The 55,475-nt window shown below is 64.1% G+C and carries 56 protein-coding genes (2 of these 56 only partly in view); 14 read left to right on the forward strand and 42 right to left on the reverse strand.

What is annotated here, in order from left to right; translation table 11 throughout:
* Positions 1–389: the final stretch of an FAD-dependent oxidoreductase gene (locus tag BM186_RS04845; RefSeq protein WP_017678548.1), read on the forward strand. The gene continues 1,030 nt to the left of window position 1, outside the view; the window shows 389 of its 1,419 coding nt (coding positions 1,031–1,419); its start codon lies off the left edge, out of view; the stop codon is at positions 387–389.
* Here the strand turns inward: BM186_RS04845 and BM186_RS04850 are convergent.
* On the reverse strand, positions 374–2,305 hold the full coding sequence (locus BM186_RS04850) for a sigma-54-dependent Fis family transcriptional regulator (protein WP_074913723.1): 1,932 nt from the start codon (positions 2,303–2,305) through the stop codon (positions 374–376). The two genes, BM186_RS04845 and BM186_RS04850, sit on opposite strands and share 16 nt — an antisense overlap.
* Positions 2,306–2,573: 268 nt before the next feature.
* Here BM186_RS04850 and BM186_RS04855 point away from each other — a divergent pair, with 268 nt between their 5' ends.
* The 5 genes from BM186_RS04855 to hemE all read left to right on the forward strand — a co-directional run bounded on the left by BM186_RS04855 (position 2,574) and on the right by hemE (position 7,294).
* A complete protein-coding gene (locus tag BM186_RS04855) occupies positions 2,574–3,941 on the forward strand; it encodes a CmpA/NrtA family ABC transporter substrate-binding protein (RefSeq protein ID WP_074913724.1) in 1,368 nt (455 codons plus the stop codon).
* On the forward strand, positions 3,941–4,777 hold the full coding sequence (gene ntrB / locus BM186_RS04860; protein WP_041976385.1) for a nitrate ABC transporter permease: 837 nt from the start codon (positions 3,941–3,943) through the stop codon (positions 4,775–4,777). Before BM186_RS04855 ends, ntrB begins: the two co-directional genes overlap by 1 nt.
* Before the next feature lie 4 nt (positions 4,778–4,781).
* Positions 4,782–5,690: an ABC transporter ATP-binding protein gene (locus BM186_RS04865; protein ID WP_072423351.1), complete on the forward strand. Its 909-nt coding sequence runs from the start codon at positions 4,782–4,784 to the stop codon at positions 5,688–5,690.
* Positions 5,683–6,123, forward strand: coding sequence for a cyanase (cynS, locus tag BM186_RS04870; protein WP_072423350.1), 441 nt, complete (start codon positions 5,683–5,685; stop codon positions 6,121–6,123). The genes BM186_RS04865 and cynS overlap by 8 nt, the downstream gene beginning before the upstream one ends.
* A 103-nt stretch (positions 6,124–6,226) precedes the next feature.
* The gene (gene hemE / locus BM186_RS04875) at positions 6,227–7,294 is read left to right on the forward strand and encodes a uroporphyrinogen decarboxylase (protein ID WP_074913725.1); all 1,068 of its coding nucleotides are present in this window, start codon (positions 6,227–6,229) and stop codon (positions 7,292–7,294) included.
* A 36-nt stretch (positions 7,295–7,330) separates the two neighbouring features.
* Here hemE and BM186_RS04880 read toward each other — a convergent pair whose 3' ends face one another.
* Positions 7,331–7,762, reverse strand: a complete 432-nt coding sequence (locus BM186_RS04880; protein WP_074913924.1) for a DUF2141 domain-containing protein — start codon at positions 7,760–7,762, stop codon at positions 7,331–7,333.
* Between the two features lie 83 nt (positions 7,763–7,845).
* On the opposite strand from BM186_RS04880, the gene BM186_RS04885 reads away from it, so the two are divergent.
* The 4 genes from BM186_RS04885 to BM186_RS04900 are packed head-to-tail and all read left to right on the forward strand — an operon-like array spanning position 7,846 to position 11,335.
* The gene (locus BM186_RS04885; RefSeq protein ID WP_074913726.1) at positions 7,846–8,763 is read left to right on the forward strand and encodes a hypothetical protein; all 918 of its coding nucleotides are present in this window, start codon (positions 7,846–7,848) and stop codon (positions 8,761–8,763) included.
* A gap of 19 nt (positions 8,764–8,782) precedes the next feature.
* On the forward strand, positions 8,783–9,940 hold the full coding sequence (locus BM186_RS04890; RefSeq protein ID WP_074913925.1) for a beta-ketoacyl-ACP synthase III: 1,158 nt from the start codon (positions 8,783–8,785) through the stop codon (positions 9,938–9,940).
* The gene (locus tag BM186_RS04895) at positions 9,930–10,337 is read left to right on the forward strand and encodes a DarG family dialkylresorcinol biosynthesis protein (protein WP_074676412.1); all 408 of its coding nucleotides are present in this window, start codon (positions 9,930–9,932) and stop codon (positions 10,335–10,337) included. The genes BM186_RS04890 and BM186_RS04895 overlap by 11 nt, the downstream gene beginning before the upstream one ends.
* Complete coding sequence (locus tag BM186_RS04900) at positions 10,334–11,335, forward strand: BtrH-related acyltransferase DarH (RefSeq protein WP_074913727.1); 1,002 nt, start codon at positions 10,334–10,336, stop codon at positions 11,333–11,335. The genes BM186_RS04895 and BM186_RS04900 overlap by 4 nt, the downstream gene beginning before the upstream one ends.
* Before the next feature lie 191 nt (positions 11,336–11,526).
* On the opposite strand, the gene BM186_RS04905 is transcribed toward BM186_RS04900, so the two are convergent.
* The 6 genes from BM186_RS04905 to BM186_RS04930 are packed head-to-tail and all read right to left on the reverse strand — an operon-like array spanning position 11,527 to position 15,900.
* Positions 11,527–12,078, reverse strand: coding sequence for a hypothetical protein (locus BM186_RS04905; RefSeq protein WP_074913728.1), 552 nt, complete (start codon positions 12,076–12,078; stop codon positions 11,527–11,529).
* Complete coding sequence (locus BM186_RS04910) at positions 12,075–13,187, reverse strand: beta-ketoacyl synthase N-terminal-like domain-containing protein (RefSeq protein ID WP_074913729.1); 1,113 nt, start codon at positions 13,185–13,187, stop codon at positions 12,075–12,077. The genes BM186_RS04905 and BM186_RS04910 overlap by 4 nt, the downstream gene beginning before the upstream one ends.
* Positions 13,184–13,450, reverse strand: a complete 267-nt coding sequence (locus BM186_RS04915; protein ID WP_074913730.1) for an acyl carrier protein — start codon at positions 13,448–13,450, stop codon at positions 13,184–13,186. The genes BM186_RS04910 and BM186_RS04915 overlap by 4 nt, the downstream gene beginning before the upstream one ends.
* Positions 13,432–14,622 carry an ABC transporter permease gene (locus BM186_RS04920; RefSeq protein WP_074913731.1) on the reverse strand — a complete coding sequence of 397 codons (1,191 nt, stop codon included), beginning with the start codon at positions 14,620–14,622 and terminating at the stop codon, positions 13,432–13,434. Before BM186_RS04920 ends, BM186_RS04915 begins: the two co-directional genes overlap by 19 nt.
* A complete protein-coding gene (locus BM186_RS04925; RefSeq protein WP_074913732.1) occupies positions 14,619–15,503 on the reverse strand; it encodes an ABC transporter ATP-binding protein in 885 nt (294 codons plus the stop codon). Before BM186_RS04925 ends, BM186_RS04920 begins: the two co-directional genes overlap by 4 nt.
* Positions 15,496–15,900, reverse strand: a complete 405-nt coding sequence (locus tag BM186_RS04930; RefSeq protein WP_074913733.1) for a beta-hydroxyacyl-ACP dehydratase — start codon at positions 15,898–15,900, stop codon at positions 15,496–15,498. Before BM186_RS04930 ends, BM186_RS04925 begins: the two co-directional genes overlap by 8 nt.
* A 63-nt stretch (positions 15,901–15,963) precedes the next feature.
* Here BM186_RS04930 and BM186_RS04935 point away from each other — a divergent pair, with 63 nt between their 5' ends.
* A complete protein-coding gene (locus tag BM186_RS04935) occupies positions 15,964–16,518 on the forward strand; it encodes a methyltransferase family protein (RefSeq protein WP_074913734.1) in 555 nt (184 codons plus the stop codon).
* A gap of 13 nt (positions 16,519–16,531) precedes the next feature.
* Here BM186_RS04935 and BM186_RS04940 read toward each other — a convergent pair whose 3' ends face one another.
* From BM186_RS04940 to BM186_RS05050, 23 genes are all read right to left on the reverse strand, one after another.
* Positions 16,532–17,125 carry an Sbal_3080 family lipoprotein gene (locus BM186_RS04940; RefSeq protein ID WP_074913735.1) on the reverse strand — a complete coding sequence of 198 codons (594 nt, stop codon included), beginning with the start codon at positions 17,123–17,125 and terminating at the stop codon, positions 16,532–16,534.
* Positions 17,126–17,192: 67 nt separating this feature from the next.
* Positions 17,193–17,633, reverse strand: coding sequence for an excinuclease (locus tag BM186_RS04945; protein WP_074676402.1), 441 nt, complete (start codon positions 17,631–17,633; stop codon positions 17,193–17,195).
* Between the two features lie 101 nt (positions 17,634–17,734).
* Entirely contained in the window at positions 17,735–18,124 is a 390-nt protein-coding gene (locus BM186_RS04950; protein WP_169886821.1) for a hypothetical protein, read from the reverse strand.
* Between the two features lie 26 nt (positions 18,125–18,150).
* Positions 18,151–19,377 carry a beta-ketoacyl-ACP synthase gene (locus tag BM186_RS04955; RefSeq protein WP_045733882.1) on the reverse strand — a complete coding sequence of 409 codons (1,227 nt, stop codon included), beginning with the start codon at positions 19,375–19,377 and terminating at the stop codon, positions 18,151–18,153.
* On the reverse strand, positions 19,377–20,120 hold the full coding sequence (gene fabG, locus BM186_RS04960; RefSeq protein WP_074913736.1) for a 3-oxoacyl-ACP reductase FabG: 744 nt from the start codon (positions 20,118–20,120) through the stop codon (positions 19,377–19,379). Before fabG ends, BM186_RS04955 begins: the two co-directional genes overlap by 1 nt.
* On the reverse strand, positions 20,113–20,577 hold the full coding sequence (locus tag BM186_RS04965) for a hotdog family protein (RefSeq protein WP_074913737.1): 465 nt from the start codon (positions 20,575–20,577) through the stop codon (positions 20,113–20,115). Before BM186_RS04965 ends, fabG begins: the two co-directional genes overlap by 8 nt.
* Positions 20,574–21,776, reverse strand: a complete 1,203-nt coding sequence (locus BM186_RS04970; protein WP_074913738.1) for a beta-ketoacyl-[acyl-carrier-protein] synthase family protein — start codon at positions 21,774–21,776, stop codon at positions 20,574–20,576. Before BM186_RS04970 ends, BM186_RS04965 begins: the two co-directional genes overlap by 4 nt.
* Positions 21,776–22,270: a hypothetical protein gene (locus BM186_RS04975; RefSeq protein WP_074913739.1), complete on the reverse strand. Its 495-nt coding sequence runs from the start codon at positions 22,268–22,270 to the stop codon at positions 21,776–21,778. The genes BM186_RS04970 and BM186_RS04975 overlap by 1 nt, the downstream gene beginning before the upstream one ends.
* Positions 22,270–22,989: a class I SAM-dependent methyltransferase gene (locus tag BM186_RS04980; RefSeq protein WP_074913740.1), complete on the reverse strand. Its 720-nt coding sequence runs from the start codon at positions 22,987–22,989 to the stop codon at positions 22,270–22,272. The genes BM186_RS04975 and BM186_RS04980 overlap by 1 nt, the downstream gene beginning before the upstream one ends.
* A gap of 12 nt (positions 22,990–23,001) precedes the next feature.
* Positions 23,002–24,249 (reverse strand): NAD(P)/FAD-dependent oxidoreductase, encoded by a 1,248-nt coding sequence (locus BM186_RS04985; RefSeq protein ID WP_074913741.1) that lies wholly within the window; start codon positions 24,247–24,249, stop codon positions 23,002–23,004.
* Entirely contained in the window at positions 24,236–25,384 is a 1,149-nt protein-coding gene (locus BM186_RS04990; protein WP_074913742.1) for a cation:proton antiporter, read from the reverse strand. Before BM186_RS04990 ends, BM186_RS04985 begins: the two co-directional genes overlap by 14 nt.
* On the reverse strand, positions 25,381–27,708 hold the full coding sequence (locus tag BM186_RS04995) for an MMPL family transporter (protein WP_074913743.1): 2,328 nt from the start codon (positions 27,706–27,708) through the stop codon (positions 25,381–25,383). The genes BM186_RS04990 and BM186_RS04995 overlap by 4 nt, the downstream gene beginning before the upstream one ends.
* Complete coding sequence (locus BM186_RS05000) at positions 27,692–28,294, reverse strand: LolA family protein (protein ID WP_074913744.1); 603 nt, start codon at positions 28,292–28,294, stop codon at positions 27,692–27,694. The genes BM186_RS04995 and BM186_RS05000 overlap by 17 nt, the downstream gene beginning before the upstream one ends.
* Positions 28,291–28,716, reverse strand: coding sequence for an acyl-CoA thioesterase (locus BM186_RS05005; protein WP_074913745.1), 426 nt, complete (start codon positions 28,714–28,716; stop codon positions 28,291–28,293). Before BM186_RS05005 ends, BM186_RS05000 begins: the two co-directional genes overlap by 4 nt.
* A gap of 83 nt (positions 28,717–28,799) precedes the next feature.
* Positions 28,800–30,341: an HAL/PAL/TAL family ammonia-lyase gene (locus tag BM186_RS05010; RefSeq protein WP_074913746.1), complete on the reverse strand. Its 1,542-nt coding sequence runs from the start codon at positions 30,339–30,341 to the stop codon at positions 28,800–28,802.
* Complete coding sequence (locus BM186_RS05015; RefSeq protein ID WP_074913926.1) at positions 30,322–31,269, reverse strand: LpxL/LpxP family acyltransferase; 948 nt, start codon at positions 31,267–31,269, stop codon at positions 30,322–30,324. Before BM186_RS05015 ends, BM186_RS05010 begins: the two co-directional genes overlap by 20 nt.
* On the reverse strand, positions 31,266–32,012 hold the full coding sequence (locus BM186_RS05020) for a glycosyltransferase family 2 protein (RefSeq protein WP_074913747.1): 747 nt from the start codon (positions 32,010–32,012) through the stop codon (positions 31,266–31,268). Before BM186_RS05020 ends, BM186_RS05015 begins: the two co-directional genes overlap by 4 nt.
* Positions 32,005–33,669 carry an acyl-CoA synthetase family protein gene (locus BM186_RS05025; protein WP_074913748.1) on the reverse strand — a complete coding sequence of 555 codons (1,665 nt, stop codon included), beginning with the start codon at positions 33,667–33,669 and terminating at the stop codon, positions 32,005–32,007. Before BM186_RS05025 ends, BM186_RS05020 begins: the two co-directional genes overlap by 8 nt.
* Positions 33,666–34,211: a COG4648 family protein gene (locus BM186_RS05030; RefSeq protein ID WP_074913749.1), complete on the reverse strand. Its 546-nt coding sequence runs from the start codon at positions 34,209–34,211 to the stop codon at positions 33,666–33,668. The genes BM186_RS05025 and BM186_RS05030 overlap by 4 nt, the downstream gene beginning before the upstream one ends.
* 4 nt (positions 34,212–34,215) lie before the next feature.
* Positions 34,216–34,482 (reverse strand): acyl carrier protein, encoded by a 267-nt coding sequence (locus tag BM186_RS05035; protein ID WP_074913750.1) that lies wholly within the window; start codon positions 34,480–34,482, stop codon positions 34,216–34,218.
* Positions 34,483–34,493: 11 nt separating this feature from the next.
* Entirely contained in the window at positions 34,494–34,754 is a 261-nt protein-coding gene (locus tag BM186_RS05040; RefSeq protein ID WP_017678587.1) for a phosphopantetheine-binding protein, read from the reverse strand.
* The gene (locus BM186_RS05045; RefSeq protein WP_174892478.1) at positions 34,735–35,544 is read right to left on the reverse strand and encodes a lysophospholipid acyltransferase family protein; all 810 of its coding nucleotides are present in this window, start codon (positions 35,542–35,544) and stop codon (positions 34,735–34,737) included. Before BM186_RS05045 ends, BM186_RS05040 begins: the two co-directional genes overlap by 20 nt.
* The gene (locus tag BM186_RS05050) at positions 35,517–36,233 is read right to left on the reverse strand and encodes a beta-ketoacyl synthase chain length factor (RefSeq protein WP_074913751.1); all 717 of its coding nucleotides are present in this window, start codon (positions 36,231–36,233) and stop codon (positions 35,517–35,519) included. Before BM186_RS05050 ends, BM186_RS05045 begins: the two co-directional genes overlap by 28 nt.
* 249 nt (positions 36,234–36,482) lie before the next feature.
* Here BM186_RS05050 and BM186_RS05055 point away from each other — a divergent pair, with 249 nt between their 5' ends.
* Positions 36,483–37,253: a ParA family protein gene (locus tag BM186_RS05055; RefSeq protein WP_074913752.1), complete on the forward strand. Its 771-nt coding sequence runs from the start codon at positions 36,483–36,485 to the stop codon at positions 37,251–37,253.
* A gap of 45 nt (positions 37,254–37,298) precedes the next feature.
* Here the strand turns inward: BM186_RS05055 and BM186_RS05060 are convergent, their stop codons facing one another.
* From BM186_RS05060 to BM186_RS05105, 10 genes are all read right to left on the reverse strand, one after another.
* On the reverse strand, positions 37,299–38,096 hold the full coding sequence (locus BM186_RS05060) for a universal stress protein (protein WP_074913753.1): 798 nt from the start codon (positions 38,094–38,096) through the stop codon (positions 37,299–37,301).
* Between the two features lie 122 nt (positions 38,097–38,218).
* Positions 38,219–38,662: a YiiD C-terminal domain-containing protein gene (locus BM186_RS05065; RefSeq protein ID WP_074913754.1), complete on the reverse strand. Its 444-nt coding sequence runs from the start codon at positions 38,660–38,662 to the stop codon at positions 38,219–38,221.
* A 179-nt stretch (positions 38,663–38,841) separates the two neighbouring features.
* Positions 38,842–39,276: a thioredoxin TrxC gene (trxC, locus tag BM186_RS05070; RefSeq protein ID WP_074913755.1), complete on the reverse strand. Its 435-nt coding sequence runs from the start codon at positions 39,274–39,276 to the stop codon at positions 38,842–38,844.
* A gap of 58 nt (positions 39,277–39,334) precedes the next feature.
* Positions 39,335–41,248, reverse strand: coding sequence for an SLC13 family permease (locus BM186_RS05075; protein ID WP_330165512.1), 1,914 nt, complete (start codon positions 41,246–41,248; stop codon positions 39,335–39,337).
* A 158-nt stretch (positions 41,249–41,406) separates the two neighbouring features.
* Complete coding sequence (gene selO / locus BM186_RS05080; protein ID WP_074913756.1) at positions 41,407–42,870, reverse strand: protein adenylyltransferase SelO; 1,464 nt, start codon at positions 42,868–42,870, stop codon at positions 41,407–41,409.
* A gap of 16 nt (positions 42,871–42,886) precedes the next feature.
* On the reverse strand, positions 42,887–46,237 hold the full coding sequence (mscK, locus tag BM186_RS05085) for a mechanosensitive channel MscK (protein WP_074913757.1): 3,351 nt from the start codon (positions 46,235–46,237) through the stop codon (positions 42,887–42,889).
* A 129-nt stretch (positions 46,238–46,366) separates the two neighbouring features.
* Positions 46,367–48,112 (reverse strand): potassium/proton antiporter, encoded by a 1,746-nt coding sequence (locus BM186_RS05090; protein ID WP_072423340.1) that lies wholly within the window; start codon positions 48,110–48,112, stop codon positions 46,367–46,369.
* A 162-nt stretch (positions 48,113–48,274) separates the two neighbouring features.
* Positions 48,275–50,080, reverse strand: coding sequence for an acyl-CoA dehydrogenase (locus BM186_RS05095; RefSeq protein WP_074913936.1), 1,806 nt, complete (start codon positions 50,078–50,080; stop codon positions 48,275–48,277).
* 120 nt (positions 50,081–50,200) lie between these two features.
* Positions 50,201–51,259, reverse strand: a complete 1,059-nt coding sequence (locus BM186_RS05100) for an NAD(P)H-dependent flavin oxidoreductase (protein ID WP_074913758.1) — start codon at positions 51,257–51,259, stop codon at positions 50,201–50,203.
* Complete coding sequence (locus BM186_RS05105; protein ID WP_074913759.1) at positions 51,231–52,439, reverse strand: YbfB/YjiJ family MFS transporter; 1,209 nt, start codon at positions 52,437–52,439, stop codon at positions 51,231–51,233. Before BM186_RS05105 ends, BM186_RS05100 begins: the two co-directional genes overlap by 29 nt.
* 93 nt (positions 52,440–52,532) lie before the next feature.
* Here BM186_RS05105 and BM186_RS05110 point away from each other — a divergent pair, with 93 nt between their 5' ends.
* Positions 52,533–53,402, forward strand: a complete 870-nt coding sequence (locus BM186_RS05110) for a LysR substrate-binding domain-containing protein (RefSeq protein WP_074913760.1) — start codon at positions 52,533–52,535, stop codon at positions 53,400–53,402.
* A gap of 44 nt (positions 53,403–53,446) precedes the next feature.
* Positions 53,447–54,295: a 23S rRNA (adenine(2030)-N(6))-methyltransferase RlmJ gene (locus BM186_RS05115; RefSeq protein WP_072423337.1), complete on the forward strand. Its 849-nt coding sequence runs from the start codon at positions 53,447–53,449 to the stop codon at positions 54,293–54,295.
* 78 nt (positions 54,296–54,373) lie between these two features.
* On the opposite strand, the gene BM186_RS05120 is transcribed toward BM186_RS05115, so the two are convergent.
* On the reverse strand, positions 54,374–55,475 hold the 3' portion of the coding sequence (locus BM186_RS05120) for a cyclic di-GMP phosphodiesterase (protein ID WP_074913761.1). Its footprint extends 152 nt past the window's final position; 1,102 of the gene's 1,254 nt are visible here — the last part of the coding sequence; its start codon lies beyond the right edge, outside the window; the stop codon is at positions 54,374–54,376.

Consider the following 55,475-nt stretch of genomic DNA (forward strand, 5'->3'; position numbering starts at 1 on the left):
TCCTCTTCAATCGCCAGCCCATCGCCATCGTTGGCGAAGACAAGGTGGAAGGCATCAAGGTGGTCGAGACCCGTCTCGGCGAGCCGGACGCCCGTGGCCGCCGCAGCCCCGAGCCGATCCCGGGATCCGAGGAGATCATCCCGGCCGAAGCCGTGCTGATCGCCTTCGGTTTCCGTCCGAGCCCGGCGCCCTGGTTCGAGCAGTTCGAGATCCAGACCGACAGCCAGGGCCGCGTCGTGGCGCCCGAGCAGTCGCAGTTCAAGCACCAGACCAGCAACCCGAAGATCTTCGCTGGTGGCGACATGGTGCGTGGTTCCGACCTGGTGGTGACGGCGATCTTCGAAGGCCGCAACGCCGCCGAAGGCATCCTCGACTACCTCGGCGTCTGACTCGTCTCGTACCTGCGCGGCTGCGACCTGCCCGGTCGGTAGTCGCGTGGGTCGATGGCGAAACTCTCCAGGCGTGAGCGCAGGGTCGTTGGCTTCAGCTCCAGCAACCGCGCTGCGCCGTCCTTCCCCGATATCCTGCCCGCACAGGCCGTCAGTGCTGCGATCAGGTTTTCGCGCATCTGCCGGCGTTGCTCGCCCTGAGTGAAAATCCGCATTTCCTGTTCGACCGGTGGCTGTGACGGTGCTTCGTTGCCGTTGTCGTTGGGCAAGTCCAGGCGCAGCCGAGTGCCGGGCGAAATGATTACCGCACGCTCGATCAGGTTCTCCAGCTCACGAATGTTGCCCGGCCAGGAATAGGCCTGCAGGCGCTGGATGTCGGCCAGGCGCAGGCTGGGCTCGGGACGGTTGAGCTGACGACAGGCGCGGCTGAGAAAGTGCTGGGCTAGCGGCGGAATGTCTTCCGGGCGCTGGCGCAGTGGCGCCGACTCGATGGGGAAGACGTTGAGGCGAAAGTACAGGTCTTCGCGGAAGCGGCCGGCGCGTACTTCCTGGCGCAGGTCACGGTTGGTGGCGGCGATCACGCGCACGTCGACCTGGCGTGTGCGGGTGTCGCCGACCCGCTCCAGCTGCTGTTCCTGCAGCACGCGCAGCAGCTTGCTCTGCAGCTCCAGGGGTATTTCGCCAACTTCATCGAGAAACAGCGTACCGCCGTCGGCCAGCTCGAAGCGCCCGACGCGGTCATTCAGCGCGCCGGTGAAGGCGCCGCGGATATGGCCGAAGAACTCGCTTTCGAACAGTTCACGCGGTACCGCGGCGCAATTCACCCGGATCAGCGGGCGGCGGCTGCGTCCGCTGTTGTCGTGAATGGCGCGGGCGATCAGCTCCTTGCCGGTGCCTGACTCGCCGGTGATCAGCACGTTGGCGCCGGTGGGGGCGACCAGTTCGATCTGGTGGATCACCTGCTGCATGGCGGCGCTGCGCCCTACCAGGTCGTGCTGGGCATACTCGCCACGAATTTCCTCCTGCAGGTAGGCATTCTCCAGCTCCAGGCGTTGCTTGAGCTGCTGCACCTCCCTCAGGGCCTGGCGCAGTCGGCGCTCGGTTTCCAGGCGCTCGCTGATGTCGCGAAACACCACCACGGCACCGACCAGTTCGCCGTCGTCGCGCAGCGGCGTGCTGGTGTAATCCACCGGGATTGGCTTGCCGGCCTTGTTCCAGAACACCTCGTCGGCCACCTGATGCACTTCGCCGTCATTGAAGGCCGCATAGATCGGGCAGGTGTGGCCGTCGTAGGTGCTGCCGTCGGGATGATGGTGGTGGATCAGGTCGTGAATGTTGTGGCCGATCAGGTCATCGGCACGCCAGCCGAGAATGCGCTCGGCCGCCGGGTTGACGAAGGTGGTCTCGCCATTGCGGTTGACGCCGTAGATGCCCTCGCCAGCAGCGCCGAGGATCAACTGATTCTGCCGCTCGAACTGGCGGAAGATGCGTTCCACGCCCTGCCATTCGAGTAGCCCTTGACGCTGGTAGCGCTCGGCTTCGGCCAGCCCGCGCAGGGCGTCGAGGCGGCGGCGCTGTTGGATCAGCAGGCCGAGCAGGATGGTGCCGTCATGCTCCAGTCGACTGCCCTCGATTTCCACCTCCAGGCGCTCGCCATCGCGATGCAGCAGTCCGAGGCCGTCACGCCAGGCATTGCCGCGCACCTGTACCTCTTCGGTGAAGGTGACCAGTGCTCCCAGGTCATGTGCCCAGAGACGGCTGGCGCGCTGTGCGAGCAGTTCATCCAGCGGCCAGCCGAGCAGGGCGCAACAGGCTGGATTGGCATGCAGGATGCGGTCGTGGATTGGATCGATGACCAGGCTGGCGCTCTGCATGTGTTGCAACAACAACTGACTGGCGGCATTGGGATCGGGCATCGTGGGACTCTCGGGATTGGCCTTTCAGGTCGTTATCCAAAGGACGTGCCAGTTGACGAAATATCGTTTTTTAAGGTGACGAAATCTCGTGAATAACGAGATTTCGTATTTATTGATTTTGTTAAAAATTTATATTTTTCAATCGCTTATTTATAGTTTTGAGCTGGTACAGCTCCTGCAATAGCTGACATGAACCGGCCAGTAATGGCCCAGCCCAGTCAGCACCCGCCTCACCAATCTGGGGCAGGCCATCGCAGGAGTGATCACGATGAGCGTCAACAGCCTGGACGATCCATTCAGCCCCGACAGCGAACTTTCCCATGCCGCCGGGTGCGCCTGCCAACGTTGCACGCCGAGTGCCGCTGCGCTGCCCGATGACCGCGAGGCCATGCTAGATCGTGCCGTGGAGAACGCCATCGTGCGCGGCGTGTTCGGTCACAATGATTTCTCCCGGCGCAGTTTCATGGGGATGATCGGGGGCGGTGTCGCGGCGGCGATTCTGGGCAGCTTGATCCCGCTGGATGCGGTCAAGGCGGCGGTCAAGGACAGCCTTGGTCCGCTGGAGAAGTCCAAGCTGAAGATCGGCTTCGTGCCCATCACCTGCGCCACGCCGATCATCATGGCCGAGCCGATGGGCTTCTACGCCAAGTACGGGCTGGAAGTGGAAACGGTGAAGACCGCTGGCTGGGCGGTGGCGCGCGACAAGTCGCTGGCCGGTGAATACGACGCCTCGCACATGCTTTCGCCGATGCCGCTTGCCATCAGCCTGGGGCTGGGCTCGACGCAGACGCCCTTCGTCATGCCGGCGCTGGAAAACGTCAACGGCCAGGCCATCGTGCTTGGCATGCAGCACCAGGACAAGCGCGATCCGAAACTGTGGAAGGGCATGCGCTTCGGTGTGCCGTTCGAATACTCGATGCACAACTTCCTGTTGCGTTATTACGTCGCCGAGCATGGCCTGGACCCGGATCGCGACATCCAGATTCGCGTGGTGCCGCCACCGGAGATGGTTGCCAACCTGCGTGCCGGCAACCTCGATGGTTTCCTCTCGCCGGACCCGTTCAACCAGCGCGCGGTGTGGGAGAAGGTCGGCTTCATCCACCTGCTGACCAAGGAGTTGTGGCCGGGCCATCCGTGCTGCGCCTTCGCCTGCAGCCAGCGCTTCGCCAGCGAGAACCCCAATACCTATGGCGCGCTGCTGCATGCGCTGATCGATGCCACGCAGTATTCCTCCAAGGCCGAGAATCGCAAGGCGGTGGCCGAGGCGATCTCGACCCGCAACTACCTCAACCAGCCGGTGCCGGTGGTGCAGCAGGTGCTCAGCGGGCGCTATGCCGACGGTCTGGGCAACATCTATGACGAGCCGCAGCGCATCGACTTCGATCCGTTCCCGTGGCAGTCGATGGCCGTGTGGATCCTCACCCAGATGAAGCGTTGGGGCTATCTGCAGGGGGATGTCGACTATCGCTCCATTGCCGAGCGGGTGTTCCTCGCGGCTGACGCCGGCAAGGTCATGAAAGAACTTGGCCTGCCGGTACCGGCCGACGCCTACAAATCCTTCAGCGTGATGGGCAAACCCTTCGACCCGGCCGATCCGGACGGTTACCTGGCCAGCTTCGCCATGCGGAGGTCGTGATGAAAGCGTCCATTTCCCTGCGCGCGGCGATTCTTTCCGTTGTGCTGCTGGTTCTGCTGCTGGTGGTCTGGGAGGTGCTCTGCCGCGTGCCCGCAAGCGCCGCAGTCAGTGCTGATGACGAATACGCCCTGCTCATGGGCGAGGCCGAGCAGGAGGCCCGCGTGCCGCCGCCCTCGGTGGTGCTGGCGCATGCCTACGCCGAACTGAGCCAGCCGTTCTATGACAACGGACCCAACGACAAGGGAATCGGTATCCAGCTCGCGCACTCGCTGTACCGGGTGCTGACCGGCTACCTGCTGGCGGCGCTGGTGGCGATCCCTATCGGTTTCGTCATCGGCATGTCGCCGCTGATGTACCGCGCGCTCAACCCCTTCATCCAGATTCTGCGGCCGATCTCGCCGCTGGCCTGGATGCCGTTGGCGCTGTTCGTGATCAAGGACTCGCAGACCTCGGCGATCTTCGTGATCTTCATCTGCTCGGTGTGGCCGATGCTGCTCAACACCGCCTTCGGGGTGGCGGGTGTGCGTCGCGACTGGATCAACGTCGCCCGTACTCATGAGCTGAGCCCGCTGCGTACGGCGTTCAGCGTGATCCTGCCTGCGGCGATGCCGACCATCCTTACCGGCATGCGTATCTCGGTGGGCATCGCCTGGCTGGTGATCGTTGCCGCCGAGATGCTCGTCGGTGGCACCGGCATTGGCTACTACGTGTGGAACGAGTGGAACAACCTCAACCTGGCCAGCGTGATCTTCTCGATTCTGATGATCGGCGTGGTCGGCATGCTGCTCGACCTTCTGCTGGGCAGCGTCGCCCGTCTCGTCAGCTACCAGGAGTGATGTCATGTCCCGCTATTTTCTCGATGCCCGCCGCCTGGCCAAACGCTTCCCGCAACCCGGCAGCGAGCCGCTGACGGTCTTCGAAGACGTCAGCTTCGGTCTCGACCAGGGCGAGTTCGTCTGCATCATCGGTCACTCCGGCTGTGGCAAATCGACCATCCTCAACGCCCTGGCCGGGCTCGACAGTTTCAGCGAGGGCACACTGGAGATGGCCGGCAAGGAGGTCGCCGGGCCCAGCCTCGAGCGCGGCGTGGTGTTCCAGAATTACAGCCTGCTGCCCTGGCTCAGCGCGCTGGAGAACGTCGAGTTCGGTGTACGCGCGCGTTTCCCGCAGTGGTCGAAGGAACAGCGCCGTGCGCACAGCCGCAAGTACCTGGAAATGGTCGGCCTGGGTGGCTCCGAGGCGCGCAAGCCGGCGCAGCTGTCCGGCGGCATGCGCCAGCGCGTGAGCATCGCCCGCGCCTTCGCCACCCAGCCGCAGTTGCTGCTGCTCGATGAGCCCTTCGGTGCGCTGGACGCCCTGACCCGCGGGGTGATCCAGGACGAACTGATCAAGATCTGGAGCGCCACCAAGCAGACGGTGTTCATGATCACTCATGACGTCGACGAGGCGATCCTGCTTTCGGACCGCATCCTGCTGATGACCAACGGCCCGCAGGCGCGCATCGCCGAGTCGGTACGTATCGACCTGCCACGGCCGCGCCAGCGCGACCAGGTGATTCACCACCCGGCGTACTACCGCATCCGCAATCATCTCGTGGACTTCCTGGTGAACCGCTCGCATGAGCTGCGCGGCCGCACCGTGGCCGACGAGCAAGGCTTTCCGCCCGAAATCAACCCTGCCCTGGACGAGCCGGCAGCGGCCGCCAGGGTCGTACCTCTGACCCCTGTGAAGGAGTTTCACCATGGATAAGCAACAGATGCGCACCACCATCATCGACGCGAAGGCGCGCCTGGGCCTGGACTGGGCCGCACTTGGCCAGGGCATCGGCATGTCGCCGGTGTGGACGACGTCGGCCTGCCTGGGCATGAACAGCATGCCCAAGGCGCAGGCCGACGCCCTGTGCGAGATGCTCGAATTGCCGGCGGAGGTCTCCACCGCGCTGCAGGCCTTCCCGCACAAGCACTGGGACAAAGCCATCCCCACCGACCCGTTGATCTATCGCTTCTACGAGATGATCAACGTCTATGGCGAGACCATCAAGGAACTGATCCACGAGGAGTTCGGCGACGGCATCATGAGCGCCATCGACTTCAGCATGGACATTTCGCGCGTCGCCGACCCCAAGGGCGACCGCGTGCAGATCGTGCTCAACGGCAAGTTCCTGCCCTACCGCAGCTGGTAAATCGTCGCGGCATATCGTCGCGATGGACAAAAGGCACGGCACCCGCCGTGCCTTTTGTTTTGCGCTCTGCGAAAATGCCCGCACTTTTTTCTAGGACTCTGCCATGACCGCCCTGAAGAACGACCGTTTCCTTCGTGCCCTGCTCAAGCAACCCGTGGATGTCACGCCGATCTGGATGATGCGCCAGGCCGGTCGCTATCTGCCGGAATACCGCGCGACCCGGGCCAAGGCCGGCGACTTCGTGAGCCTGATGAAGAACCCGGAACTGGCCTGTGAGGTCACCATCCAGCCGCTGGATCGCTACCCGCAACTGGATGCGGCGATCCTGTTCTCCGACATCCTCACCATCCCCGATGCCATGGGCCAAGGCCTGTACTTCGAGACCGGCGAAGGCCCGCGTTTCAAGAAGGTGATCAGCAGCCTCGCTGACATCGAGGCACTGCCAGTGACGGATGCCGAGAAAGATCTGGGTTACGTGATGGACGCCGTGCGTACCATCCGTCGCGAACTCAATGGCCGCGTGCCGCTGATCGGCTTCTCCGGCAGCCCGTGGACGCTGGCCACCTACATGGTCGAAGGCGGCTCGTCGAAGGACTTCCGCAAGACCAAGGCCATGCTCTACGACAATCCGCAGGCCTTGCACGCGCTGCTCGACAAGCTGGCGCAGTCGGTCACCGCTTATCTGAACGGGCAGATCCTGGCGGGTGCGCAGGCGGTACAGATCTTCGACTCCTGGGGCGGCGCGCTGTCGGCAGCGGCCTATCAGGAATTCTCCCTGGCCTATATGAAGAAGATCGTCGATGGTCTGATCCGCGAGCATGACGGCCGTCGTGTGCCGGTGATCCTGTTCACCAAGGGCGGTGGCCTGTGGCTGGAATCCCTGGCGGACACCGGCGCAGAAGCGCTGGGTCTGGACTGGACGTGCGACATCGGCAGCGCGCGTGCCCGTGTCGGTGCCAAGGTCGCCCTGCAGGGCAACATGGACCCGGCGGTTCTCTATGCCAAACCGGCGGCGATCCGTGCCGAGGTGGCGCGCATCCTGGCCGCCTACGGCGCTGGCAGTGGCCATGTCTTCAACCTTGGTCACGGCATCACCCCTGAGGTCGACCCGGCTCATGCAGGCGCCTTCTTCGAGGCCGTACACGAGTTGTCGGCGCAGTATCACCAGTAAGTCGATGCCGGGTGGCCAGGCCTGTGCGCCTGGCCGCTAGCGATCCCCTGCGCGTGGCGCCACGGGTGCCAGACGCTCCTTCTTTGGGCGCGGTGAAATCAGTCGCACACTGATCACGCTGTCTGTATCGCTGTGCTCGAACAGGCTTTCACTGGGTGTGGGTTTGCCGCCGAAGAGCGACGGATTGCCGGAGAAACCCACTGGCTCCAGCGGAATGCCACGCGGGCTGAGATCCAGCTGACCATTGCCGTTGCTGTCCTGAAACACCTGCACGGCATAGCGGCCGGGGGGAAGGTCGTTCAGGCGCAGCGGTGTTTCTGCGCTGTGCAGTTCGCGCAGGCTGGGCTGCCAGTCCTGTTGGTCTGCTGGCACCAGCGCCAGATAGAGGTTTGCCTGATCCTGCTTGCCTTCCACTTCGATCAGCAGGTCGCCCGCCTGGAGCGACTGGCAAACGAGTAGCGGAACCAATAGGCAGAGTTGGCGCAGGCAGGTTACGGTTTGAAGAAGGCTCTGTGGCATAATCCGGCCATTTTGCAGGGAATGCGCCGCGAATGCGTCATGTTTTAGTCGTCCACTTTTCTCAGACTGGCCAATTAGAGCGCTTGGTGCAATCGGTCTGCGCGCCGCTGCGCGAGTGCGACGACATCCAGGTGGATTTCCTGGCGCTGCAGCCGGCCCAACCTTTCCCCTTTCCCTGGCCCTTTCTCGGTTTCTTTCGCGTCTTCCCGGAAACCGTGCTGATGAAGCCGCAGCCGTTGCTGCCGCTGAGCGTGGACGCCGACAAGCGCTATGACCTGGTGATCCTGGCCTATCAGGTCTGGTTCCTCTCGCCCTCGCTGCCGTGCACCAGCTTTCTCGCCTCGCCTGAGGCGGCTCGCCTGCTTAAGGATACGCCGGTGGTCACGTTGATCGGTTGCCGCAACATGTGGCTAATGGCGCAGGAGAAGGTCAAGGCGCGCCTGAAGGCGCTGGGCGCGCGCCTAGTGGACAACATCGTGTTGACCGATGCCTGCGGTACGGCTGCCAGCTTCCTGGCCACGCCGCTGTGGATGTTCACCGGCCGGCAGAAGCCCTATAGCTGGGTACCACGTGCCGGTATCGACGAACGGGAATTGGCGGCGGCTAGCCGCTTCGGCGACGCTATGGCACGCCGGCTGCTCGCTGACGAGCTGCCCATTGAAACACCGATGCTCGCCGGCTTGGGCGCGGTGAAAGTGGATGAAAAACTGATCGCCAGCGAAAAAGTCGGTAATCGCAGCTTTACCTTGTGGAGCCGGCTGCTGTCGGCGCTCGGCCCGCAGCAGAGTCGTCGCCGTGGCGCCGGACTGGTGCTGTATATCGTATTTCTGATTTGCCTGATCCTGACCGTGGTACCGATCACGGCTGTTTTGAAAAAATTGCTGGCGCCGCTGTTCAAGGCGCGTATCCAGCGAGAGAAGGCCTACTTTGCCGGCCCATCCGGCGAGTGAAGTGACCCGAGGTAAGACCGTGGTAACCCCAGTATTCATCAACCGCATCAGCGCCTGCCTGCCGCACGAGCCCGTGGACAACGAGCAGATGGAGGCGTGCCTCGGTATGGTCGGTGGTAAGCCATCGCGCGCGCGCAAGCTGGTGCTGCACCGCAATGGCATCCAGCAGCGCCACTACGTGATCGACCCGAATACGGGCGAACCAAGCATGAGCAACGCACAGCTCAGCGCCGAAGCCATTCGCGGCTTACAAGGTGACGGCTTCGAACTGAACCAGCTCGACTGCCTGGTGGCCAGCACATCATCGCCGGATCAGGTGATGCCGGGTCATGCCGTGATGGTGCATGGCGAACTGGGCAATCCCTCCTGTGAGGTGGCGACCACTGCCGGTATCTGCCTGTGCGGGATGACCGCGTTGAAATACGCCTGGATGAGCGTGGCCAGTGGCGAGAGCCGCACTGCCGTGGCCTGCGGTTCGGAGGTCGCCTCGACGCTGATGCAGGCGCGCAACTTCAACGCCGAATACGAAAGCCGCGTCGACGAGTTGGAAAAGCACCCGGAGATCGCCTTCGAGAAGGACTTCCTGCGCTGGATGCTGTCCGATGGCGCAGGTGCCGTGCTCCTGCAGGATCGTCCGAATCAGAACGGCCTGAGCCTGCGCATCGACTGGCTGGATATCTACTCCTTCGCCGATCAGATGCCGCCCTGCATGTATGCCGGTGCCGACATGCAGGACGACACCCTGCGCGGTTGGAGCCGTTACGACGCCGACGAGCGTGCCAAGCAGTCAGTGATGGCGATCAAGCAGAACGTCAAACTGCTCAACGAGAACATCGTCAAGTACACCGTGGAAGAGGCGCTGCGCCGCATCATGGCGCGGCGCGAGCTGCGCGTGGCAGACATCGACTGGTTCTTGCCGCACTACTCCTCGGAGTTCTTCCGCGAGCCGCTGGCCGTGGGTCTGGCCAATGTCGACTTGCCGATCCCGATGGAGCGCTGGTTCACCAACCTGACCAGCAAGGGCAATACCGGTGCGGCGTCGATCTTCATCATCCTCGAAGAACTGTTCAACGGTGGGCGCTTGCTGAGCGGCCAGCGGCTGCTCTGCTATGTGCCCGAGAGTGGGCGTTTCTCCAGTGCTTTCATGCACCTGACGGTGGTCGGCGATGAAGCTTGACGAGGTTCCCCAGGATCACAGCTCAACCTATGGCGGCCACAGCAAGCTGGTTTACGCCGTGGATGCCAGCGGTCATTACCAGGGCACCCAGAGCGATGGCTGGGAACCTGAGGCCTATTCCACGCTGCTCGCCGTCGCCGAGCTCGAAGCCCAGGAGGCCGAAGCCAGAGAGGGCTGGCAGCGCGGCGAACTGTCACCGCTGAAATGCCTGATGTACCGCTACCGCATGGACGAGCCCGCGCTGGCGCAGATCACCGGCCTGTGGCAATGGCGGGTGCGCCGCCACTTTCGCCCGCAAATATACCGCCGCTTGAGCACTTCGCTGCTGGCGCGCTACGCCGAGGCCTTTGGCCTGACCGTCGACGAGTTGCGTCGTTACCAGAGAGAGTTGCCATGACTGCGTTCGAACACCGCCAGAGCGCCCACTGCGAAAGTGGCGTCATGGCCAGCCTGCTAACCCACGCCGGTCTGCCGATGAGCGAGCCGATGGCTTTCGGCCTGGCGTCGGGTCTGGCCTTCGCTTACCTGCCGATCGTCAAGCTTGGTGGTATGCCGTTGATTGCCTACCGCATGCCGCCGCGTCACCTGATCAAGACCCTGAGCAAACGCCTCGGCGTGCGCCTGACCAGCCGGACCTTTTCCAACCCCGAGCAGGGCCGCATGGCGCTGGATGCGGCGTTGGATAGTGGGCGCCTCGCCGGTCTGCAGAGCTCGGTATTCTGGCTGCCGTACTTTCCGCCGGAGATGCGCTTTCATTTCAATGCGCACAACCTGCTCGCCTATGGGCGCGAGGGTGACGAGTACCTGCTCAGCGATCCGGTGTTCGAGGCGCCGGTACGTTGTGCCAGTGCCGACCTGCAGAAGGCGCGCTTCGCCAAGGGCGCGCTGGCGGCCAAGGGCCTGATGTACTACCTCGACGACGTGTCGCCGGATCAGGACTGGGAGCGCCTGATCCGCCAGAGCGTGCTGTCCACCTCACGCATCCTCGACGGTATGCCGCTGCCGTGGATCGGTATTCGTGGCATCCAGCACCTGGCCAAATGCGTCGAGTCGCTCGACCCGGCGCAGGCCAAGTACAACCGTCTGTACCTCACCCATATCGTGCGCATGCAGGAAGAGATCGGCACCGGCGGTGCGGGTTTCCGTTTCATGTACGCCAGCTTCCTGCAGGAGGCCGGTGAGAAGATCGGCGATGCCAGCCTGCGGGACGCTTCGGTGCGGCTCACGGCGGTGGGCGACGACTGGCGCCAGTTCGCCTCGGCCTGCGTGCGTGCCAGCCGGAGCAAGGGCGAGGCGCCGGACTTCAGGTCGATTGCCGAGATGCTCCGTGGCATCGCCGGGCAGGAGCGGGTATTGATGAAGGAACTGGGTGCCTGGGCCAAGCGCAAGGGGTGAGGTGGGTGCTCTTTGCGTGCTGAGAGGCTGGTTGTGGTGGGCTGATGCGGAACGCCGCCCGGCCCACCCTACAGCTAGGCCCGTTTTCGGTATGGCGCTGTGAAACGGTAGACGGGTAAAGCGTCTTCCACCCTGCAACTGCAGTAACCGTAGGGTGGGCTTCAGCCCACCAATGCCATCGATAAGTCAGGCTAGAACTGCAGTTGCAGGACTTCGATGCCTGCCGTCAGCCCGGCAAAATCCAGTGCTTTCGTGGCAGCTTCGACCAGCACAGCCTGTGCCTGAAAATCCCCGTTTTCGTCGATCACCACCAGCAACGCCTGGCTGATCGCGCCATCGGCCAGATCAAGGGCGGCCAGCATCTGTAGCTGTTTCCACACATTGGCCCCGGCGCCGATAAACAGGTTCGGCCCTTCCAGCCCCAACTGCGAGGCGACATGGAAGCCTGCCGCGTTGCTGACGCTGTTGACGAATTCGAAGGGCTTGGGCTGGCGCTGATGCACGCAGACCGCATCGAGCAGTGCGCCCATGGTGGCGCGGGCCGGGTGGCGCGAGGCTAGATAGAGGCCGCAATCGCTACGCACATGCGCCTTGAGTGGCGCGCTGCACAGCAGTGCTTGCAGGATCATGCGGTCTATGCGCCGTGGCGGCGCGGCCAGCCACTGGCCCAGCGCGACCTTGAGATCTTTGTCGGAGCAGCTCGCTTCTCCGCGCACGCTGCAGGCGGCGATGACCGGCTTCATGCTTGGGCTCCCGTGCAGCGCTGCAGTATCAGGCTGGCATTGTTACCACCGAAGCCGAAGAAGTTGGCCAGCAGCAGGCTGTTCGCTGCGATGCTGGTTGGCTGGGCACTGAGCGGCAGCAGGGCTTCGGCGGCGTAGCCCACGCCTGGCAGGCTGGTGAGGTTTTCCACCAGCAGCAGGGTTTCGCTGAGACCGCAGGCGCCCAGGGTATGGCCGAGCCAGGGTTTGAGTACGCACAGCGGCGGCAGCGTGTCGCCGAACAGCAGGCGCACGCCATTACTCTCTGCGCGGTCATTGGCACCTGTGGCCGTGCCATGCAGCTTCACCAGGCCGATCTGTTCGGCATCGACACCGGCGCTGCGCAGGGCCTCGCGCATCACCCAGTCGATATGGCTACCGTCTTCGCGGGTGGTGGTCAGGTTGCTGGTATCGCAGGCGCTGAAGCCGCCGAGCAGCTTCGCCAGTGGCGCCTCGCCGGGCACCCGCGCCAGCAGAGTCGCAGCATAGGCTTCGCCGAGAATCAGGCCGTCGCGCTCCGGGTGGAAGGGCCGGTAGGCGCCGCTCGGGCTGGTCAGGTCGAGGGCGCCGAAGCCTTGCTGGGCGATGGCGCTGGGCGTTTCGAAGGCCAGTACCAGCACACGTTCGTACAGTCCGGCGGCGAGCATCCGTGCGCCGTACAGCAGGCCGTTGGCGGCGCTGGTGCAGGCGGTATTGAGGGTGAAGGCATCGGCGAAGCCCCAGCGTTGGCGCAGGTTTTTGGCCAGCAGGTCGAGCGGGGTCGAATGATCCGGGCGAAAACCGCCTTCTGCAGCGATCAGTTGTTCGAGGTCGTCGATATCCAGGCTGGTGCTGGCGATGATCAACAGGCAGTCATCCAGCTTGCCCGTCTGTCCGCCCAGTGTTTCGCCGAGCAGTCGGTCGCAGCGCTGCTGGCGGCTTTCACCGTTGCTGTTGACGACGGCCAGATAGGGGCGCGGCTGCTGCAGCTCATGCAGCAGAAACGAGCTCGGCACAGGCAGTTGGCCGGCTTGCAGGGCTGCGCTGGCAGCGTGCAGGTCGGTGCCAAGGGCGCTGTGCAGGGCGCCGCGCTGGAGATAGATGGGCGTCACTTTTGTTGCCTGATAAAGGCCGCGATGCTGGCGATGCTGTTGAGAATACGCCGTCCATCCTTGGCGCCCTCGATGCGAACGCCATAGTGCTGCTGCAGGGCCAGGGAGACCTGTAGAGCATCGAGACTATCCATGGCGATACGGCTCTGTTGACCGAGCAGCGGCTCGTCATCGGCGATGCTCTGCCAGTCGATGTCGTCTTCCTTGTCGCACTCACGGATCAGCAATTGCTTGAGTTCTTGTTCTAGTAGTGTGTGGTCCATTGCGTTTGCTGCACTCGTTTGCGGAACAGGTAAAGCCCGACGCCGCCCAGGAGGATGGCGAACAGCATAAGACGGGCACAGTCAGGGGCGATGTCGGCGAGCGTTCCCTGGCCCACCAGCAGGGTCAGGAAGGCGTCCAGCGCCCAGCTCATCGGCGAGATTTCTGCCAGTTGGCTCATGGCCTCGGGCATCACGCTCTTGGGCACCATGATGCCGCCGATTGCGGCGAGGATGATATTGAGGCCACCACCAAGCAGCAACGCCTGTTCGCCACTGCGCGCCAGCGAAGCCAGGAAAAGCCCCAGGCTGCAGGCGGCCAGGCTCAGGCTCAGGGCCAGCAGCGCATAGGCCAGTGGCGCGCCGGGAAGGCTCAGGCCGCTCAGCCCGAGCAGCGGTAGCACGTATACGCCGATGGCCAGCAGCAAGGTGAACTGCAACAGGTTGATCACCAGGTAGGGCAGCAGTTTGCTCAGCACCAGGGTGGCAGGGCTCAGGCCCAGTGCGCGGAAACGCAGCAGCGCGCCGCTTTGCTGTTCGCGCTGGAAGCCGCCGGCCATCGGCAGGGCGACGAAGAACATGCCGAAGATCAGCCAGGCCGGCACGCTCAACTGGCTGGCGTTGGCCTTGCCGCTGAGCTCGCCGCTGGCCAGCACCTGCAGCTCGCTGAGCTGGCTCTGGGTACGCTGGCGGATGAGTTGCAGGCGCTGCTCTGCGTTCATGTCCTGCGGCAGTGCGTCGCTGTCTTCCAGATAGGCGAGCAGGCGGGTCTGGGCCAGGGCGATGTTGACCGCGGCGCGCAGGCGCTGACGGGTCTGATTGTCAACGCGTGCGGGATAGGTCAGTGCGGGGCCTGTGTGCGGTGTATCCAGCAGTGTCTCGCTAAAGTCATCGGCAAGGATGATGTGCGGCAGCGCTTCGTCGCTGCTGACGAGCACCCGGCTGCCCGGCAACTGCTCCTGCAACGCCTGCTGGAAGAACGCACTGGCCTCGCTGTGCTGCGGAGCCTCGAGCACAAGGTCGAGGGGCGACGGCTGGTCGCTCAGGTAGTTGGACAGCGCGGCGGCCATCAGCACGAGAAACAGGATCGGCATGATGAACAGCACCGCCAGCGCATGCGGGTCGCGCAGCAGCAGCAGGCATTCCTTGCGTACCAGCGCCAGCAACGGGGTCACAGGCGGCCTCCGTTGAGGCTCAGGTAGAGCTGCTCCAAAGAGGGCCGGCCAAAGCGCAGCAAGCTCGGTGGGTTCGGCTGCGCGGCGAGGAACTGGGTGATCACCAGCAATTGCTGGCTGTCCAGATTGCCGATGCGCAGACCATCCGGCAGCGTCTCGGCGCTCAGTTGCAGCTGGTCGAGCAGTTGCTGAAAGCCGGCGGGAACCTGCTCCGGCCATTCCAGCAACAGGCCGTGGCCGCCGTCGAGCAGTTGCTGCTTGTCGACATCGAGGCGCACCTTGCCTTCATGCAGCAGCAGGATGCGCCCAGCCACGCGCTCGACCTCGTCCAGATAGTGGCTGGTGTAGATCACCCCATGGCCTTCCGCAGCAAGTCGCTCGACGGCATCGAGCAGCAGTTGCCGGCTGCCGGCATCGACGCCGACTGTGGCTTCATCGAACAGATACAGGCGCGCGGGCTGCAAAAGGCCGATGGCGAAATTCAGACGACGTTGCTCGCCACCGGACAGGCGTGCGGCGCGACGCGGCAGCTTGTCTTCGAGGGCGCAGCTGGCGATGCAAAGTTCCAGGCGCTGGCGGCGCTGGGTACCCTGCAGGCAGTACAGATCAGCGAACAGCGCGAGATTCTCGGCAACCGTCAGTTCGGCGTAGAACGCCAGTTGCTGTGGCACCAGGCCCAGGCTGCGCGGCCCATTCCAGCGGATTTCGCCCTGCTGCACGGCCAGGGTCTCGCTGAGCAGCGCGAGCAGGGTGGTCTTGCCGGCGCCGTTGCTGCCGAGCAGGCCCAGGCACTGGCCTTCCTGCAATTGCAGGTCGATGCCGTGCAGGGCGAAAGTTTCTGCGCCTGGGTAGCGAAAACTGACGCCACGTAGCTCAAGCACGAACGAGCACCAGCAACAGTTTGCCGTCCAGCAGCGGTTGGCTACCGGCCTGGATGGCGAATGCGTAGAGCGCGCCGGCCGGGCTCAACGCCTCCTGCTGGGCGCTGACCAGCAGCGGCTCTGCACTGCGTGTGACCGGGTGCAGATTGAGCTGGGAAAGTTTGCCGACCAGGGCCATTTCAATGGCATCCGCTTCGCCGTATAGGGCACCATGTGCGGCGCAAAGTTGGGCGGCGGCTTCGAACAGCAGGCAAGGCGAGGCATTTTCGCCAAGCTTGTCGAGGTGATGCCAAGCGCTGAGACCGCGGATATTGAGGCTATCGTGATCGACCAATGCATCCAGCCAGAGCGCGTCGCCCTGGTGTGGCAGCAGTGTGTGCAGTTGGGTGCGATCCATGGCGGGCGGTCGGTGCATACGGGCGACGCAGTGTAACAGAGGCAGGGATAGAGGGAGGATGCAGTGACGATCTGGCAGTGGGTGGCTTTTGTGACGATCAGCGCAGTGCTGGTGGGTATTTCCTGGCGCACCCTGGGTAATCCACGCAGTCACGGGTTCTATCGTTTTCTTGCGTGGGAGGCGATGGCGTTGATGCTGGTGCTCAATGCGCCATCCTGGTTCGGCGACCGGGGCGAGTTGCATCAGCGCATATCCTGGGTACTGCTGAGTCTTTCTCTGCTGGTGCTGTTCGCCGGCGTTTATCAGATGCGCCGTTTTGGTCAGGCCGGTGAGCAGCGCCAGGATGATGAGCTATTTGCCTTCGAACGCACGTCGCAACTGGTCACGGGCGGCATCTTCCGTTACATCCGGCACCCCATGTACTGCTCGTTGCTGCTGCTGGCCTGGGGCATCGCTTTCAAGCGTATCGATGCGCTGATCGTGTTGCTGGCAGTGCTCTCCAGCGTGCTGCTGTGGTGCGCCGCGCGTTGTGAGGAGCGCGAGTGCCTGGCCTATTTCGGCGAGGCCTACCGCGACTACATGGGGCGAAGCTGGATGTTCATGCCACTCGTGCTCTGAGACCTCAGCGGCTCTATTGCCCGCTCTGGTGCTCCAGCAGAAGCTGCCGGTAGGCACGTTGATAATCCTCATAGCCGAGCTTTTGCTGCTGCAGATCATGCACGCGTTCATCCAGGCTCTTGCGTGGCTCGGCTGTCGAGTGGGTCTGTGTGGGAGGTGGGGCTGCGCTGCTCAACTGTGCGCTGGCCAGCAGCTCGTCGATGACCGGGTCTATCTTGCTTTTGGTGCCTTGCCATTTCATCAGCGACAGGCCGCCCTTGCCGCGCAGGTGATAGTTGGCTTTGGCCAGTGTCTGGCGCCGCGGGCCGAGGATGGTGATTTCGGCAGTGGACAGGTACGGCGCCATGTCCCAGGAGCGGCGGGCGGTGTAAGTCACCACGTAAGGGCAGTCTGCTCTGGGAATCTTCGAGTAAATCTGTGTCTGGATTCCATGCCGTGCGAAACCTTCCTGCAGTACGGGCACGAAGTCGCTGACCTGAACTTTTGGGTTCTCTTCGATACACATCTGGTCGGCCGCCGCCTTTAGCGGTGTGACCCGGGTAGCAGTGCAACCGCCTAGTAGGGTTACCGTTGCGAGCAAGGGCAGGGCTATGCGTAGTTTCGACATGGGAGAGGGCTTCCTTGCGTGAAAAGGCCACCTCGACGGTGGCCTTTGCGTGAGTGCCGAGCTGGTGTCACTTCACCTTGGCGTATTTGGCCTTCAGCGCGACACCGGCCATGATGGCGCCGGCATGGCATTCGTATTTGCTGTCGTCGCGGTATTCCTTGTTCTTGTAGTTGCTGGCCAGGTCGACCACTGCGTTGGCTCCGGCGGCCTTGGCGGCGTTCTGCAACTTGATCAGAGCCGATTGCAGAACCCAGCTGCAGGCTTCCTCATCGCTCTTGTTGAAGGCGTTGGTCTTCTGGCTGGTGGTGACGTTGGCGTTGATGATCTGAGCACCAGCCGGGGTCTTGTTCAGGTAGAACTTCACCGAACCGTCGAGACGACCAGCCTGGGTGGCTTCGTTGACCACAGACTGGAAGTCGAGGAAGTGGGCGGTGTCGCGCGCCTGGCTGAGGCCGGGCAGCAGGGCGACGGAGAGAAGTGCGGCAGTAGTCCAGATTTTTGCTTGCATGGTTATCTCCTTGAATATCACTGTATGTAAAAGCTCGTTCAACGTCTGCTGCGCTTGGGCCTGTAGCACTGATGAACAGGCCGTTACCAACCAGGCACCTACTAGAAGGACGCCCTGTTCAGTTCCTGCTGGATGCTGCGATCCAGATTATGGATCCACTTGTTGTAGTTGCGATGGATCTTGCCGTCCTTGTAGCCCAGGTTCTGGCTGTCGCGGTAGCGGATCGAATAGCTCGACGCGCTGTAGGGAATGGTGATCTCGGCCTGGTGACTGCGTCGCTGAATCAACGCCATGATGTTGCCCCGGTCGGCACGCTCGACCGTCCACTGGCGGCTTTGCAGGGCTGCGAGAATAGCCCTGCGCATATCATCCTCATTCCTGGCCGCCGAAGTGGGTGTGCGGTTCTCAATGTTCATCACCGGCTTCGACGTACAGGCTGCGACGCCCAGCAGCAACGCAACGATCAGAGCAAATCGAGTGAAACGAGACATCATCCATGTTCCTTGTCAGTTGAAGGTCATTGCCAGCGCTTGAAGATCAGCGAGGTGTTCACGCCACCAAAGGCGAAGTTGTTGTTCATCACGTATTCATGGCTCATCTGGCGGAACTCGCCGCGCAGATAGTCCAGCTCACCGCAGGCCGGATCGATTTCGTCCAGGTTCAGCGTGTAGACGTAGCTGTCCGAGTTCATCATCTCGATGCTGAACCAGGACTCCAGCGCCCCGCAGGCGCCCAGGGTATGACCAAGGTAGCTCTTCTGCGAGCTGATCGGCATCTGCGCGCCGAACAGGCTGCTGGTGGCCAGGGTCTCGGCGACGTCGCCCTGTTCGGTAGCGGTGCCATGGCCGTTGACGTAACCGATTGCCGAGGGTTCCAGGCCGGCGTCATCGAGTGCCAGCTGCATGGCGCCGCGCATGGTTTCCTGCACCGGCTTGGTGGCGTGCTGACCGTCGGAGTTGCAGCCGAAACCGACGATCTCGGCATGGATGGTGGCGCCACGGGCGAGCGCGTGCTCCAGCTCTTCGAGCACCAGGATGCCGGCGCCTTCGCCGATCACCAGGCCGTCACGGCCGCTGTCGTAAGGGCGCGGGCTGGTGTGCGGAGCGTCGTTCTTCAGGCTGGTGGCATACAGCGCATCGAAGACCATGGCTTCGGTCGGGCACAGCTCCTCGGCACCACCAGCGAGCATCATCTTCAGGCGACCGAACTTGATCGCCTCGTAGGCGTAACCGATGCCCTGGCTACCACTGGTGCAGGCGCTGGACGTGGGGATCAGGCGGCCCTTGAGGCCGAAGAAGATGCTGATGTTGGCCGCCGTGGTGTGCGGCATCATGCGGATGTAGGAGTTGGCGTTGAGGCCGTCCGCCACCGAGTTCAGCAGCATATTGCCGAAGGCCTTGACCTCCTCGGTGCTGCCGGTGGACGAGCCGCAGGCTACACCCATGCGCCCGTCGGCGATGCATGGGTCGCCGAGCAGGCCGGCGTGCTCCAGGGCGCGTTCGGCGGCATACACGGCCAGCTTGGACACTCGGCCCATGCTGCGCGTCTGCTTACGGTTCCAGTGCTTGGGCTGGACGAAATCGTCCACCGGCCCACCCAGGCGGGTGTTCAGCTCGGTGAAGCGGTCCCATTCATCCATGCGCCGGATACCACTCTTGCCGGCCTTGAACGCGGCCGAGATGGTTGGCCAGTCGCTGCCCAGCGAGGTGATACCGGCCATGCCGGTGACGACTACACGTTTCATCAACACAAACCACCATTCACCGCGAGAACCTGGCGCGTAATGTACGCCGCCTCGTCGGACATCAGAAAGTTCACCGCACCGGCTACCTCTTCGGGGGTGCCCATGCGGGCGGCCGGGATCATCTTGAGAATCTCCTCCACCGGTACCAGCTCGTCGAGGATCTCAGTATCGATCAGGCCAGGAGCTACGCAGTTGACGGTGATCCTGCGCTTGGCCAGTTCGATTGCCAGGGCCTTGGCGGCGCCGATCACGCCGGCCTTGGAGGCGCTGTAGTTGACCTGGCCGCGGTTGCCGATCAGACCCGACACCGAGGTGATGCAGACGATGCGCCCTGGCGCGCGGCGGCGAATCATCGGCATGGTCAGCGGGTGCAGCACGTTGTAGAAACCATCCAGGTTGGTGCGCAGCACCTGATCCCAGTCGTCTTCGGACAGCGCCGGGAAAGCGCCGTCGCGGGTCAGGCCGGCGTTGCATACCACGCCGTAGTAGGCACCGTGCTGCTCGACATCGGCTTCCAGCGCTTCGCGGCAGGCCGCGCGATCGGACACGTCGAATTGCAGGATGCGCGCCTGGCGTCCCAGTTCGGCGACCTGCGCCTGCACGGCTTCGGCCTCATCGCGGCGCGAACGGCAGTGCAGGACGATGTCATGGCCCGAGCGCGCCAGGCGCAGGGCGATGGCGCGGCCGATGCCGCGGCTGGAGCCGGTGACCAGAACGGTGGGGGCGGAAGTGCTTTCAGTCATGGGATTGTTCTTGCTGCTCTTGTAGATAGACCGCCGGCTGCGGCGGGCGGAACACATTGAGACGGGCTTCGGCCTGGATGTCAGGGCCTTGCAGATGGCATTCGAACACGCCCATGCCGTTGTCGTCCTGCAGCGAGCACAGGGCGCGGATGCGCAGCTCGCTGCCAGCGGGGAAACACTCGACGTTGCAGGCGTACTTGCGCGTGCCTAGCAGAAAACCCAGTTCCACCGGCAAACCGGCGCGCTTGGCCTGGACGCCGGCGAAAGCGGCGATGGCCTGCGCCATCAGCTCGATGCCGGTCCAGGCTGGCAGGTTGCCGTCGGCATCGCTGAGCAGGCCATCCGGGCGTACGACGAGGCGTACCTCGATCGCTTCGCTATCGCAGCTCAATACTTCATCGAGCAGCACCATGTTGCCCGCGTGGGGCACCAGTTCGGCGACGGGCCACAGGCTCATGGGGCATCTCCCAGGATCAGTGCGACGTTGTTGCCGCCGAAGGCGAAGGAGTTGCTCATCAGGTAGCGGCCCTGGTCACGTGCCAGGCGGTCGCCAGGCCGGACGAGTTGGAGGGGCGCCAGTTCGGGGTCGTGCTGGCCATCCCAGAGGTGCGGTGGCAGCAGGCCGTCGCGGTTGTATTGGCTCAGGGTCAGCCAGCAGAAGGCAGCTTCCAGCGCGCCGGCGGCGCCCAGCGTGTGGCCGGTCATGGGTTTGCTCGAGGAACAGGGCACCCCATCGGTGAACAGTGCGTGCACGGCCTTGCTTTCCATCACGTCGTTATGCCGGGTGGCGGTACCGTGCAGGTTGAGATAGTCGATGTCGCTGGCGGCTATGCCGGCGTTGGCCAGTGCCTTTTCCATGGCGGCACGGGCGCCGAGGCCTTCCGGGTGGGGTGCGGAGATATGGTGGGCGTCGGAGGTGGCGCCGCCACCGAAGAAGGCGATTGGACCATGCTCACGGGTCATCAGGAACAAGGCCGCGGCCTCGCCGATGTTGATGCCGTGGCGGTTTACCGAGAACGGATTGCAGGGTTCGGCAGAGACGGCTTCCAGCGACGAGAAGCCATTCAGGGTGAGGCGGCACAGGCTGTCGACGCCACCGCAGATCACCGCATCGCACAGGCCCAGGCTGAGCAGGCGATGAGCGCTGAGCAGGGCCCGGGCGCCGGAGGTGCAGGCCGTGGACTGGCAGTACACCGGGCCAGTCAGGCCCAGCCAGTCGGCAAGGAAGTTGGCCGGTGCAGCCATCTCCTGTTGGGCGTAGTTGTATTCGGCGGGCAGCGCGCCTTCGTTGACGTGGCGTGCGATATGCTCGCCCGCTTCGCGGATGCCCGAGGTGCTGGTGCCCAGCACCAGGCCGACGCGCTGCGCGCCGAAGCGGGTGATGGCTGCGCGCAGCTCGGGCTCGATCTGTTGCGCAGCGGCCAGCAGCAACTGGTTGTTGCGGCTGTGGGAGGCCTCGAAACCTGCAGGCATGGCGGGCAAATCGACATGCACGGCGCCTACCGTCAGGCTGCGGTCTTGCACCCAGCCGTCTTCGGCGCGCATGCCCGAGGCGTCACCGGCGAACAGCGCGTCGGCCACGGCTTGCTTGCCTTCGCCGATGGCGCAGAGCAGGCCGAGTGCATTGAGGTAGCCGGGGGTTGGGGAGCGGGGCATCAGTCGCTTTCTTCCAGGTTCAGTGCGCGTATCCGGTAGTTCAGGCCGGTTTTGCCAAGGGTGAAATCCACAGGGCCTTGGTAATCGATGGTCCAGTCCGGCGCGAGTCGGCGCCGTTCATCGTTCACCTGCTGCCAACTGCCAGCCGGGTAAGCCTGCAGCGCGTCGGCGCGGGTCAGGGCGAACAGCAGTGCAGCGAAAAGCTCACGCGCCTCGGTATTCGGTGGTAGCAGGCCGTCGTTGCGCCACTGCCCCGCATCCAGCAACTGGCGGGCCAGGGGGATGCCGAGCGGATCCAGCAGCGACCAGCGCAGGGCGGGGCCTTCCTGCTGGATCACCAGTAGCCAGTCCTGACGCACGTCCGCCTGTTCACGCTGGATCTGCAGGGTGAGCGGCAGCGCTGCGACCAATGCCGGGGCCACTGGCGGCACGGGGGTGCGTGCAGCGCAGGCGCCCAGCAGCAGGCTGGCGACGAGCAGGAGTATGCGTGGCATCACGGCTTGCGCGCCACTACGTTGAGCAGCGTTTCGTCGCGTTGGCCGACCGGCTTGGGCCGCATCAGCCCCCAGCGCTCCAGCAGGCCGAAGTCCTTGGCCCGGCTCCACCACAGGTAGGGGTAGGAAACGCTGGCATCGTCGAACTGGAAGCCCTGATCGCGCAGCATGTCCAGGTACTGTTCCGCGCTGCGCTGGACGTGCATCGGGTGGCGGAACAGCCAGCGGATCACCCAGGTGTCGATGTAGTACTTGGTCGACTCGGCCAGCAGCAGTCGGCCACCGGGTTTGAGCACGCGCCAGAACTCGGCCAGGGCTCTTTCCTGTTCCACCAGATGATGCAGAGTCTGATGGCAGAACAGCAGATCGACGCTGGCATCGGGCAGGTCGATGGAGGCGCAGTCACTGGCGATCAGTTCCACGTCCAGACCCAGGCGCTCGGACTCGCGGCGCGAGCACTCGAGGCTGTGCGGATCGGCGTCGAGACCGATCATCCGCACCGGTGCGAAGGCGGCGTTGAGCAGGCCGAAGGAGCGGCCCTGACCGCAGCCGGCATCGAGCAGCACGGGCGCTTGCGGCAGCGGGCTGCCGGTCAGGCGCACCAGGTCGTTGATCGCAACCCGCAGCACATGGTGTTGCCACACATGGCTCTGCAGGAACCAGAAGCCGAAACGGGTTTCTTCGACGTAGGTGGGCGAGACGGGGCGCAGGGCGTTCATCGACGATCCTTGTCAGGGTTGGGCGCACAGCTCTGCGAGAACTCGCAGGCGTCGGCGTGGTTCGGAAACATAGGGATTCTTGCTGTCCCAGGCGTAGCCGGCAAGGATCGAGCTGATCATGCGGCGAATCTCCGGGGAGGCTTTTTCGTAGTAGATCACGTCCTGGAAGGAGCCCTCGTACCAGCCCTCGACGTAGACGCGGAAGGTGTCGACGCCGCGCTTGAGCGGGATGGCGAACTCGTTTTCCCAGTCCACCGTTTCGCCGTTCAACTGACGATGCAACAGCCCGGCGGCCATGCTCGCTGAGCGCATGGCAATGGTCACGCCCGAGCTGAATACCGGGTCGAGGAACTCGGCGGCGTTGCCCAGCAGAGCGAAGCCCGGCCCGTGCAGGCTCTTGACGTTGGCCGAGTAACCGTTGATCTCGCGCGCCGGGGTATCCCACGCGGCATTGCCCAGCACCTTGCTCAGCGATGGGGTTTCGGCGACGAACTGCTTGAGGCAGGCATCGAGATCCTTCGGGTAGTTCTCGTAGTGCTCGGCCGCGGCGACCACGCCCAGCGAGCAGCGGCCGTTGCTGAACGGGATGGTCCAGAACCACACGTCACGCAGGGTCGGATGGGTGGTGATGAGGATCATCTCGCGGTTGAAGCCCGAGGCCGGGTCGATACGGTCCTCGATATGGGTGAACACCGCACGGCGTACCGGGAAGGCCGATGGCGTGTCGAGGTCGAGCAGGCGTGGCAGCACGCGACCATAGCCGCTGCCGTCGAGGACGAAGGCGCACTCGACCTGGTATTCAAAGCCATCGGCCAGGCGGCGAACCGACAGCCGCGGGCAGTCGCCGCTGAAGTCGGCGGCGAAGATCTCCTCCTCGTAGCGAACCTCCACGCCCTGGCGCTCGGCCTCGTCGGCCAGCAGCTTGTCGAAGTCGGCGCGGATCACCTGATAGGTCGAGCCCTTGCCCTCGGTGAACTTGTCGCGGAAATCGAAGCTGGTGTAACGATCGCCCCAGGCGAACGCGGCGCCATGTTTGGTCTGAAAGCCGGCTGCCTGCACGGCTTCGAGCATGCCGGCTTCTTCGACGAAGTCCAGGCAGTGCGACAGCAGGCTTTCGCCGATGGAAAAGCGCGGGAAGCGCTGGCGCTCCAGCAGCAGTACGTCGTGGCCCTGGCGCTTGAGGATGGCGGCGGCGATGGCGCCGGACGGGCCGGCACCGATGACGACGATCTGACGTTGTTCGAGTTCAGGAGATTTCATAGCGGGCTTTCGCTTCATGATTGACGGTGTGCCGGCCCAGCAGGGCAGGCAACAGAGTAGAGAACAGACTCATCAGCAGCAGGCCGAAGTACACCGTTGAATCAATCAGCTGGAGCTGCAGGAGCAGGTTGAGGAACACGATTTCGGTCAGGCCGCGGATATTCAGCAGCAGGCTCTCATGCCACTTGATCTGCGCTGACGCAGCCGGGTCTGCCCAATGCAGGCCCAGCCAACTGCCAAGCACCTTGCTGATGACCGGCAGCGCCAGCAGGGTACCTATCACCAGCCAGGACATGTGTTGACCCAGGCCATGGAAATCCACGCGCAGCACGCCGTAAGTGAGAATCAGCGGGACAGCCACGCCATTCATCAGCAGCTTCCAGTGACGCTGCGCCAACGGCAGCACGAACGTCTGCTTCAGATAGCCCAGACACAGCATGTAGGCGATGCCGAACACCAGCGCATTCAGTCCAAGCTGCTGAAACAGCAGCATCAGAGTGAAGAATGGCAGGCTGTAGCACGACGGATGACGCAGCGTAAGCAGGCGCAGCAGCACGGGCAGAAGCGCCGTCAGCAGCGGCCAGAGCAATGTCGCCGGTTGACTGCTGCCCTGGGCCAGGCCGAACAGGCTCCAGCACATGAAATCCATCAGGATCGCCGCATGCAGCAGGCGTTTGCTGGCGTCGGCCGGGTAACCGATGCTCTGCAGGAACAGATAGAGCACCGGGATGGCGGTGATGGAGAACAGCAGGCCAATGCCCACCGCGCTCAGCCAGCCGCGCTCGCCGGGCAGTAGCCAGAACGAGCAGGCCAGGCCAGCCAGCATCGGTACGAGAAAGCTCGGCAGGGCGATCTTTACGCAGGCCGGGCTGAGATCGAGGTCGATCACGTCGCTGAGGATATAGCCGAGCAGCAGCGCGAAGCACAGGCCGTAGGCGAGGTTCAGCCAATCGGGCGCCAGCAGCTCGGCCGCGCTCAGTTGCCAGTGCGGCTCGGCCCACAGCAACAGCAGCGCCGGAATGGCGAGTGCTGCCACCAGCAGTTGGCCGACGATGGGAACCAGGCGGCGCCCAGCGACGACCGCGACCAGCGCATAGATGGCCAGGGCCAGCAGCCAGAACAGGGCGACCGTCATGGATGCTTATCCTTGGCCAGCGCGTCACCCGCCCAGGGGGCGAGGAGGAAGCTGAAGGCCAGGCCGATGCTGATGACCAGGCCGAAGTTGCTCACTGCAGGCGTACTGGAAATGGCCAGCAGGCCGAACGACAACCAGGTGGTCAGTGCCGACAGCAGCGTGCCGAGCAGGCTGGTGGCCGCACCGCCGACCCGTTCGCGAATCAGGATGGCGTAGTCCACGCCGATGGCGGTGACCAGTAGCAGGCCGAACAGGCTGAACAGGGTCAAGGGTTGGCCAAGCCAGCCGAGGCTGGCCAGGCTGGCCAGTGCGGCCAGCAGCGAGACCGCCAGTACGCGAGCGGCGCCGTGTGCGCCGAAGAAGATGCACAGTACGGCGAAGATCAGCAGGCAGGAGGCCAGCTTGAGTTCGGCGGCGCTGACTTGCGTGGCGGCGAACAGGCGATTGAGTTCGCCGAGGCGGTCGACCAGCTTCACCCCGTCGAGCCCTTCGGCATGGGCGGCGAGCAGGTCGCTGTCGGTCAAGCCTTGCAGGCTGATCAGCCCGGCGACCTGGCCGTCATCGGCGTTGCCCAGCCAGAGCGGTCGCCAGGGCTCACTCAGCGGTGCGGCGAGCACCTGTTCGATGTTCAGCGTCGGCAGGGCTTGTAGCTGTTGCGCCTCCCGCGCGATGGCATCGACGGGTATGCCCAGTTCGCTGAGCGCGGCGCTGTGGCTCGGCAGCTGTGCCACGGCCTGACGCAGTGCCTCCTGCTGCGTGGCCGGCGCCATCAGCTGGCTCAACGCCAGATAGCTCTGCAACCGACCCTGCTCGACCAGCCTGTCCAGGCGCTGGCTCAAAGACTGCTGGCGTTGCAGCAATTGCTCCTCATCATCGGCGCGCACCAGAAAGAACTGACTGGTCGGTTGCATGCCGACGATCTGGCTGATGGTTTTCGATTGCTCCAGCAATTGCGGCGGCACGCTGGCCCACTGACGCAGATCGTCCTTGTGCGAGAGCTGCAGCAGGCCACCGGCGCAGAACAGGGCGAAGATCAACAGCAGCCAGGGTGTGGGCAGTTTGCGTAGCAGGGCTTCGCGCCGGTCGAGCAGACGCTGTGCCAGAGCATGCGGCGCTTGCCAGGGACGGAGCGCGGCCTTGCCGAGCAGCGTTGGCAGCAGAAATAGAGTACTCAGATAGGCGCCGAGCAGGCCGGCGGCGGAAAAGATCGCCACCTGCTTGAGTGCCGGGAATGGGGTGAAGGCCAGGGCCAGATAGCCGATGACATTGGTCAGCAGACCGAGGGTCAGGCCAAGGAAGGTGGCGCGCAGGGCACGCCAGCTATCCCAGGGTTGCAGCGTCCAGCTTTTCGACAGCAGGTGCAGAGGGTAGTCGATGGCCACGCCGATCAGGCTGGCGCCCAGCACCAAAGTCATCACATGAACATGGCCGAACACCGCGACGCAGGCCGTGAGCCCAGCGAGCACGCCAATGGCTGCGGGAATGAAGGCGAGTAGTACGCGTACCCGGCGAAACACCAGCAGCATCATCAGCAGGGCGCCGGCACTGGCGATGCTGCCCATCAGGCTGATTTCGCGAGTGGCTTCACGCTGGCCGTGGGCGGAATACAGCAGTCCGCTGCTGGCGAGCAATTGGCCGCCGCCTGCCTGCACCTCGTTGCGAGCCTGGGTGACTAGATCGTCCACGGCCAGCGCCAGGTTGCCGTCGAAGGCGTCTGCATTGGTGCGGGCGCGCAGCAGGGCCCAGGTGGTCCCCTCGCTTTCGGCGATCAGCGCGCCGCTGAGATCGACCTGGACATTGTGTTGGTGGGGAAGCCCTTTCTCCACCAAGGTGCTGAGGCCGAGCAGGTCATCGTTGGTGGCGACTACGCCCTGGCTGCGAAAGGGGTCGAACAGATCCTGCACACGCCGCTCGACGAAGGCGGCCGGGTTGTCGATCAGCAATTGACGGTCGGCAGCCGGCAACAGCGCCAGGCGTTGATCCTGCAATTGCTGGCGGATGCCGGACAGGTCGGCTTGCGGCTCCCACTGCACCCTCTCGAACAGCGCCTGCTGCTGCCAGCGTGTGCCCAGTTCGGCTGCCAGCGCCAGAGCCTGTTCGCGCTGCGGGTGGCTGATCAGCACCAGCAGCTCGCGGTTGAGCGGCTCCTGCATGCGTTGCACGGCCTGCTGTTCGAGCGCGTCCGGCGCGCCGTTGGGCACCAGCTCCAGCAGGTTGGCGGAGATGGGCGCGCCGCCGCGCCACTGCCAGGCAGCAACGACAACGAGCAGCAGCAGGGCGAGCGGGAACAGCCGTGAGCCCCAGTATTCAACTCTGGAAGTCATGTCGCTCCGCATCGCTCAGGGACTGGTCGGCCTGATTGTCCTCAAGGCGCAGCACGGTGCTATCGCCCTGGGTTTCCTGCAGTTCGATGCGCTGCACCAGCTCACCACCATTGATGACGATGGTCTTGAATACCTGCTTGAGCAGCACGCTGCGAGGCGTCAGGTCGAGCTGCCAGGCCTCGGCTGTGCCGCTCAGGCTGAGCTCGAAATCCTGACGCAGACCGCTGCTGTCGCCCTTGAGCACGGCAAGGAACAGGCGGTTCTGCTGGGCGGTGGCACTTTGCTGGGCGACGAACTGCCAACCCTGCTCGCTGCGCCGGGCGATGCCCTGCGCGTCGATGCGGTAGTCCTGCTGCAGCGGGCGTTCGAGCAGCCAGAGCAGGCCATGATCCTTGGCCAGGACGAAGGTGCCACGGCTGGTCAGCGGTTGCGGCAGGGCGCGCAGGTGTTTTTCCTGGATGAAAGTGCCGCGCACCACCTCGGGCTCGCCAAGCTGCTCGCTGAGCTGGTCGAGGTCGAAGGCCAGCGCCAGATGGGCTGTGCCGAGCAGGATAAAGCCCAGAGCTGCACCGAGAAGGCGTTTCACGCGATGGCCCTCTGTACGGCATCGATGAAGACCTGTGGCGAGGCGAACTGCATTTCCCGCGTGGCGATTTCCACGGCCACTTGCACGGTGCTGCCGCGAGTCATGCGCTCACCCGTTTCGGCGTCGCTGATCAGGTAGTTGATCTTCAAGCGGCTTTCCCATTCCACCAGGTCGGCGCGCACGATGATGCGCTGGCCGAACTGGGCGCCGCGCACGTAGCGAACCTGCAGGTCGATCACCGGCCAGGCGTAGCCGGAGTCGCGCATCTGCCGGTAATTGTGATCGAGCTTGTCGAGCAGGGCGCAGCGCGCCTGCTCGAAGTATTTGACGTAATGGCCATGCCAGACGATCTCCATCATGTCGACGTCATAGAACTGCACCTGCAGTTCGATTTCCGCCTGCAATACGCCTGACTTACGCATGTTGAGATCCTTTACCAAAGGCGCGCACGGCGCACCCTACGCGGTAGAGGATCGTAGGGTGCGCCATGCGCACCAGAGCGAGCTCAGGCATACAGCCTCCAGTGCTGGCTGCGGATGCGCTCCAGGCACAGGCGCAGCTCGCCTTCCAGGGCGCGGTCTTCGATCACCGGCGGGAAATCGCTGGCCAGTTGCTCGCGCATGGCGGCCAGTGGCTCGGGGATGTCCTGCTTGCCGGCGCGCTCACGCAGCCAGACGCCCTGGTTGGCGGCCAGCAGCGTGGCGGCGGCGACCTGCTCGGTCAGCTCCAGGCTGCGCAGGGCATCGCGTGCAGCGATGGTGCCCATGCTCACCTTGTCCTGGTTGTGGCACTCGGTGGAGCGCGAGAACACGCTGGCCGGCATGGTGTTTTTCAGCGCTTCGGCAGTCCAGGCGCTGGCGCCGATCTGCACGGCCTTGAAGCCGTGGTTGATCATCGCCGTTGCAGCCGGCGCGCCGGACAGGTTGCTCGGCAGGCCATGGTTGTAGCGGGTATCGACCAGCAGGGCGAGCTGACGGTCGAGCAGGTCGGCGACGTTGCCCACCAGGTTCTTCAGGCTGTCCATGGCGAAGGCGATGTGCCCGCCATAGAAATGCCCGCCGTGCAGGGTGCGCTCGGTCTCGGCGTCGAACAGCGGGTTGTCGTTGGCGCTGTTGAGTTCGATCTCGATGAACTGGCGCAGCAGGCCCAGGCTGTCGGCCAGCACGCCAAGTACGTGCGGCGCGCAGCGGATCGAGTAGCGATCCTGCAGACGGTGTAGCGGCGGCAGCGGCGCCTCGACGGCCAGATCCTGGCGAATCCAGGCGGCGACCTGGGTTTGGCCCGGATGCGGCTTGGCGGCGAACAGGCGCTCGTCGAAGTGCTCCGGATTGCCCTCCAGGGCGATCACATTGAGCGCGGTGATGCGTGTCGCCAGCTTCAGCAGGTAGTCGGCGCGGGCATAGGCCAGACAGGCCAGGGCGGTCATCACGGCGGTGCCGTTCATCAGCGCCAGGGCCTCTTTAGGGCGCAGGGTCAGTGGCGTCCAGCCGAGCTCTTCATGCACCTCGGCGGCGCTGCGGCGTTCACCCTTGTACAGCACCTCGCGCTCACCGCTGAGGGTGGCGGCGACGTAGGACAGTGGAGTGAGGTCGCCGCTGGCGCCGACCGAGCCTTCTTCCGGGATCAAGGGCAACACGTCGTGCTCGATGAACGCCTGGATACGCTCCAACAGTTCCACGCGCACCCCGGACACGCCGTGGCACAGCGACTGCAATCGGGCGGCGAGCACCGCGCGGGTACTGGGGGCGTCGAGCAGTTTGCCCAGGCCACAACCGTGGAAGGTGAACAGGTGGTGGGGCAGCGCCTCGACCTGATGCAGCGGCACCGTGACCACGCAGGAGTCGCCGTAGCCGGTGGTGACGCCGTAGATCACGCCTTCCTTGTCCAGCAGGGTGTCGAGGAAACGTGCGCCCTTGGCGATCTTTTCCCGGTAGGCGGCATCATCCTGCAACTGGGCGCGGGCCTGGCGCTGCGACAGGGCTACGATGTTCTCGATGGTCAGGGCGCGCTCGCCGAAGATCACCGGCTCAGGCTGGTATGTCGTCATCTCGCTTCCAGAAAGGGTAGAAGTTGAACCATTGCTGCGGTGCGTCCAGGCAGTGTTCGCCCAGGCGCTGCGCGTAACGTTGTGCCCAGCCGTGAACCACCTGGTCGCGCTCGCTGCGCTTCCAGCTCACCGCATCGGCGAAATGTTCCAGGCGCACCTGGTAGCGCCCGTCGATCTTCAGGCAGTGCATCAGCCCGACCGGGCATTGCAACAGGCCGGCCAGCAACCAGGGACCTTGAGGGAAGGCGGCGGGCTGGCCAAGAAAATCGACCGTGACACTGCGTCCGCCATGCAGCGGCACGCGGTCGCCGGCGATCGCCAGCCACTCGCCGCGCTCCAGGCGCTCGGCCAGCTGCAGCATGATTGCCGGGTCCAGCTCGCTGACCTGAATCAGGCGCAGATGGCTGGCGCCGGATTCGCCCAGCAGACGGTTGAAGCGCTCGGCGTGCTTGGTGTGTACCAGCACGTTCATGCGCACCCGCTCGCCAAGCTCGGCCAGCGCCCGACAGACCTCCAGGTTGCCCAGGTGAGCGCCTACCAGCAGTCTTCCACGGCTACCGTCATGCAAGGTGTGGCGCAGGTTGCCGGGGTCTACCAGTTGCAGTTCCTGCAACGGCAGGCGGCCGTTCCACACGTCGAGCTTGTCCAGCAGGCTATCGGCGAACGCCAGGAACTGACGCAGTACCGAACGGCGGCTGGGGCGCAGATCGGGGCGTGCGCCCCAGTTCGCCAGGTTGTACTGGTATTGATGGATGCTGGTCCGCGCGCTGCGGCCAAAGATGTAGAAATACAGGACGATCAGATACAGCAGTGGCACCAGGGGGCGACGGCCGAGCAGGCGCGCGGCGGCGACGGTGAAGCGCATCAGCAGAAAGCTGCCGCGCTCCTTCTGCCGAGCCCAGTGATCGGTGTGCTCGGCAGCGCTCATGCGACCAGCCTGCGCCATAGAATCCTCGGCGCGCGCAGCAGCATGCCGAAGAACAGCCGGGCGTGCATGCCGGAGATCAGCAGGTTGTCGTGCCACAGGCGAAAGTGCGAGAGGCCATCGGCCGGGTAATGCACACGGGTCGGCAGCCAGTGCATGGGCTGCTCGCGCCAGGCCATGCGCACCAGTATCTCGGTGTCGAAGTCCATGCGCCGGCCGAGTTTCACCGTATCGAGCAGGGCCAGGGTGGCCGGCAGCGGGTAGATGCGAAAGCCACACATGGAGTCGCGAATCTGCAATGACAGACAGTTGATCCAGACCCAGACGTGGGTCAGGTAGCGTGCGTAGAGGCGCGACTTGGGCACGCTCGCATCGTATTGCGGATAACCACAGACCAGGGTTTGCGGATGAGCACGAGCGGCGGCGATGAACCGGTCAAGAGTGCTCAGGTCGTGCTGGCCATCAGCGTCTACCTGCAGGGCATGGCTGTAGCCGAGGCGCGCCGCTTCGCGCAGGCCGGCCATCACTGCGCCGCCCTTGCCCTGGTTGCTCGGCAGGCGTAGCAGGTGAATGTTCGGCTGCTGCACCAGTTCGTCGATTACCGCCGCGCAGGTCGCGTTGGAACCGTCATCCACCAGCAGGCATGGCAAGCCGGCGCGGCGCAGTTGCCCGACCACACCGGGCAATGGCCGCTCGTGGTCGTACACCGGGATCACCGCGCAGGGATTGAAGCCTGGCTCAGCCATGGGCCTGCTCCAGCAGAATGCGCCCGGAAGAACAGGCTGCCTCGCCATTGCGATAGGCGAAATACAGCTTGCCGCGTTCGGCATCGAAACGCAGGGACAACTGCAGGGTGTCGCCGGGGCGCACCAGTTGCTGGAATTTCAGCACTTCCATGCCGGCGAAGCGCGGTGGCAGGTCGATGATCAATTGGCGCGCCAGCTGCTGGGCCCAGTCCACCTGCACCACGCCTGGCAGCACCGGCGTCTGCGGGAAGTGGCCGGTGAAATGGGCGAGATCCAGTGGCACCTGCAATTGCAGCAGCCATTCGCCGTCGCGCTGTTCGGCGCTGACAGGCTCCACCCGCGTCGGGCGTGGCGCGGCCAGCAGGGCGTCGATCTGGCTCTGCGCCAGCTTGCCCTGGCTGCTGTAGGGCAGTTCCAGCAGCAGGCGCCAGCGGCGTGGCAGGGCGATGGTTTCGCAGTGTTCGGCCAGGTGTCGACGCAGGGTTTCGGTCACGCTGCGACGGCCCTGATTGCGCAGGACATGCACGCCGTTCGGGCTCAGGGCCAGCACGGCGCCGAGGAAGGCTCGGCCTTCCTGAATCACGCCAAGGCGGGCATCGGTTACCCAGTCATGACTGATCAACGCCTGCTCGAGCATGGGCAGGGAGATGCGTTTCTCCTCGAGCTTGATGATGCGGTCGAGGCGCCCGCGCAGAACGAAACGGCCGTCAGCGCCGATCTCTGCGGCATCTGCGCTCTGTTCGATATGCCCGGCTGGCAAGTACGGTGAAGCGATGCGCAGGGCGCCGGTTTCATCGAGGCTCAGCTCGACGCCTGGGAACGGCAGCCAGGCTGTGTCGCCCTGGCGCCAGCCGATGCCGCCGGTTTCCGAGCTGCCGTAGATTTCCGTCGGCCACTGGCCCAGGCGTTCGTGCAGGGATTCGGCCGCTTCGCTGGGCAGCGCGCCACCGGAGGAAAATACCTGTTTCACGCAGCTCAGTGCCGACCAGTCGAGATTGTCGCCCATGCGCTTGAGCAGGGCCGGGCTGGCGACCCAGACAAAGTCGGTCTGGCTCAGGCTCGCCTGCTGCAGATCTTCAGGGAATGGCAGGGCGCGGCGATACAGAGGGCGACCGGCGCATAGCGGCCAGAGCAGGCGGAACAGCAGGCCGTAGATATGCTGGCAGGCGACGCTGCCGAGGACGGTGGCCTGGCCGAGGTTCTGGCCCCACAACCGCTCCAATGCCTCGACCTCGTTGGCTAGCTGCGCAAGGCTCTTGTCGATCAGCTTGGGTTCGCCACTGGAGCCCGAGGTGCACAGGGTCAGGCGGCAATGTTCGGGCTGCAGCGGTGCGCCTGGCAGTGGTTCGGCATCCAGTTCGGCGATGTCGTCCAGCCACAGGTCGACCTGGGACGTCAGGCGCTGACGTGTCTGCACCTGGGCGTCGGCAGGCAGCAGCACCTCGACGCCAGCGCGCCAGGCACCGAGCAGGGCGATGGCCAGCTCGGCAGCATCTTCCAGATACAGCGCCACGCGTTGTACACCGCGCGCCTGCAGGGCGGCGGCCAGGCGCAGGGCGCGCTCACGCAACGCCGCATGATGCAGGGTGGGTTGCAGGGCAACCTGACGCTCGGGCTGAGCCTCCAGCAACAGATCAGTGAGGGGCAGCCAGATCATTCGTATTTCCTTACCTGCTGGCGGACTAACCATTCGCCAGCGAACAACAGGCCGATCAGGCCGTAAGAGATCAATCCGGTGTAGAGCGTCCACCAGGACAGCGGTGCCCACATCGCCAGTGCCATCAGCAGGACGGTATTGCCGAGGAAGAACAGCGCCCAGACCTTGGTGACGGTGCGCGTGTAGCGCACGGCGACGTCCGGTAGCTCCGGCTCGCGCAGGCGTGCCATGCGTTCCACCAGCGGCGGGCCGAACTTCAGGCTGAGGCCGAATAGCGCCAGCAGCATCAGGTTGAGCAGAACCGGGTACCAGCGCAGCAGCACCGGTTCGTTGGCGACGCCGAGTAGTAAGCAGAACACCAACGCCGCCACGGCCAGCCACAGGCCGCCCGGCCGGCGACGCGCCGTCAGGGCGCGGGCCAGCCAGAGGCCGCCCAGTAACGCGGCGAACACACGCGGCGACCAATGCTCCATGCCGTAATAGACGGCGAACGGGTAGAGCACGCCGGCTATCAGCAACAGCAGGCCAAACAGGCGAGCCATGGGGTCAGTCTTGGGTCTGAGGCGTGTCATTGATCAGGCGATACACGGCCTCGACCACATCGCCCACGCTGCGCACGCTCTTGAACTCCTCGGCGGCGAGCTTGCGCCCGGTCTGGCGCTTGATATGGTCGATCAGGTCGACCGCATCGATGCTGTCGATCTCCAGGTCTTCATACAGGCTGGCGTCCAGGGTCACACGCTCGGCCTCCAGCTCGAACAGCTCCACCAGGGCGCTACGCAGGGTGACGAAGATTTCTTCACGGCTTTGCATCGGTGAAATCCTCAGGCAGCTTTCTGGGCGGAAACGAATGCAGCCAGGCTCGCGACGTTGGCGAAGTGCTTGCGCGTGTCCTTGGCCTCAGCGTCGATCTTGATGCCGAAACGCTTCTGGATTGCCAGCCCCAACTCGAGTGCGTCCACCGAGTCCAGGCCGAGCCCTTCGCCAAACAGAGTCTGCTCCGCGCCAATGTCATCGGCACTCATGTCCTCGAGGCCGAGGGCATCGATGATCAGGTTCTTGATTTCAAGTTGCAGATCGCTCATCTGAGGCGAGCTCCTTCATAAAGTGTTGGTGCAGATGGTCGTTGAGCTTGCGCGAAGCTATCGGCAATGGCGCCTGCTCGGTGAATTGGCGTGGATCGATATCCTCCCCGACCCGCAGCCGAAAGTGAAAACGGCGCGACGGAATGCTGTACCAGGGCTCGGCCTTGGTCAGCGTCGTGGGCGTCACGCTGATGACCACCGGGGTCACCACGCTGGCGCCGCGCACGGCAATCGCGGCGGCGCCACGATGAAATTCCGGGCTGCTGCCAGGTACGGTACGAGTGCCCTCGGGGAAAATGATCAGGGTTTCGCCGTTTTGCAGGGCGCCGGCAGCTTCGTCAAGCATGTCCATGCTGCCGCTGTTGCTGATGTACTGGGCGGCGCGAATCGGCCCGCGCATGCAGGGGTTTTCCCACAGGCTCTGTTTGACCACGCAGTTGGCGTCGCGGATGAAGGCGATCAGCACGACCACGTCGATCAGCGAGGGGTGATTGGCGATCACCATCTGTCCCGGGCGGCCGAGGCGCTCTGCACCCTCGACCTCATAGGTGAGTACGCCGGTGCGGAACATGAATTCGACGAATAGGCTAAAGGTGCGGCTGACCACCGCGCGTGCACGGGTACGCCGACGCAGGGCGTCGCCTGGCAGCAGGCCGAGCAGCGGGAATACCAGCACGCGCAGCAGTACACCGCCGACGCCGAACAGGGCGAAGCTCAGTGCAGTGGCGACAAGCCTCCATGCATAAGGCGGGCTATAAGGGCTCAGGCCTCGTTGCGTGACCAGGTCCATTGGCGGTCTTTCCAGTAATGAGTCAGCGTTCGCTGCCCGCCATGCAAGGCGCGCAGCAGGTTCAGGGGGTGTGGCCAGGCGGCGGGTAAGCCGGATTCGGCAGGTGCGAGGCTCAAGGTCCAGGTTTTGCCCGGTTTCAGCAGCAGAGCCAGCGCGTACGAGAAGGGTACGTCATCTATATAGGCTGTATAGAGGTCGGGCGGCAACTCTTCGGCAATGACCAGCAGAACAGCGGGGGCGCCCTCGGCAAGTAGCCCGCTGGCTTCCAGCATGGCCTGTTCCAGGCCGTCCCCGGCAGCGGCCATGGCGGTCATTTCGCTATTGTCTTCGCGCAGGATCGACCACAGACCGATGATGGCGTTGTGCACTGACAGGCTGAATTGGGTGGGCGACAGCGGCTCGCCCTTCGCCAGCTCGTTGAGGATCGCCAGCGTGCGCGGGGTTTCGCCATGACGCGAGGCGAACACCAGGGGTAAAGGGCCTTGCCCCTCGGCCAGTGGCCAGGCGACATGGAACAGCATGCGCGCCAGCCGGCTGAGGCGGCGCCGTTGCATGGCGGGTAGGAAACTCACGTCCGGCTGTTGCTGGTCGTCGGGCACGACCTCGGGGGCGTTGCACCAGGCACGCCAATCATCCTCTGACTCCAGGCCGGGGGCCCAGGCGCGCAATCCTTCGATCTGGAAATTCATAGCACGAGGCTTTTCGCCACTCCGGGCATACTGGTCGGCACGACGATACGCCTGAAAGAGACGGCGTCAGTCAGTGCCATGGCATAGTGCCGGTACTTGTTCGGGCGGGCATTATCTAGATGCACGCGGCGCTGTGCAAATGTTGCGCAGCTTCTTCTGATGGGCGGATGATGGCGATGTGGCCTACGTCTCGTGCTTGTCATGGGCTTTGCATAGAATTCGGAACATTCCAGATCAGGGAGAGCGGCGATGCGACGTGTGGTGTTCAACCAGAAAGGGGGGGTGGGCAAGTCCAGCATCGCCTGTAATCTCGCGGCGGTCAGTGCGGCGCAGGGCTACCGTACGCTGCTGATTGACCTGGATGCCCAGGCCAACTCGACTCACTACCTCACCGGGCTCACTGGCGAGGAAATTCCCATGGGCATTGCCGACTTCTTCAAGCAGACCCTGTCTTCCGGGCCCTTCGCCAAGAAGGGCAAGGTGGATATCTACGAGACGCCGTTCGACAACCTGCACGTGGTCACCGCCACGGCCGAGCTGGCCGAGCTGCAGCCGAAGCTGGAGCAGAAACACAAGATCAACAAGCTGCGCAAACTGCTCGACGAACTGGCCGAAGATTACGACCATATCTACCTGGACACACCGCCGGCACTGAATTTCTATACGGTTTCCGCGCTGATTGCGGCTGACCGCGTGCTGATCCCCTTCGACTGCGACAGCTTCTCGCGCAACGCCCTGTATGGCCTGCTGGCCGAGATCGATGAGTTGAAGGAGGACCATAACGATGCTCTGGAGGTGGAGGGCATCGTGGTCAACCAGTTCCAGCCGCGCGCGACCTTGCCGCAGCAATTGCTGGATGAGCTGATCGCCGAGGGCTTGCCGGTGTTGCCGGTGAACCTGATGAGTTCGGTAAAGATGCGCGAATCGCACCAGGTGTGCACGCCGCTGATCCATCTGGATGCACGGCACAAGCTGACGCTGCAGTTCGTCGAATTGCACGATCTGCTCAATCAGGCTTGAGGGGCTGTCAACGATAAAACAAGGCGCCCGCGGGCGCCTTGTTCGTTAGCGCACCACGAACACGTCGCAAGGCGCCTTGTGCAGGAAATGCTGCGCCAGGCTGCCCAGCAAGGCTTGAGAAAAGGCGCTGCGGCCGTGGCTGCCGAGCACCAGCAGTTCTGCTCGACGCGTCTTGATCTGCTCTTGCAGGCTGCGCAGGATGCCGCCCTGCAGCACGTCGTGGCTGAGCTTCGGGCCGCCAGGCGGCAGGCTTTGCGCTTCGTCTTGCAATAGCTGATCGATCAGGCCGCGCTGGGTCTGCAGTTGCAGTTCCACCTGCTGCGGCGTGCCCTTGTCTGGTTCGAATACATGCAGGGCGTGCAGCTCGGCATCGCCGGGCAGCAGGCGATAGGCCTGGCCGAGGGCACTGCAGGCGCACAGGGAGAAGTCGATGGCGGCCAGCGCCCTCTTATAAGGCTGGGCGTCGTTGCGCGCTACCAGCAGCAGCGGCACGGTGCAGCGGCGGGCGATGCGATCGAGGCTGGTGCCGGAGAAAAAGTCATGGCGCTGGTGGTGCCCGCCCAGCACCAGCAGGTCGCAGCCGCTGTCCTGAACCTGTTGCAGCACCACTTCCGAAGGTTTGCCGCTGAGCATGCGCAGTTCAGTGCCGGGAGGGGCGTATCGGGTCAGGCTGCGATCCAGCGCTTGGCGCGCCTTTTCGTGCTGTTCGCTGCTCTGGCTAGGGTCGAGCACGTGCAGGATGCTCAGTCGGGCGTTGTGCTGCTGGGCCAACTGCGTGGCGCGGCATAACGCCATGTCAGCGGTGTCGCGCAGGTCATGGGCGATAAGAATGTGCTTGAACATGGTGACGGCTCTCCTGCCGATACCCCTCGGCAATTTTATTGTGCCTGTTCAGATAGCCGCTCTTTTGACCTATGGCAAGGTCGGGGAATGTTACCGATTGCGAATGCAGGCAGCGGCACCGATCAGCGTAAACGCAATTGGTAGTACCCGCGACTTTCTGCGACCACTTCGCCGCTGCCGTCGGTCAGTTGCAGCTCCAGCAGATAGTCGGCCTTGCCCTGCAGGTTGGCCTGTTCTTCCAGATGGGCGATTTCCTCGGCCGAGAGGCGTGCCTCGACCTGAATGTCGCCCGTGGCCGGGCGGCGAAAGCGCAGGTTCATTTCCTTGATGATGGGATAGAAGCGCTGGGCGTCGAAGCTGGTCAGAAACAGCGCGCCGCCGGGAATTTCGGCCAGGGTGAACAAGGCGCCGGCGTACATGCTGCCGATATGGTTCTGGTTGCCTTGCAGGGGCATGCGCAGGCGTACGAATCCTGGCTCCAGCACTTCGGCTTTGAGGCCGCTGCGTTTGACGAAGGCGATCTGTTCTTCGGTGAGCTGACGAGCGATTTCCACGGGCAGCGGCATGGCGAAACTCCTTGAGCGGACGTTTTGCCAGACTAAGGGGCGGTTGGCGCGCTGCAATTGACCGCAGCGCCCGTGGCGACTGACCGAAGTGCTCAAGCGCCCCAGGCACGTAGTCCGGATGCAATCCGGGAAATCGCGTAACGGCTATCCCCGGATCGCATTCGGGCTACAGGTGCATCCTAAATGCCCTGCTGGCGCAGCCAGGCCTGCAGTTGTGGGAGAGGCATGGCGCCGCTCTGGCGGGCGACTTCGACGCCGCCCTTGAACAGGATCAGGCTGGGAATGGAGCGTATGCCCAGTTGCCCGGCCAGGTTCTGGTTGGCCTCGCTGTCGAGCTTGCCCAGGCGGCAGCGTCCCTGCAGCTGTGCGGCTGCCTGCTGGAAGGTCGGGGCGAAAGCCTGGCAGGGGCCGCACCAACTGGCCCAGACATCCACCAGCAATGGCAGGTCGCCTTTCAACTGACTGGCGAAGTTGGCTTGGGTGAGCGTGATGGGCGCAGCGGGCAGCACTTCACTCTTGCAGCGGCCGCAGCGTGGGGCGTCGTGCAGACGCTCGACGGGAATGCGGTTGAGCCCGTTGCAGTGCGGGCAGGGAATCAGCAGCGGATCGGACATGAGGCGAGACTCCGTGGGTCATGTGCCTTAAATGGAGCCAGCGCCTGCGGATATCAAGTCAGAGCGGGGTCAGCGGGAAGAACCAGGGGATGACCAGGGTGGCTACGCCCCACAGCAGCAGGTTCAGGGGTATACCGATCTTCATGAAGTCGGTAAAGCGGTAGCCACCGGCGTTGTAGACGAAGGTGTTGGTCTGGTAGCCGATGGGCGTGGCGAAGCTGGCACTGGCGGCGAACATCACTGCGACCACGAAGGCGCGTGGGTCCACGCCCAGATGTTGGGCCATGCCGATGGCGATGGGGGTGATCAGCACGGCCACGGCGTTGTTCGACAGCATTTCGGTAAGGATGGACGTGAACAGGTAGATAAAGCTCAGCATCAGCAACGGTCCGGCCCAGGGCAGCCAGCCCATGACGTTTTCCACCAGCAGCTTGACCAGGCCAACCTTGTCCATGGCGATGCTGATGGCCAGCATGCCGAAGATCAGGCTGAGAATTTTCCAATCCACCGCCTTGTAGGCGTCCTCCACATCCAGGCAACGGGTCGCCAGCACGGTGACTGCGCCGATGATCGCCAGGCCTTCGATGGGCATCACGCCAAAGGCGGCCAGCAACATCACGGCCAGGGTGGAGAGAATCGCGATGGGCGCCTTGTCGCGGCGGAAGGCGCGCTCCTGCACGGCGTTGAGGCTGATCAGCTCGCCGTTGTCGGCGAAGCGTTTGATCTGCGCCGGTGTGCCTTCGACCAGCATCACGTCGCCGAATTGCAGCTCGAAATCATCGAGGTTGCCCTGCACGTTCTCGTCCTGGCGGTGCACGGCGAGCACGGCGATACCGTAGCGCGCGGTGAGGTCCAGGTCGCGCATCGGGCGGTGGCTGTAGCGCGAGTTACGCCCGACGATGGCCTCGGCGAGGATTACGTCGTGGCTGCTGATGGTCTCGAAGGCGTCACCGCGGTTGAAGCTCAGGTGGCCGCTCTCACGCAGCTCCACCACATCCTTGACCTGGCCGTGCAGCACCAGGCGGTCGCCACTGGAGAGCAGGGTTTCGGCGCCGGGTTCGGTCAGTTCCTGCTCTTCACGGAACAGCTTGAGCACCTGCAGGCCGCTGCCGCCATTGAGGTTGGCTTCGTGCAGGGTCTTGCCGATCATCGGTGAGTCGTGCGGTACCAGCAGTTCGGTCATGAAGGTGCGCGACAGATCCGGGCGCAGCTGGCGCGACAGGGTCTCGCGTTCTGGCAGCAGGTGGCGGCCTACGGTCAGCAGGTAGAGCATGCCAAAGGCGGCCATGATCAGGCCGACGCCGGTGATCTCGAAGATGCCAAAGGGCGCCATGCCCGCCTTGCGTGCGACACCGTCGACCAGGATGTTGGTCGAGGTGCCGATCATGGTCAGGGTGCCGCCGAGAATGGTGGCGTAGGACAGCGGGATCAGCAGTTTCGACGGCAGAGTGCCGGCGCGGCGCGCCAAGGCGATGGCCACCGGGGTGAGGATGGCCACCACTGGCGTGTTGTTCAAGCAGGCCGATACCACCAGCGCGGTGACGGTGAGGCCGGTGAGCACGCGAATCGGGCTGGTGCCGACCAGATTGCCCAGCCAATTGCCGAGGGCGTCGATGCAGCCGGTACGCTCCAGCGCAGCGGAGAGCACGAACATGCAGGCGATGGTCACGGGGGCTGAGTTGGACAGCACGCTTAGCACTTCGCCTGGTGTCAGCAGCTGGCTGACCAGCAAGGCGGCCACGGCGATGGCGGCGACGATGTCCGGGCTCCACTTTTCGCGGACGAAGGCATAGAGCACCCAGATCAGCAGGGCGCCGACAAACAGCAGAGGCAGGGAGTCCCAGAGCATGAAAATCCTTAGAACCGGCCGCTGATCCGCTGGGTGGCCTGGCTGTTTGGCAGCAGGTCTCGGCCAGCGGGATCGGGGACAGATTCTTTGCGTCGAATCTCGTGTGAGGTATCGGGCACGCACTGGGCGGCCTGGCAGGGCGCCAAGATAGAGGGGTTCTTTTAGATAGTCTAAGAATGTTTGGGCAGATTGATATGCCTTTTCGATTTAACAGATAAGCGCTGTCGAGAGGTCTGGCCAGAGTCTGTGGGCCGCCACGAACAGGGCCAAAGCGCTACCACTTACGACGAACAGCTGATCTCCAGGTGCTTGCCCCACTCCGGCGGGCGTTCGGCATAGCGCTGCATGTCCGGTTGTTCGTCGAACGGTCGTGACAGCACCGCGTGCAGCTCACGTACCGGGCCATAGTCGCCCTGTTCGGCGGCTTCGATGGCCTGCTGTGCCAGGTAGTTGCGCAGGATGTACTTGGGGTTGACCGAATGCATGCGCGCCTGGCGTTCGGCCTGTTCGCCGCCCTCGCGTTCGCAACGGGCCAGGTAGTCGCGGCTCCAGGCGTCGAAGCCGGCGAGGTCGACGAAATCGTCACGCACGATCGTCAGTGCCTCGGCAGGCGCCCGTTCGCCGAGGTGGCGGAAGAACAGGGTGTAGTCGGTGGATTTACCGGCCTGCATCAGTTGCAGCAGACGCTGGATCAGCGCTTCGTCCTCATCCTCGGCACTGGTGAAACCCAGGCGCTTGCGCATCAGGTCGAGGTAGTGCGCCTGGTACAGCGGCAGGAACAACTCCAAGGCCTCGCGCAACTGTTCGACCGCGGCGAACGGCGTCAACGCCTGCGCCAGGGCGGCGAGGTTCCAGTGGGCGATGGGCACCTGATTGCTGAAGCTGTAGCGACCGGTGTCGTCGGAATGGTTGCAGATATGGTTGGCGTCGAAATCGTCGAGGAAGGCGTAAGGGCCGTAGTCGAAGGTGATGCCAAGGATCGACATGTTGTCGGTATTCATCACGCCATGGCAGAAACCATAGGCCTGCCAGTAGGCGATCATCGCGGCGTTGCGTTCGATCACCTCGCGCAGCAGCGCCAGCCAGGGTTCGTCCTGTTTCAGGCGCTGCGGGAAGTGGCAGGCCATGACGTGTTCGCCCAGAGTCTTCAGGTGCTCGTGCTGGCGCGTGTAGTAGAAGTATTCGAAGTGGCCGAAGCGCACGTGGCTCTGCGCCAGGCGCAGGACCATGGCGGCGCTTTCCTGCTTCTCGCGCCACACCGGTGTCGCTGAACCGGTCACGCATAGCGCGCGCGAGCTGGGGATACCGAGGGCGTGCAGGTGTTCGCTGGCGAGAAACTCGCGGATCGAGCTGCGCAGCACCGCGCGGCCATCGCCCATGCGCGAGTAGGGCGTCATGCCGGCGCCCTTGAGGTGCAGATCCCAATGCTGGCCGGCCTCGTTGACCACTTCGCCCAGCAGCAGTCCGCGACCATCGCCCAGGCGCGGGGTGTAGCCGCCGAACTGGTGCCCGGAATAGACCATGGCGCGCGGTTCGGCTTCTTCCCAGAGTTTGTGCCCGGCGAACAGTTCGGTGAACTCGGGGCGCTGTGCTTCGCTAGCGGCGAGATCGAGCAGAGCCAAGGCTGACTCGCTCGCCACCACCAACCTTGGCTGCTCGATCGGTTCGGGCAGTATTTCGGTTGAGAACGCATCACCGAGGCGGGCGAAGCGGTTGTCGAAGCTCAGCGTATCGAGACTTTTCACCAGGGTTCCTAACTGCTCAGGGCGCCGCGGGCGGCTTGGGTGGTTGCTGCAGGCTGGCGGCGCCGGCAGCTGCGGCCTTGGCCAGATCCTTTTGATCGAGTTTTTGCTCGCCGTGTTCCAGGTTCTTCACATACACCTCGACCTGACGGAAGGCGATGTTGATGCCGTTCTTCGGGAACTCGCGGTCGATGAAGCGGTTGATCTCGTCTGTGGCCGGGTTGCGGTCGCCGAGGTCGCGCACGTGGATGCGCAGCTCATGGTCCAGCGTGCTTTCGCCAAAGTTTAGGAAGTACACCAGCGGCGACGGCTCCTTGAGCACCCTTGGGTTTTCCTGCGCCGCTTGCAGCAGCAGCTTGCGCACCAGGTCGAGATCCGAGCCATAGCCGACACCGACCTTGAGGGTGACGCGGGTGACCGTGTCGCTCAGCGACCAGTTGATCAACTGGCCGGTGATGAAGGTCTTGTTCGGAACGATGATTTCCTTGTGGTCGAAATCGGTGATGGTGGTGGCGCGGATACGGATCTTGCTCACTGTGCCGGACAGGTTGCCGATGGTCACCACGTCGCCGATACGCACCGGGCGCTCGAACAGAATGATCAGGCCGGAGATGAAGTTGGCGAAGATTTCCTGCAGGCCGAAGCCCAGGCCCACCGACAGCGCGGCCACCAGCCATTGCAGCTTGTCCCAGCTCACCCCCAGGGTGGACAGGGTGGTGACGATACCGATACCCACCAGCACGTAGGACAGCAGGGTGGTAGTGGCGTAGGCGCTGCCCTGCGCCAGACGCATGCGCGACAGCACCAGTACCTCGAGCAGGCCCGGCAGGTTGCGCGCCAGGGCTACAGTGATGGCGACGATGATCAGCGCGCCGATCACGTCCATCAGGCTGATGGGCACCAGTGTTGCGCTGTCTCCGGTGCCACTGCTGTATTCGTAGAGATTGATCGTGTCGAGGTAGGTGAAGACGCCGATCAGATCGGCCCAGACCCAGTACAGGCAGACCAGGAAACCGCCGAGCAGGGCCAGGCGAATCAGGCGCAGGGACTGCTGGTTGACCTGCTCGATATCCAGGGTCGGTTCTTCTACCGGTGCTTCGCCATCCAGGCTTTCCTTGCTCTGTGCCTGGCGTTTGGCCAGTGCACGCTGATAGGCCAGGCGTCGTGCCGCCACGCTCAGGCCGCGTACCAGCGTGGCCTCGACGATAAGCAGGATGATCAGCAGGTACAGGGTGTCGATCAAGCGGTCGGTGAGCTTGAGCGCCGTGTAGTAATAACCGAAGGCAACCGCACCGATCAGCGCTAGCGGTAGCAGGTTGAACAGCACGCCGACGCTGGTGCGCAAGGCGGAGGTGTTCTCGCGCAGCGGGGCGCTGAACAGCAGGTGGAACAGCAACCAGGCCATCAGGGCGTAGCAGCTCAGGACCACGGCGATGCCGATGACGTCGTTGGCCAGGCTCGCCGGCTGGTGTTCGGCAATGCTCACCACGGCCACCAGCGCCATCACCACCAGGCCCAGGCGGCGCAGGTGCTGGCGGAAGAAGGCAACGTTGGCCGGTGGCCAGTGGAAGTGCAGGATGGCCACACCATCCGGAGAAAGAATGCGGTGCAGGGTGTAGAACACCAGCCAGGCTTCCGCCATCTCATAGAGTGCGGCACCCAGGTAGAGGTTCTGCCCGCGCGCATCATGCAGCAGGGCATAGCCGCAAAGCGCCAGGAACAGTGTAACCGGTAGCGCGAGGATGACGTTGAGTCCCAGTGCCATCGGTGTATGTAGCTGGCTGTCATGCTTGTAATGGCCTATGTCGCCATGTAGCGCGCTGAGCTTGTTGAACAGATACTGGCGCCGCCAGAGAATTAGGGCGCAGAGCAGAATCAGTGGCAGGAAAACCAGTGGGCGCTCGAACAAACCGGCGCCGAGCTCGCTGATGGCCAGACCCCAGGGCATGCTGGCCAGTTGCTGCTCAAGACGACGCGGTGCCGATTTCAACCAGTCCAGATCGAGTGGCTTGTTGCTGGGAATCCAGAACATCTGCTCGTCGATGGTGGCGCGCAGGCTGCTGGCCGTGCTCTCCAGCTCCTTCTGGTTGAGCTGAAGGGTGATCGACTCATTGAGCAGCGCATTCAGCGAGCGATTGAGGCGGTCGAGCAATTCACGCCGGGTGTTGAGTTGCTCGCGCAGTGCATTGCGCAGTTCAGGGGTGACCTCCTCGCTCGGCTGGTCGCTGAGCAGGTTGTCCACATAGCGGGCGGGGTCGCTGATTTCTTCACGTTGCTTGTTCAGCTCGAACTGATAGAGACGAATGTCGGCGATTTCGTCGGCGAGCGAGCCGTCTTCGAGCTTGAGTTTCGGCAGGGCCTGTTTCTGCTGGTAGAGAATCTTCGACAGCAGCAGGCTGCCTTGCAGCACCCGAATCTGCTCATCCAGGGCCTGGTTGGCCTGATTGAGGTTGTCCAGCTGCTGACGAGTTTGCAGGTTTTGCTCGGTCAGGCCGTTGAGGCGGTCTGTCGCACGCAGCAGATAGTCGGAAAGCTTCAGGTTGAGCGAGCTTTCCCTGGCCAGCAGCTTATCCGAACTGGCACGTTCGGCCTCGCGCGATTGCTCGGCGACAGTCTGCTCCGATTCCGCACGGCGCCGTTCGTTGATCAGACCCTGCAGGGCCTGGCGCTCCTGCTCGGCGCGATTGATACGTTCCTCCAGCAGTGCGCGCTGGGCACTGCCGAGGTCTTGCAGCAGGCTGTTGCCGGCCAGCTCCTGGCGGCGTAGCTGGGTTTGCGCTGCGAGCAACGAGAGCTCCGCGCTGAGTTGATTACGGCGCTCCTGGGTCAGTGCCTTGCCATCGAAGCGACCGCTCTTGAGGCCGTCGTTGATCAGTTGGCTGCGTGTCTGGTTCTGGCTGATCTCCGCCTGGGCACGCTCCGGGCGGGTTTGTGCGGTGATCACCAGGCTGTTGGCCTCGATGATGGCCTTGTTCCATTCGCTGATCTGGCTGGAGCGCTCGCTGAGCAATTGTTCGAGCTGAGCGAGCGGGGTCCGCGCATGGCGCGCGGAAACCTGTTGTTCCGGGCTGGCCTTGAGTCTGTCCAGTTCGCGCTGGGCCTCGGTGATCAAGCGCGGCGCGTCGTCCAGTTGCTTGCGCAGGTCGCTGAGACGCTGATCGGCGCTCTGCCGATCCTGAAGCATGCGCAGCGTCTGTTCCAGGGTCTGTTTGAGCGCCAGCTGCTCGGCTTCCGGCAGTTTGCGATCAGCCAGGCTATCCAGGCTCTGCTGCACGCTCTCCGCCGTCGGTGGCTCTTCGGCGAACACCTGTGGGATGCCAATGAAGAGGGCGAACAGAACGGCTGCTAGGGAAAGGCGCGACAGATGCATGGTCGATTGATCTACTGAGTTTAGCGATAACGATTGAGAATGCCTGCGGCACAACGAAGACGCGGGCCCTGTGGCCCGCGTGTGATGCTGATGCTAGCAGAGTCCTAGCCGGTAGTTTTCAACTGCTTGCTAGAAGTGCAGCCCGGGGCCGGGACGGGCGCCCTCGGGGAATCTGACGCCGACTTTGCGCACCTTGTTCCCTTCCATGGCTGCGACCGTCCAGGTCAGGCCCTGCCACTCCACCTGGTCGCCGACTACGGGCTCACCACCGATTTCGTGAGCGATGAAGCGCCCCAGCGGCTGATTGCCTTCCAGCTCGTCGAGCTTCAGGCCGTAGAGCGCCGCGACTGCGCTCAGCTCGGCGTCGCCTTCCAGTACGAAATCACCGAAGAAGCGCAGGTCCTGGCCACGCTTGGGCGCCTGGCTGAACAGCTTGCCGAGGGCTGGCAGGTCGTGTTCGTGGCCGATCACGCAGAGCAGGTCGCCAGCTTGCAGGCGTGTGCTACCCGAAGGGTGGAGCAACTCACGGCCACGGAACAGGGCGGCGATACGGGTGCCATCGGGCATGTTCAGCTCACGCAGGGCGGCGCCGATGCACCATTTTTCTGCACCCAGGCGATAGACGAACAGCTCCCACTGGCTGGTCGGGTGTACTTCCAGGCCGGCGCGTGACACCGGTGCTGGCTCCGGCGGTACGGTCACACGCATCAGCTTGGCGGCCAGCGGCAGGCTGGTGCCCTGCAGCAACAGGGAGATGATGACGATGAAGAAGGCGACGTTGAAGAACAGCTGCGCATTGGGCAGGCCGGCCATCAGCGGGAACACCGCGAGGATGATCGGCACCGCGCCGCGCAGACCGACCCAGGCGATGAAGATCCGCTCGCGGTCGTGGAAGGCACGAAACGGCAGCAGGCCGAGGAAGATCGACAGCGGTCGCGCGAAGAGGATCATCCACAGTGCCAGGGCCAGAGCCGGCAGGGCGATCGGCAGCAGCTCGTGCGGAGTGATCAGAAGGCCGAGGACGAGGAACATGCCGATCTGCGCCAGCCAGGTCAGGCCGTCGAGCATGTGCAGAATGCCGTGGCGCGAACGGATCGGTCGGTTGCCCAGCAGCAGGCCGCACAGGTAGATGGCGAGGATGCCGCTGCCACCCACGGCGGTGGTAATGGCGAAGATGATCAGGCCGCCGCTGACCACCAAGAGCGGATACAGGCCGGTCGCCAGCTCCATGCGATTGATCAGTTTCAGCAGCAGCCAGCCGCCCCCCAGGCCGAGCAGGGCGCCGAGACCGAACTGCTGCACCAGCTGGATCGGCAGGTCCCAGCTGAAACCGGTCTGGCCGCTGGCGAGCATGGCGATCAGGGTCACGGTGAGGAACACCGCCATCGGGTCGTTGCTACCGGACTCGATTTCCAGTGTGGAGCTGACCCGTTCGTTGAGGCCGCGCCCGCCGAGCAGGGAGAACACCGCCGCGGCATCGGTGGAGCCGACGATGGCGCCGATCAGCAAACCTTCCAGCAGGGTCAGATTGAACAGCCAGGCGGCAGCCAGGCCGGTCAGGCCTGCGGTTATCACCACCCCCACCGTCGCCAAGGATAGCGATGGCCACAAGGCCACACGGAAGCTGGAGACCCGTGTGCGCATACCACCGTCGAGCAGTATCACCGCCAACGCCAGGTTGCCGACCAGATACGCCAGGGGATAGTTGTTGAAGATGATGCCGCCAGGGCCGTCGGTGCCGGCCAGCATGCCGACGGCGAGGAAGATCACCAGGATGGGGATGCCGAAACGCGTACCGAACGCGCTGACCAGAATACTGGCCGCTACCAGCAAGGCGCCGATCAAGAACAGATTATTGATGGCGCTGGCATCCAACGGCGCGTACTCCTGGCTGGGTCATCGGGTGCGCCGTTATGCATGGCGCGTGCCAGGGATTCTAACCGTAGCCTTCGTACCGCTGTCAAAAAGGTTATTACATTTTTCTAAATTGCCCCGAAGCGCCTCGTGCAGGGGCGCCCCGGGGTCTTTGGCTCAGTTTCAGAACCAGGCGTCCTGCATGCCCAGGCAGGTGTCGTCACGCGCTTCGAGAATGGCCAGATCGTGGTGGCAGCTCGGCACCTCCCAGGTCAGGAAGTAACGCGCGGCTTGCAGCTTGCCGCGATAGAAGGCCTGCTCCTCGGCATTGTCCGTGCGGGCCAGGCCTTGTGCGGCGCGAATCGCCTGCTCCAACCAGCGCCAGCCAATTACCGTGTGGCCGAACACCTTCAGGTACAACGCCGAGTTGGCCAGTCCCTGGTTGACCTTGCCGCTCATCAGATCGCCCAGCAGCGCCAGGGTCACCGCCTGCAGGCGCGCCAGCAGCTGTTCCAGCGGTTGGCGCAGGGCGGTGAGCGATTCTTGCTCGCTGGCGCGCTGGCAGCAGTCGTTGATCAGCTTGAGCAGTTGCTTGAGTGCAGCGCCACCGTTCTGCGACACCTTGCGCCCGAGCAGGTCGAGCGACTGGATGCCGTGGGTGCCTTCGTGGATCGGGTTGAGGCGGTTGTCGCGGTAGTACTGCTCCACCGGGTACTCGCGGGTGTAGCCGTGGCCGCCGAGGATCTGGATGGCCAACTCGTTGGCCTTGAGGCAGAACTCCGAGGGCCAGGACTTGACGATGGGCGTGAGCAGGTCGAGCAGCTCCAGGGCGCGGGTGCGCTCTTCGGCTGTCTCCAGGGTGTGGGTGTCGTCGAACAGGCGTGCGGCGTACAGGCCGAGGTCGAAGGCGCCTTCGACGTACGCCTTCTGGGTCAGCAGCATGCGCCGTACATCGGCGTGCTCGACGATGGAAATCTGCGGGCTGGTCGGATCCTTGCCATCGGGCTGGCGGCCCTGCGGACGGTTGCGCGCGTAGTCCAGCGAATACAGGTAGCCGGCGTAGCCGAGCATGATCGCGCCCATGCCAACGCCGATGCGCGCCTCGTTCATCATCTGGAACATGTAGGACAGGCCGGCGTGCGGCTTGCCCACCAGATAGCCGACGCACTCGCCGTTGTCGCCGAAGTTCAGCGCCGTAGAGGTGGTGCCGCGCCAGCCCATCTTGTGGAACAGGCCGGCCAGGGTCACGTCGTTGCGCGCGCCGAGTGAGCCGTCGTCGTTGACGTGGAACTTGGGCACCAGGAACAGGCTGATGCCTTTAACGCCGGGCGGTGCGTCCGGCAGCTTGGCCAGCACCATGTGCACGATGTTCTCGGAGATCGGTTGGTCGCCGCCGGAGATGAAGATCTTGTTGCCCTTGATCCGGTAACTGCCGTCGGCGTGCGGTTCGGCCTTGGTGCGGATGTCCGACAGCGAGGAGCCTGCGTGCGGCTCGGTCAGCGCCATAGTGCCGAAGAAACGGCCATCGATGATCGGTTGCAGGTAGCGGGCCTTCTGCTCCTCGCTGCCGAAGGCCTCGATCAGGTTGGCCACGCCCATGGTCAGCATCGAGTAGGAGCTGGTGGCGATATTGGCCGACTGGAAATGGGCGAAGCAAGCCTGCGACAGCAGGTTGGGTAGCTGCATGCCGCCATGCTCGAAATCGCGCGTCGCATTGAGGAAACCCGCCTCGTGGAAGGCGCGAAGGGCCGGCTCGACCTCCGGGATCAGTACCGCGCCGCCATCGACGTACTGCGGCTCGTGTTCGTCGTTCTTGCGGTTGTGCGGGGCGAACAGCTCTTCGGCGATGCCACGCGCGGTGCTGATCGCCGCATCGAAGGTCTCGCGGTTGTGATCGGCGAAGCGCGGACGCTGGGTCAGGGCTTCGGCGTCGAGCACTTCATAAAGTTCGAACGCCAGGTTGCGGGAGCTGAGCAGGGTCTCGGACATGGAACGGGCCTCCAGATGATCGACCGAGTCTAGGCAGTGAGTCGCCTGGCTGCCCAGCATCATCATCGGTGGTGATAAAGCGCTACATCACCTGTAGGAGCGGCTGGGCGGCATTGTGCTTCAGTCGCGTTTCGCAAGCGGGGCAAAGCCCAGCGCCAGCTCACGGGTCAGCTCCGCTGCAGACAGGGGCCGACAACTCGCGACATTCTGCCCGGCCCATAACGGCGAAAAGTCCCCGCTACCTTGTGCTTCGGCCGCCGTACGCAAGGGGGCGATGGCCGCAGTGGCCAGGGGAAAGGCTGGCGCCTGCGTGCTCAGCGGCCCCAGCTCGCGCATCAGGCGATTGACGATGCCGCGTGCCGGGCGACCGCTGAACAGGTTGGTCAGTGCGGTATGGCGCGCCGCCGGGCTCTGCAGTGCTGCGCGGTGCAGAACGCTGGTGGTGGCCTCCGGGCACAACAGATAAGCACTGCCGACCTGCACGCCAGCGGCGCCCAGGGCCATGGCTGCGGTCACGCCACGGGCATCGCTGATACCGCCGGCGGCAATCACCGGTACGTTGAGGGCATCGACCAGTTGCGGCAGCAGGGCGAAGGTGCCGAGCTGGCGGCTCAGGTCGAAATCCAGAAAATGCCCGCGATGGCCGCCAGCTTCCAGTCCTTGGGCGATCACCGCATCGACGCCGTGCTCCTGCAGCCACAGCGCTTCGTCCAGGGTGGTGGCGCTGGAGAGGATCTTCGCCCCGCTGCGGCGTACTCGCTCTAGCAGGTCCGGCTGCGGCAGGCCGAAGTGGAAGCTGACCACCGCAGGGCGGAACTCCTCCACCAGTGCGGCCGCTTCATCGTTGAACGGCAGGCGCCCAGGCCCGCTGGCAATGCTCGCCGGGTTCACGCCCAGCTCGTCATAGTAGGGCGCCAGCGCTTCGCGCCAGCCAGCCTCGCGGGCCGCGTCCGGCTCGGGCGGCACATGGCTGAAGAAGTTGAGGTTGAACGGCCGCTCGGTCAGCTCGCGCATCGCCTGCAGTTCCTGGCGCAGGGCGGCAGGCGTGAGCATCGCGCAGGGAATCGAGCCGAGGCCGCCGGCCTGGCATACGGCGGCGGCCAGGCGATGATCCTGCGAGCCGGCCATCGGCGCCTGGATCAGGGGCAGGTCAGTGTCGAGCAGGGCGGTGAGAGACATGGGATGGCTCCATTTCAGCATGGGATCGTGGTTCGGACACCTGCCAGGCCCACAGGACGGCCCAGAGCAATGCCGCGGTACCGATAAGGAAGCTGCTCGTGAGGCTATGGCCAGCGGCTGTCCAGTGTTGCACCAGCCAGGGGCCGAGCAACTGGCTGCCGCTGTACAGACTGATCAGCAGGGCGGCCAGGCGCAAGCCCTGGTCCGGGTTGAGGGCGCGGGCCAGGCGTTGGGTCAGCAATACGGTGCCGAGGAAGGTCCCGCCGACCAGCAGCGCGCAGGTCATGACGCCAAAGGGACCGGGTAGCAGGATCGGCATCGTCACACCGAGCAGTTGCAGCAGGTAGTTGGCCAGCAGGGCCCGACGATCGCCCAGCCAGGCGCCGGCATGATTCCACAGCGTCGCCGAGAGCAGGCAGGCGAGCGCCGTCCACCACCAGTTGCCGACCAGTAGCGGATGACCGGCAGGCAGCTGCTCGCGGGCCAGGGCCGGCAGAAAGGTCAATGGCAGGATGTAACCCAGGCCTGCTCCCATATAGGCCATCAGTAACGCCAGGTTGTGGCTGCCGAACAATGCGCCACGAGCGGTCGCGGGTGGCTTGTCGGGCAGATCCCGCGCCAGGCGCCTCAGCATCGGAGCGCAAAGCAGCGCCAGAGGCAGGGCGCACAGCGCGATCGGCAGCCAGCGCATCGGTCCCTGCCATGGAGTGATGGCCACCAGCACGCCGCACAGCAACATGCCGCCACCCAAGCCCAGATAGACCAGACCGCTCAACGCCGTGGCCTGGCGCAGGGCAAGCCACTCCAGCACCAGGGCCGGGGCCAGCACGAAGACCACGCCGTTGCTGACGCCGTTGGCCAGGCGCAGGGCGGCCAGCAGGTCGACGTCGTGGGTGAACACCTGGGCCAGGGTCAGGCCGGCATTGACCAACAAGGCGGCCGGCAGGCCCTGGCGTAGGCCGCGCGGGTTGGCCATGAACAGTGCGAGCAGGGCGCCAAGCAGATAGCCGAGATAGTTCCAGGTCGCCAACTGGGCGCCTTGGGCCAGATCGAACAGGCCGTCGTCGAGCAGCAGTGGCAGCAAGGGGGTGAAGGCGAAACGGCCCAGCGCGTGGACGACCACCAGCGCCAGTGCGGCGGCGAGCAGGGCAGTGAGGTGGGCGCGGTCGAGTCTGGGCATGGGGGCTCCGGTCGTGCTGCCCACCTTAGTCATTGTCGTTAATTGATGGTTAGTGAAAAATATTGCGGTCTATTTTCACTTTTGGTGAATACCATGGATGCCTGGCAACGACTCAATCCGCAGCTGCTGCGTTATTTTCTCGCCGTGGCTCGGGAGGGCTCGCTGAGCGCCGCCGGCGTGCGCCTGCACTGCGTGCCGTCGAACGTCTCGGCGCGCCTTCGTCAATTGGAGCAGCAACTGGACATCCGGCTTTTTCAGCGTCATGGGCAGCGTCTGCGAGTGACTGCGGCCGGCGAACGTCTGCTGCCCCATGCCGAGCATCTGGAACAGCTTTGCCAGATGGCCTGGCGCAGCGTGCAGGAAGATATCTGGAGCGGCGATCTGCGTCTGGGTTCGATGGAAACCACCGCCGCGGTGCGTTTGCCTGAGCTGCTGGCGGCTTTCCATCAGCGGGCTCCGCGAGTGAACCTGCAGCTCAGTACCGGGCCGAGCCGGCGACTGGTCGAGGGGGTGTTGTCAGGAGAACTGGACGGCGGATTGATCGGCGGGCCGTTCGAGCATCCTCAGCTCGACTGCCTGCCCATCTGGCAGGAGGAACTGATGCTGGTGCTGCCGCCCGAGCAGGATGGCACCCAACTGGAGAGTCGACCGCAGACTCTGCTGGGTTTTCCCGATGGATGCCATTACCGCGAGCGCCTTGAGCGCTGGGCAGTCAGTCGTGGTTTGCAGGTGGCGGCGCGGCAGAGCTATGGCTCCATCGACGCCATCTTTGCCGGCATTGCTGCCGGCATGGGGATTGGCCTGTTGCCACGCAGCCTGCTCGACAGTCACCCGCGTGTGCATCTGGTGCAATACCAGGCCATCGCCCCTGAGCTTGGCGCAACGACTACATTGTTGGTACGTCGTCGCGACGCCGGTGAGCACCCGCCGCTGGCCTTGTTGCTGGAGCTGATGCGCGCGTAAAGCCCTTCCAACGGGTAAACTTGGCGACCGCTTTGGAGACCTCCATGAACTACCGCCACGCCTTCCATGCCGGCAATCACGCCGACGTACTCAAGCATCTGGTGCTGACTCGCCTGATCAGCCTGTTGTCGAAAAAGGAGGCACCTTTCGCCTACCTCGACAGTCATGCCGGACTCGGTTTGTACGACCTGCATGGCGATGCTGCCAGCCGTACCGGCGAGTACCTGGAGGGCATCGCACGCCTGTGGCAGGCTGAGCACCTGCCGGATGCCGTGGAGGCCTATCTGGAGGTGGTGCGGGCGATGAATCCCGATGGCGAGCTGCGCTATTACCCCGGCTCGCCCGAACTGGCGCGGCTGCTCAGCCGTGAGCAGGATCACTTGCAACTCAACGAAAAACATCCCGAGGACGGCCGCCTGCTCAAGGACAACATGCGTGGCGACCGCCGCGTCGCTGTGCACCTGGGCGAGGGCTGGCACGTGCCGCGGGCGCTGATGCCGACCCGCGAGAAGCGCGTGCTGCTGCTGATCGATCCGCCATTTGAAAAGACCGACGAGCTGCAGCGCTGTGTCGAGGCCTTGAACGAAGCGCACGGCCGCATGCGTCAGGCCATCGTCGCGATCTGGTACCCGATCAAGGATGAGCGACAGCTGGCGCGCTTCTATCGTGACCTGAGCAAGAGCGCTGCGCCCAAGCTGCTGCGCGCAGAGCTTTACGTGCACGCGCCGGACGATGCCACGCGCCTGAGCGGCTCGGGTCTGGTGATCAGCAATCCGCCATGGGGCCTGGAAGATGAGCTCAAGCAGCTGCTGCCCTGGCTGGCCGATGTGCTTGGCCAGAGCCAGGGCGGCTGGCGCCTGGATTGGCTGATCGAGGAAAAGTCGGCCGGTTGAGCGAGCGGGGCGGTGCGCATGGCGCACCCTACGGCCACGCAGCTGTCACCTGGAGACAAAGTCGTCGCTGGCGGCTGCTCAAGCCGGCTTGTGGTTGGGCTCGATGTGGTAGCTGAGGTTGCGCCGCGGGCTGAGGTACTCCAGCACCTCCAGCGGTAGCTGCGAGGGGCGCAGGCTGCGGGCGATGGCGAGCTTCGGCTCCTGGGCAAGATCGACGATCAGGGCTTCCTGCTTGGGAATGTCGGCGTCGTAGAGAATCAGTGTCGGTTTCAACGCCTGAGTTGGGTTCATGCCCAGCACCAGCGCATAGCGCTCATCTTCCAGCTGCACCAGGCTGCCCGGCGGGTAGATGCCCATCACGCGAACGAAGGCCTTCAGCGCTACCTCGTCGAAATACTCGCGCTGCTGCTTGAACATCAGCGCCAGGGCTTCGTGTGGGCTTAGCGCCTGGCGCGGGTCGAGCGGGTTGCACAGCCCGTCGAAATGGTTGGTGATGGCCACCAGACGACTCAGGCGGCCGATAGCGGCCTCGCGCAGCCCACGCGGGTAGCCACTGCCGTCGCAGTGCTCGTGATGTTCATGGATGATGCGCAGCACCTCGTCATCGAGCATCAGTTTCTGCCCCATGCGCAGGCCGAAGTCGGTGTGCATCTGCAGCAGTTGCTGCTCCGGGCGGCTCAAAGGGGCGGGCTTGAGTAGCACCTTGCTCGGCACTTCCAGCTTGCCGATATCGTGCAACAGGGCGCCGAGGCCGAGGCTATGACAGGCCTCGCTGTCGAGTCCGAGCTGGCGTCCGAGCAGCAGGGACAACACGGTGACGTTGAGGGCGTGGAAGTAACTGTCCTCGGCCGCCTTGCCGGTGATGCCATGCAGCACCACGCCAGGCGCTCCAAGCAGCGTCTCGACCATCTCGCCGACAATGACGCCGGCTTGACGCATGGCGTCTTCCGGGCGGCTGCGCAGGGTCTGGTTGAGCATCTTGATGCGTTGGCTGGCCTCGATGAAGCGGCGATCCACCTCGGCCAGGCGACTGCGCAGGTGACGCAGTTTTTCCACGCGTTCCTGGCGTGCCTGACTCTGCGGGTCGATTGGCGGTTCTTCGACAGGAGGGGCGGTGATGCTGTCGACGAGAGACGGAGGCGGGCAGTCGCTGCGCGCCGGGTCATAGCGCAACTGCTTC

It is taken from the genome of Ectopseudomonas toyotomiensis (assembly GCF_900115695.1).
Lineage (GTDB): Bacteria > Pseudomonadota > Gammaproteobacteria > Pseudomonadales > Pseudomonadaceae > Aquipseudomonas > Aquipseudomonas toyotomiensis.

Excerpts from the sequence above, each read along its gene's own strand:
- BM186_RS05035 (WP_074913750.1), bottom strand. The coding sequence starts at position 34,482 with ATGCAAAGCCGTGAAGAAATCTTCGTCACCCTGCGTAGCGCCCTGGTG.
- BM186_RS04950 (WP_169886821.1), bottom strand. The coding sequence starts at position 18,124 with ATGTCTCGTTTCACTCGATTTGCTCTGATCGTTGCGTTGCTGCTGGGC.
- BM186_RS05030 (WP_074913749.1), bottom strand. The coding sequence starts at position 34,211 with ATGGCTCGCCTGTTTGGCCTGCTGTTGCTGATAGCCGGCGTGCTCTAC.
- BM186_RS04940 (WP_074913735.1), bottom strand. The coding sequence starts at position 17,125 with ATGTCGAAACTACGCATAGCCCTGCCCTTGCTCGCAACGGTAACCCTA.
- trxC (WP_074913755.1), bottom strand. The coding sequence starts at position 39,276 with ATGTCCGATCCGCTGCTGATTCCCTGCCCGCACTGCAACGGGCTCAAC.
- BM186_RS04905 (WP_074913728.1), bottom strand. The coding sequence starts at position 12,078 with ATGAAGCCGGTCATCGCCGCCTGCAGCGTGCGCGGAGAAGCGAGCTGC.
- BM186_RS05060 (WP_074913753.1), bottom strand. The coding sequence starts at position 38,096 with ATGTTCAAGCACATTCTTATCGCCCATGACCTGCGCGACACCGCTGAC.
- BM186_RS05015 (WP_074913926.1), bottom strand. The coding sequence starts at position 31,269 with ATGAGCGCTGCCGAGCACACCGATCACTGGGCTCGGCAGAAGGAGCGC.
- BM186_RS04970 (WP_074913738.1), bottom strand. The coding sequence starts at position 21,776 with ATGCCCCGCTCCCCAACCCCCGGCTACCTCAATGCACTCGGCCTGCTC.
- BM186_RS04965 (WP_074913737.1), bottom strand. The coding sequence starts at position 20,577 with ATGAGCCTGTGGCCCGTCGCCGAACTGGTGCCCCACGCGGGCAACATG.
- BM186_RS05055 (WP_074913752.1), top strand. The coding sequence starts at position 36,483 with ATGCGACGTGTGGTGTTCAACCAGAAAGGGGGGGTGGGCAAGTCCAGC.
- BM186_RS04980 (WP_074913740.1), bottom strand. The coding sequence starts at position 22,989 with ATGAACGCCCTGCGCCCCGTCTCGCCCACCTACGTCGAAGAAACCCGT.
- BM186_RS04895 (WP_074676412.1), top strand. The coding sequence starts at position 9,930 with ATGAAGCTTGACGAGGTTCCCCAGGATCACAGCTCAACCTATGGCGGC.
- BM186_RS04885 (WP_074913726.1), top strand. The coding sequence starts at position 7,846 with ATGCGTCATGTTTTAGTCGTCCACTTTTCTCAGACTGGCCAATTAGAG.
- BM186_RS05010 (WP_074913746.1), bottom strand. The coding sequence starts at position 30,341 with ATGACGACATACCAGCCTGAGCCGGTGATCTTCGGCGAGCGCGCCCTG.
- BM186_RS04955 (WP_045733882.1), bottom strand. The coding sequence starts at position 19,377 with ATGAAACGTGTAGTCGTCACCGGCATGGCCGGTATCACCTCGCTGGGC.
- BM186_RS05005 (WP_074913745.1), bottom strand. The coding sequence starts at position 28,716 with ATGCGTAAGTCAGGCGTATTGCAGGCGGAAATCGAACTGCAGGTGCAG.
- BM186_RS04995 (WP_074913743.1), bottom strand. The coding sequence starts at position 27,708 with ATGACTTCCAGAGTTGAATACTGGGGCTCACGGCTGTTCCCGCTCGCC.
- BM186_RS04930 (WP_074913733.1), bottom strand. The coding sequence starts at position 15,900 with ATGGATCGCACCCAACTGCACACACTGCTGCCACACCAGGGCGACGCG.
- BM186_RS05105 (WP_074913759.1), bottom strand. The coding sequence starts at position 52,439 with ATGCCCAGACTCGACCGCGCCCACCTCACTGCCCTGCTCGCCGCCGCA.
- hemE (WP_074913725.1), top strand. The coding sequence starts at position 6,227 with ATGACCGCCCTGAAGAACGACCGTTTCCTTCGTGCCCTGCTCAAGCAA.
- BM186_RS05040 (WP_017678587.1), bottom strand. The coding sequence starts at position 34,754 with ATGAGCGATCTGCAACTTGAAATCAAGAACCTGATCATCGATGCCCTC.
- BM186_RS05065 (WP_074913754.1), bottom strand. The coding sequence starts at position 38,662 with ATGCCGCTGCCCGTGGAAATCGCTCGTCAGCTCACCGAAGAACAGATC.
- BM186_RS04915 (WP_074913730.1), bottom strand. The coding sequence starts at position 13,450 with ATGGACCACACACTACTAGAACAAGAACTCAAGCAATTGCTGATCCGT.
- BM186_RS04975 (WP_074913739.1), bottom strand. The coding sequence starts at position 22,270 with ATGCCACGCATACTCCTGCTCGTCGCCAGCCTGCTGCTGGGCGCCTGC.
- BM186_RS05115 (WP_072423337.1), top strand. The coding sequence starts at position 53,447 with ATGAACTACCGCCACGCCTTCCATGCCGGCAATCACGCCGACGTACTC.
- BM186_RS05110 (WP_074913760.1), top strand. The coding sequence starts at position 52,533 with ATGGATGCCTGGCAACGACTCAATCCGCAGCTGCTGCGTTATTTTCTC.
- BM186_RS05100 (WP_074913758.1), bottom strand. The coding sequence starts at position 51,259 with ATGTCTCTCACCGCCCTGCTCGACACTGACCTGCCCCTGATCCAGGCG.
- mscK (WP_074913757.1), bottom strand. The coding sequence starts at position 46,237 with ATGCATCTGTCGCGCCTTTCCCTAGCAGCCGTTCTGTTCGCCCTCTTC.
- BM186_RS05020 (WP_074913747.1), bottom strand. The coding sequence starts at position 32,012 with ATGGCTGAGCCAGGCTTCAATCCCTGCGCGGTGATCCCGGTGTACGAC.
- BM186_RS04990 (WP_074913742.1), bottom strand. The coding sequence starts at position 25,384 with ATGACGGTCGCCCTGTTCTGGCTGCTGGCCCTGGCCATCTATGCGCTG.
- cynS (WP_072423350.1), top strand. The coding sequence starts at position 5,683 with ATGGATAAGCAACAGATGCGCACCACCATCATCGACGCGAAGGCGCGC.
- BM186_RS04900 (WP_074913727.1), top strand. The coding sequence starts at position 10,334 with ATGACTGCGTTCGAACACCGCCAGAGCGCCCACTGCGAAAGTGGCGTC.
- ntrB (WP_041976385.1), top strand. The coding sequence starts at position 3,941 with ATGAAAGCGTCCATTTCCCTGCGCGCGGCGATTCTTTCCGTTGTGCTG.
- BM186_RS04865 (WP_072423351.1), top strand. The coding sequence starts at position 4,782 with ATGTCCCGCTATTTTCTCGATGCCCGCCGCCTGGCCAAACGCTTCCCG.
- BM186_RS05095 (WP_074913936.1), bottom strand. The coding sequence starts at position 50,080 with ATGTCCGAGACCCTGCTCAGCTCCCGCAACCTGGCGTTCGAACTTTAT.
- BM186_RS05045 (WP_174892478.1), bottom strand. The coding sequence starts at position 35,544 with ATGGACCTGGTCACGCAACGAGGCCTGAGCCCTTATAGCCCGCCTTAT.
- BM186_RS04850 (WP_074913723.1), bottom strand. The coding sequence starts at position 2,305 with ATGCCCGATCCCAATGCCGCCAGTCAGTTGTTGTTGCAACACATGCAG.
- BM186_RS05050 (WP_074913751.1), bottom strand. The coding sequence starts at position 36,233 with ATGAATTTCCAGATCGAAGGATTGCGCGCCTGGGCCCCCGGCCTGGAG.
- BM186_RS05025 (WP_074913748.1), bottom strand. The coding sequence starts at position 33,669 with ATGATCTGGCTGCCCCTCACTGATCTGTTGCTGGAGGCTCAGCCCGAG.
- BM186_RS04855 (WP_074913724.1), top strand. The coding sequence starts at position 2,574 with ATGAGCGTCAACAGCCTGGACGATCCATTCAGCCCCGACAGCGAACTT.
- BM186_RS04945 (WP_074676402.1), bottom strand. The coding sequence starts at position 17,633 with ATGCAAGCAAAAATCTGGACTACTGCCGCACTTCTCTCCGTCGCCCTG.
- BM186_RS04985 (WP_074913741.1), bottom strand. The coding sequence starts at position 24,249 with ATGAAATCTCCTGAACTCGAACAACGTCAGATCGTCGTCATCGGTGCC.
- fabG (WP_074913736.1), bottom strand. The coding sequence starts at position 20,120 with ATGACTGAAAGCACTTCCGCCCCCACCGTTCTGGTCACCGGCTCCAGC.